This is a genomic window from Geosporobacter subterraneus DSM 17957 (assembly GCF_900142145.1).
GTDB classification, from domain to species: Bacteria; Bacillota; Clostridia; order Peptostreptococcales; family Thermotaleaceae; genus Geosporobacter; species Geosporobacter subterraneus.
This window is the reverse complement of record NZ_FQZV01000030.1, coordinates 1-54,950: the sequence shown is the minus strand read 5'-3', so window position 1 is coordinate 54,950 and position 54,950 is coordinate 1. Positions and strand designations below refer to the sequence as shown.

The 54,950-nt window shown below is 41.3% G+C and carries 55 protein-coding genes and 2 tRNA genes; 8 read left to right on the top strand and 49 right to left on the bottom strand.

Going from position 1 to position 54,950, the window contains the following annotated elements; translation table 11 throughout:
- The 11 genes from BUB56_RS11810 to BUB56_RS11760 form a co-directional block, all read right to left on the bottom strand.
- Window positions 1–222: rhodanese-like domain-containing protein (locus BUB56_RS11810; protein ID WP_190014449.1), on the bottom strand; the 222-nt coding region annotated here is incomplete at its 3' end.
- A gap of 205 nt (window positions 223–427) precedes the next feature.
- Entirely contained in the window at window positions 428–595 is a 168-nt protein-coding gene (locus BUB56_RS11805; RefSeq protein WP_110941523.1) for a CxxH/CxxC protein, read from the bottom strand.
- Window positions 596–656: 61 nt separating this feature from the next.
- Window positions 657–1,889: a serine protease HtrA gene (htrA, locus tag BUB56_RS11800; RefSeq protein WP_242946318.1), complete on the bottom strand. Its 1,233-nt coding sequence runs from the start codon at window positions 1,887–1,889 to the stop codon at window positions 657–659.
- 22 nt (window positions 1,890–1,911) lie between these two features.
- The gene (locus tag BUB56_RS11795; RefSeq protein WP_110941522.1) at window positions 1,912–2,718 is read right to left on the bottom strand and encodes an MBL fold metallo-hydrolase; all 807 of its coding nucleotides are present in this window, start codon (window positions 2,716–2,718) and stop codon (window positions 1,912–1,914) included.
- 109 nt (window positions 2,719–2,827) lie between these two features.
- Window positions 2,828–4,081 carry a UDP-N-acetylglucosamine 1-carboxyvinyltransferase gene (locus BUB56_RS11790; RefSeq protein WP_110941521.1) on the bottom strand — a complete coding sequence of 418 codons (1,254 nt, stop codon included), beginning with the start codon at window positions 4,079–4,081 and terminating at the stop codon, window positions 2,828–2,830.
- Window positions 4,082–4,309: 228 nt separating this feature from the next.
- On the bottom strand, window positions 4,310–5,146 hold the full coding sequence (yycI, locus tag BUB56_RS11785; protein WP_110941520.1) for a two-component system regulatory protein YycI: 837 nt from the start codon (window positions 5,144–5,146) through the stop codon (window positions 4,310–4,312).
- Between the two features lie 17 nt (window positions 5,147–5,163).
- The gene (gene yycH / locus BUB56_RS11780) at window positions 5,164–6,615 is read right to left on the bottom strand and encodes a two-component system activity regulator YycH (RefSeq protein WP_190014447.1); all 1,452 of its coding nucleotides are present in this window, start codon (window positions 6,613–6,615) and stop codon (window positions 5,164–5,166) included.
- 23 nt (window positions 6,616–6,638) lie between these two features.
- Complete coding sequence (locus tag BUB56_RS11775) at window positions 6,639–7,139, bottom strand: hypothetical protein (protein ID WP_110941518.1); 501 nt, start codon at window positions 7,137–7,139, stop codon at window positions 6,639–6,641.
- A 97-nt stretch (window positions 7,140–7,236) separates the two neighbouring features.
- Entirely contained in the window at window positions 7,237–9,042 is a 1,806-nt protein-coding gene (locus tag BUB56_RS11770; protein ID WP_110941517.1) for a sensor histidine kinase, read from the bottom strand.
- A 1-nt stretch (window position 9,043) separates the two neighbouring features.
- Window positions 9,044–9,733, bottom strand: coding sequence for a response regulator YycF (gene yycF, locus BUB56_RS11765; protein WP_110941516.1), 690 nt, complete (start codon window positions 9,731–9,733; stop codon window positions 9,044–9,046).
- A 388-nt stretch (window positions 9,734–10,121) separates the two neighbouring features.
- Complete coding sequence (locus BUB56_RS11760; protein WP_110941515.1) at window positions 10,122–10,949, bottom strand: peptidase MA family metallohydrolase; 828 nt, start codon at window positions 10,947–10,949, stop codon at window positions 10,122–10,124.
- Window positions 10,950–11,150: 201 nt separating this feature from the next.
- Between BUB56_RS11760 and BUB56_RS11755 the strand changes: the two genes are divergently transcribed.
- The gene (locus BUB56_RS11755; RefSeq protein ID WP_110941514.1) at window positions 11,151–12,449 is read left to right on the top strand and encodes a S8 family peptidase; all 1,299 of its coding nucleotides are present in this window, start codon (window positions 11,151–11,153) and stop codon (window positions 12,447–12,449) included.
- Between the two features lie 127 nt (window positions 12,450–12,576).
- On the opposite strand, the gene BUB56_RS11750 is transcribed toward BUB56_RS11755, so the two are convergent.
- Both BUB56_RS11750 and BUB56_RS11745 read right to left on the bottom strand, forming a co-directional pair.
- On the bottom strand, window positions 12,577–13,974 hold the full coding sequence (locus BUB56_RS11750) for a LysM peptidoglycan-binding domain-containing M23 family metallopeptidase (RefSeq protein ID WP_110941513.1): 1,398 nt from the start codon (window positions 13,972–13,974) through the stop codon (window positions 12,577–12,579).
- Window positions 13,975–14,182: 208 nt separating this feature from the next.
- The gene (locus tag BUB56_RS11745; RefSeq protein WP_190014445.1) at window positions 14,183–15,697 is read right to left on the bottom strand and encodes a M1 family metallopeptidase; all 1,515 of its coding nucleotides are present in this window, start codon (window positions 15,695–15,697) and stop codon (window positions 14,183–14,185) included.
- A 195-nt stretch (window positions 15,698–15,892) separates the two neighbouring features.
- On the opposite strand from BUB56_RS11745, the gene BUB56_RS11740 reads away from it, so the two are divergent.
- From BUB56_RS11740 to BUB56_RS11725, 4 genes are all read left to right on the top strand, one after another.
- On the top strand, window positions 15,893–16,894 hold the full coding sequence (locus BUB56_RS11740; RefSeq protein ID WP_242946317.1) for a DnaD domain-containing protein: 1,002 nt from the start codon (window positions 15,893–15,895) through the stop codon (window positions 16,892–16,894).
- A gap of 5 nt (window positions 16,895–16,899) precedes the next feature.
- A complete protein-coding gene (locus tag BUB56_RS11735; RefSeq protein ID WP_408606958.1) occupies window positions 16,900–17,892 on the top strand; it encodes an ATP-binding protein in 993 nt (330 codons plus the stop codon).
- A gap of 108 nt (window positions 17,893–18,000) precedes the next feature.
- A tRNA-Lys gene (locus BUB56_RS11730) sits at window positions 18,001–18,076 on the top strand.
- Window positions 18,077–18,081: 5 nt separating this feature from the next.
- Window positions 18,082–18,156: transfer RNA gene (locus BUB56_RS11725), tRNA-Thr, on the top strand.
- 302 nt (window positions 18,157–18,458) lie between these two features.
- On the opposite strand, the gene BUB56_RS11720 is transcribed toward BUB56_RS11725, so the two are convergent.
- The 24 genes from BUB56_RS11720 to BUB56_RS11605 form a co-directional block, all read right to left on the bottom strand.
- Window positions 18,459–19,745, bottom strand: a complete 1,287-nt coding sequence (locus BUB56_RS11720; RefSeq protein WP_110941509.1) for an adenylosuccinate synthase — start codon at window positions 19,743–19,745, stop codon at window positions 18,459–18,461.
- A 129-nt stretch (window positions 19,746–19,874) separates the two neighbouring features.
- Window positions 19,875–20,396: a DUF421 domain-containing protein gene (locus BUB56_RS11715; protein WP_110941508.1), complete on the bottom strand. Its 522-nt coding sequence runs from the start codon at window positions 20,394–20,396 to the stop codon at window positions 19,875–19,877.
- Window positions 20,397–20,491: 95 nt separating this feature from the next.
- On the bottom strand, window positions 20,492–20,701 hold the full coding sequence (locus BUB56_RS11710; protein WP_110941507.1) for a DUF1858 domain-containing protein: 210 nt from the start codon (window positions 20,699–20,701) through the stop codon (window positions 20,492–20,494).
- A gap of 202 nt (window positions 20,702–20,903) precedes the next feature.
- Entirely contained in the window at window positions 20,904–21,536 is a 633-nt protein-coding gene (locus BUB56_RS11705; RefSeq protein ID WP_110941506.1) for a GNAT family N-acetyltransferase, read from the bottom strand.
- A 365-nt stretch (window positions 21,537–21,901) separates the two neighbouring features.
- The gene (locus BUB56_RS11700; protein WP_110941505.1) at window positions 21,902–22,387 is read right to left on the bottom strand and encodes a ferritin family protein; all 486 of its coding nucleotides are present in this window, start codon (window positions 22,385–22,387) and stop codon (window positions 21,902–21,904) included.
- A gap of 266 nt (window positions 22,388–22,653) precedes the next feature.
- Window positions 22,654–23,985 (bottom strand): replicative DNA helicase, encoded by a 1,332-nt coding sequence (gene dnaB, locus BUB56_RS11695; RefSeq protein ID WP_110941504.1) that lies wholly within the window; start codon window positions 23,983–23,985, stop codon window positions 22,654–22,656.
- A 109-nt stretch (window positions 23,986–24,094) separates the two neighbouring features.
- Window positions 24,095–26,014, bottom strand: coding sequence for a Lon family ATP-dependent protease (lonC, locus tag BUB56_RS11690; RefSeq protein WP_110941503.1), 1,920 nt, complete (start codon window positions 26,012–26,014; stop codon window positions 24,095–24,097).
- A gap of 13 nt (window positions 26,015–26,027) precedes the next feature.
- Window positions 26,028–26,474, bottom strand: coding sequence for a 50S ribosomal protein L9 (rplI, locus tag BUB56_RS11685; RefSeq protein WP_110941502.1), 447 nt, complete (start codon window positions 26,472–26,474; stop codon window positions 26,028–26,030).
- Window positions 26,474–28,465 (bottom strand): DHH family phosphoesterase, encoded by a 1,992-nt coding sequence (locus BUB56_RS11680; protein ID WP_110941501.1) that lies wholly within the window; start codon window positions 28,463–28,465, stop codon window positions 26,474–26,476. The genes rplI and BUB56_RS11680 overlap by 1 nt, the downstream gene beginning before the upstream one ends.
- 18 nt (window positions 28,466–28,483) lie before the next feature.
- A complete protein-coding gene (locus BUB56_RS11675) occupies window positions 28,484–29,443 on the bottom strand; it encodes a YybS family protein (protein WP_110941500.1) in 960 nt (319 codons plus the stop codon).
- A 12-nt stretch (window positions 29,444–29,455) separates the two neighbouring features.
- Complete coding sequence (locus tag BUB56_RS11670; RefSeq protein ID WP_110941499.1) at window positions 29,456–29,785, bottom strand: MazG-like family protein; 330 nt, start codon at window positions 29,783–29,785, stop codon at window positions 29,456–29,458.
- Window positions 29,786–29,957: 172 nt separating this feature from the next.
- On the bottom strand, window positions 29,958–30,185 hold the full coding sequence (gene rpsR / locus BUB56_RS11665; protein ID WP_069981428.1) for a 30S ribosomal protein S18: 228 nt from the start codon (window positions 30,183–30,185) through the stop codon (window positions 29,958–29,960).
- Window positions 30,186–30,206: 21 nt separating this feature from the next.
- A complete protein-coding gene (locus BUB56_RS11660; RefSeq protein WP_110941498.1) occupies window positions 30,207–30,608 on the bottom strand; it encodes a single-stranded DNA-binding protein in 402 nt (133 codons plus the stop codon).
- A 24-nt stretch (window positions 30,609–30,632) separates the two neighbouring features.
- Window positions 30,633–30,920, bottom strand: a complete 288-nt coding sequence (gene rpsF, locus BUB56_RS11655) for a 30S ribosomal protein S6 (protein ID WP_110941497.1) — start codon at window positions 30,918–30,920, stop codon at window positions 30,633–30,635.
- Window positions 30,921–31,141: 221 nt separating this feature from the next.
- Entirely contained in the window at window positions 31,142–32,326 is a 1,185-nt protein-coding gene (locus BUB56_RS11650; RefSeq protein ID WP_110941496.1) for an aminotransferase-like domain-containing protein, read from the bottom strand.
- A 170-nt stretch (window positions 32,327–32,496) separates the two neighbouring features.
- On the bottom strand, window positions 32,497–32,691 hold the full coding sequence (locus BUB56_RS11645; RefSeq protein ID WP_110941495.1) for a DUF951 domain-containing protein: 195 nt from the start codon (window positions 32,689–32,691) through the stop codon (window positions 32,497–32,499).
- Between the two features lie 274 nt (window positions 32,692–32,965).
- Window positions 32,966–33,844, bottom strand: coding sequence for a mechanosensitive ion channel family protein (locus BUB56_RS11640; RefSeq protein ID WP_110941494.1), 879 nt, complete (start codon window positions 33,842–33,844; stop codon window positions 32,966–32,968).
- A 16-nt stretch (window positions 33,845–33,860) separates the two neighbouring features.
- Window positions 33,861–34,121, bottom strand: coding sequence for a putative Se/S carrier protein (locus BUB56_RS11635; RefSeq protein ID WP_110941493.1), 261 nt, complete (start codon window positions 34,119–34,121; stop codon window positions 33,861–33,863).
- Between the two features lie 13 nt (window positions 34,122–34,134).
- Window positions 34,135–34,722, bottom strand: coding sequence for a sulfurtransferase-like selenium metabolism protein YedF (yedF, locus tag BUB56_RS11630; protein WP_110941492.1), 588 nt, complete (start codon window positions 34,720–34,722; stop codon window positions 34,135–34,137).
- A gap of 145 nt (window positions 34,723–34,867) precedes the next feature.
- Window positions 34,868–35,563, bottom strand: coding sequence for a CvpA family protein (locus BUB56_RS11625; protein WP_110941491.1), 696 nt, complete (start codon window positions 35,561–35,563; stop codon window positions 34,868–34,870).
- Window positions 35,564–35,576: 13 nt separating this feature from the next.
- On the bottom strand, window positions 35,577–36,695 hold the full coding sequence (locus tag BUB56_RS11620) for a DUF5711 family protein (protein WP_190014443.1): 1,119 nt from the start codon (window positions 36,693–36,695) through the stop codon (window positions 35,577–35,579).
- 183 nt (window positions 36,696–36,878) lie between these two features.
- Window positions 36,879–37,997 (bottom strand): SpoIIE family protein phosphatase, encoded by a 1,119-nt coding sequence (locus tag BUB56_RS11615; RefSeq protein ID WP_110941489.1) that lies wholly within the window; start codon window positions 37,995–37,997, stop codon window positions 36,879–36,881.
- Window positions 37,998–38,084: 87 nt separating this feature from the next.
- The gene (locus BUB56_RS11610; RefSeq protein WP_110941488.1) at window positions 38,085–39,113 is read right to left on the bottom strand and encodes a YkvI family membrane protein; all 1,029 of its coding nucleotides are present in this window, start codon (window positions 39,111–39,113) and stop codon (window positions 38,085–38,087) included.
- A 71-nt stretch (window positions 39,114–39,184) separates the two neighbouring features.
- Window positions 39,185–40,138, bottom strand: coding sequence for a calcium/sodium antiporter (locus BUB56_RS11605; protein ID WP_110941487.1), 954 nt, complete (start codon window positions 40,136–40,138; stop codon window positions 39,185–39,187).
- A 379-nt stretch (window positions 40,139–40,517) separates the two neighbouring features.
- On the opposite strand from BUB56_RS11605, the gene BUB56_RS11600 reads away from it, so the two are divergent.
- Complete coding sequence (locus tag BUB56_RS11600; RefSeq protein WP_110941486.1) at window positions 40,518–41,456, top strand: DMT family transporter; 939 nt, start codon at window positions 40,518–40,520, stop codon at window positions 41,454–41,456.
- 27 nt (window positions 41,457–41,483) lie between these two features.
- On the opposite strand, the gene BUB56_RS11595 is transcribed toward BUB56_RS11600, so the two are convergent.
- Window positions 41,484–42,116 carry an SdpI family protein gene (locus BUB56_RS11595; RefSeq protein ID WP_110941485.1) on the bottom strand — a complete coding sequence of 211 codons (633 nt, stop codon included), beginning with the start codon at window positions 42,114–42,116 and terminating at the stop codon, window positions 41,484–41,486.
- Window positions 42,113–42,382, bottom strand: coding sequence for an autorepressor SdpR family transcription factor (locus BUB56_RS11590; protein WP_110941484.1), 270 nt, complete (start codon window positions 42,380–42,382; stop codon window positions 42,113–42,115). Before BUB56_RS11590 ends, BUB56_RS11595 begins: the two co-directional genes overlap by 4 nt.
- A gap of 186 nt (window positions 42,383–42,568) precedes the next feature.
- On the opposite strand from BUB56_RS11590, the gene BUB56_RS11585 reads away from it, so the two are divergent.
- A complete protein-coding gene (locus tag BUB56_RS11585) occupies window positions 42,569–43,285 on the top strand; it encodes a lysophospholipid acyltransferase family protein (RefSeq protein WP_110941483.1) in 717 nt (238 codons plus the stop codon).
- A 155-nt stretch (window positions 43,286–43,440) separates the two neighbouring features.
- Window positions 43,441–45,147 carry a methyl-accepting chemotaxis protein gene (locus BUB56_RS11580; protein WP_110941482.1) on the top strand — a complete coding sequence of 569 codons (1,707 nt, stop codon included), beginning with the start codon at window positions 43,441–43,443 and terminating at the stop codon, window positions 45,145–45,147.
- A gap of 18 nt (window positions 45,148–45,165) precedes the next feature.
- On the opposite strand, the gene speB is transcribed toward BUB56_RS11580, so the two are convergent.
- The 10 genes from speB to BUB56_RS11530 form a co-directional block, all read right to left on the bottom strand.
- Window positions 45,166–46,110 (bottom strand): agmatinase, encoded by a 945-nt coding sequence (gene speB, locus BUB56_RS11575; RefSeq protein WP_110941481.1) that lies wholly within the window; start codon window positions 46,108–46,110, stop codon window positions 45,166–45,168.
- 188 nt (window positions 46,111–46,298) lie between these two features.
- Window positions 46,299–47,240 (bottom strand): hydroxymethylglutaryl-CoA lyase, encoded by a 942-nt coding sequence (locus BUB56_RS11570; RefSeq protein WP_242946314.1) that lies wholly within the window; start codon window positions 47,238–47,240, stop codon window positions 46,299–46,301.
- A gap of 76 nt (window positions 47,241–47,316) precedes the next feature.
- Complete coding sequence (locus BUB56_RS11565) at window positions 47,317–48,246, bottom strand: DMT family transporter (RefSeq protein WP_190014440.1); 930 nt, start codon at window positions 48,244–48,246, stop codon at window positions 47,317–47,319.
- A gap of 13 nt (window positions 48,247–48,259) precedes the next feature.
- Window positions 48,260–49,126 (bottom strand): shikimate dehydrogenase, encoded by an 867-nt coding sequence (locus tag BUB56_RS11560; protein ID WP_110941478.1) that lies wholly within the window; start codon window positions 49,124–49,126, stop codon window positions 48,260–48,262.
- A gap of 13 nt (window positions 49,127–49,139) precedes the next feature.
- Window positions 49,140–49,928: an IclR family transcriptional regulator gene (locus BUB56_RS11555; RefSeq protein ID WP_110941477.1), complete on the bottom strand. Its 789-nt coding sequence runs from the start codon at window positions 49,926–49,928 to the stop codon at window positions 49,140–49,142.
- Window positions 49,929–50,099: 171 nt separating this feature from the next.
- The gene (locus tag BUB56_RS11550) at window positions 50,100–51,266 is read right to left on the bottom strand and encodes an MFS transporter (RefSeq protein ID WP_110941476.1); all 1,167 of its coding nucleotides are present in this window, start codon (window positions 51,264–51,266) and stop codon (window positions 50,100–50,102) included.
- A 177-nt stretch (window positions 51,267–51,443) separates the two neighbouring features.
- On the bottom strand, window positions 51,444–52,493 hold the full coding sequence (locus BUB56_RS11545; RefSeq protein ID WP_242946313.1) for a TRAP transporter substrate-binding protein: 1,050 nt from the start codon (window positions 52,491–52,493) through the stop codon (window positions 51,444–51,446).
- Between the two features lie 161 nt (window positions 52,494–52,654).
- Complete coding sequence (locus BUB56_RS11540; RefSeq protein ID WP_110941475.1) at window positions 52,655–53,947, bottom strand: TRAP transporter large permease; 1,293 nt, start codon at window positions 53,945–53,947, stop codon at window positions 52,655–52,657.
- A 76-nt stretch (window positions 53,948–54,023) separates the two neighbouring features.
- Complete coding sequence (locus BUB56_RS11535; protein WP_110941474.1) at window positions 54,024–54,506, bottom strand: TRAP transporter small permease; 483 nt, start codon at window positions 54,504–54,506, stop codon at window positions 54,024–54,026.
- Between the two features lie 117 nt (window positions 54,507–54,623).
- Window positions 54,624–54,950, bottom strand: a 327-nt coding sequence (locus BUB56_RS11530; protein WP_242946311.1) for a thiamine pyrophosphate-dependent enzyme, incomplete at its 5' end; no start/stop codon positions are given.

Below are 54,950 nucleotides of genomic sequence, written 5' to 3'. Positions count from 1 at the left end.
AAAAGCTTTGCTGGATAGACCAATATAGCAGCATACAATGATTTCTTGCTCTTTTGGAAGACTGTACGCCTCCTGAGGCATCTCAAATCCAAAGGGTATGTTTATAGCTCCCGGTATATGATGTTCTTCATAAAAAGCCGGCTGTCTTGTATCTACGATGATCATCTCATCTTTTTGATATATTCTATTTTCCAGTTCCTGCACTGATAAATTTCCTAACATGCTATCTCCTCCGTCATAATAAAAAAGCATCTTCGATGCTTTCGCTAGGAAACCCTAGGTTTCCTTCGACGGCTGCGCGGCAGCCTGAGCACCTTCCTGAATGCGGGCAGGGGATTTCATCCCCTACAACCCCTATTTTTATATAATAGGAAAGCAGAACTTTCCTATTATATAAAAAATTGACGAGGACCTCTCCCCGTCAACATTATACCACTAAATACTTTGGAGGGTGCCCACAAAAATCACAGGTATGGGGACTGGTCCACTCCGTAAAAGTGACCTTATCCAATTCATAAAGATCCGGTGGCTGCTCATACACCTCTATAAACTCATCAATGGCATCAGGCAGATGCTCCGTACACACTACATACATCCTGTTCACTCCAAGTCACTTTTTCTTTATTCTTCCGTGGATTCTCTAGGCTTATACATGCCTATTGGCTTCTGGGTGCCGCCTCTAGGACCACCTCGAGGGTTAAGGCTTCCCCAGCCCGGATAACTTCGATCCTTATGCTGTCTCCCGGCCTGTATTGATACATCTGCCGGACCAGCTGACCCATGGTATCTATTCTTTGACCTGCTATTTTAACGATCACGTCACCGTCCCGCATCCCTGCTTTTGCAACAGGGGAGTCTGGTGTTACTTGATGGACATACACACCTTGTCTTGTCCCCAGTTGGTCTCCATAGCTTTGAATATACTGCTGTACGTTGATCCCACGGATTCCAAGGTATACTTTAGTAAACTCTCCCCGCTCAATAAACTCATCCACGATCGGTCTTGCGGTATTGATGGGAATAGCAAATCCTAAGCCTTCACCGGTTTGGATCTTCGCTGTATTGATTCCGATGACAGCTCCCTGTGCGTTCAGCAGCGGACCTCCACTGTTGCCGGGGTTAATGGATGCATCCGTTTGGATCAATCCTTCAATGCTTTCAAATTGGGTCAATGGAATGCTTCGTTCCAGGCCGCTGATTATCCCTGCCGTAACTGTCCTCTCAAAGGTCAGACCTAAAGGGTTTCCAATGGCAACGGCAATCTCTCCTACCGTCAGCTTGTCTGAATCCCCCAGATCGGCTACTGGTAAATTCTGCGCCGCTACTTTTAGTACCGCCAAATCCAGCATTGGGTCATTCCATAGCACCTCTGCCTTTAGGTTCTCTCCGTCATAGAAGAGTACCATAACCTCTTCAGAACGTCCGTCATTGACTACATGTGAATTGGTCAGAATATAGCCTCTGCTGTCTACGATGACCCCTGTTCCTACCCCTTGCCCTCGCCTGGTTCTAGAGAAGATATCCCTCTCTACCGTTACAGTTGTGATCCCTACCACCGAAGGCAGCGCCTTTTTTGCTACTGCAGGGATCACCGTCAAATCTTCCTCTCGGGTCACGATCTCTATCCGCTGTGGGCTGCCTCCTGCTCCAGGGGCTTGCGGATAAGGAATATACTTTCCGTAAAGATAGTTCGGTGCTAAGTAAGCGCCTACCACACTGCCGATGATCGCTGAAATCAATGCCACCAAAATCATGAAAAAATAGGGGGGTCGTTTTTGCTTATAATAATAGGTGGGGTTCGGTTGATTAATATAGTAGCCGGAGGATCGTTGCTCCTCTATTCTTCTTTCAATATCCCTTTGAGGGTGATCTTGGTTGTTAAAATCCACAAGGATCCCTTCTTTCCACGAGTTATTTATAAATACTATATACCCTGCTTACCCGATCTCTATAGGTTAAATCAATATTTATATCCAATCCAATTTTAATCTTTCGAGCCTCCAGGATTGTCTTAACCGTCTCAAAGGCAAGCTCAGGGAAATTATTCTCCTTGCTAAGATGCCCCAACAATACATTGGTAATGCGCCCTTTTCTTTCTAATAAATCTGCAATCACATGACCGGCAGTCTCATTGGATAAATGGCCATAGTCCCCCAAGATTCTCTGTTTTAAAAACCATGGATATTTTCCCATCTTTAGCATATTGATATCATGGTTTGACTCCAGCATCAATAAATCTGCATCCATGAGTTCTTCCATAATCCTTCCGTCTACATGGCCAAGGTCCGTTGCGATACTGACCTTGGCTCCCCCGTGATGAAAAGAAAATGCCACAGGTTCAGATGCATCATGGGCTATGGGATAGCTTTTGATGGTGATATCCCCGATGGCAAAGGTTTCTCCCGTTGTAAAGGTTTTCTTATTTTCCTCCTTGATGGGCCCGATTTTTCCGCTCATCTCTTCCCAGGTATTATTGTTGGCATATATAGGCAAATTAAACCGTCTGGAAAGAATTCCGATACCCCTTATATGGTCACTGTGTTCATGGCTTACCAATATGCCCAGTATTTTTTCTGCTTGTTCTCCGATGGATTCCATACTTTCTACGATCCGTTTTCCTGCTAGCCCTACATCTAATAATATTCGTGCTTCTTCACTGGCAATGAACTGACAGTTTCCACTGCTGCCACTGGCCAAGGAGCAAAATCTTAGTCCCATAATATCCTCCATATCCTTTGCAAAATATCCTATCAAGCTCTCTATATCATTATACCCGATTGTTCCATAAGTGAAAAGACAGGCCTGTCAACCCATGCCTGCCTTAATCTTATACTCGCTGTATTTTTGCTCCCAAACTGAGCAGCTTGTTTTCTATACTGTCATATCCTCTATCGATATATTGCACGTTTTCTACTTCCGTTACACCGTCAGCCATCAGGCCTGCTACCACCAAAGCAGCCCCTGCCCGTAAATCCGTGGCAGATACCGTAGCACCAGATAGTCTGTCGATTCCTTCAATAACAGCTACACGGCCTTCTACCTTGATCTTCGCACCCATCCGCTTCAGTTCATCTACGTGCTTAAAACGCCCTTCATAAATGGTTTCCGCCACGATGCTGGTACCATTGGCAACGGTTAACAATGCCGACATGGGCTGCTGCAAATCCGTAGGAAAGCCAGGATATACCAAAGTTTTAATATTACACGCCTTTAGCTGGCCTTTACTGACAACTCTTAAGGATTCGCCGTTTTCTTCTATTTCCATGCCCATCTCTCTTAATTTCGCAGTGATGGGATCTAAATGCTTAGGAATTACATTATCAATAATCACGTCTCCACCGGTAGCTGCAGCCATGATCATAAAGGTTCCTGCCTCTATTTGATCAGGGATAACGCCGTAAGTACACCCGTGCATTTTTTCCACTCCATGGATCTTAATGACATCGGTACCTGCGCCCCGAATGTCTGCACCCATGGAATTCAAAAAATTCGCTACGTCAACCACATGGGGCTCCTTCGCTGCATTGTCAATGATCGTGGTACCTTTGGCCATACATGCCGCCAGCATGATATTGATGGTCGCCCCCACACTGACTACATCTAAGTAAATTTCCGCACCTATCAATTCCTCTGCTTCTGCGTGGATAATGCCATGCTCAATGGCTACCTTTGCCCCTAAGGCCTCAAAGCCCTTGATATGCTGGTCAATGGGTCTTGTCCCAATATCACAGCCTCCCGGAAAAGCAACCTGTGCCTTTTTGAACCTGCCTAAAGCAGCCCCTAATAAATAGTAGGAGGCTCTTAGCTTCTTTGCCATTTCATAAGTAGCATGGCAGCTGGAAACCGATGCTGTGTCTACCTCCATAATCTTCTTTTCGCTGTCAAAGGACACCGTTGACCCTAATTCTTGCAATATCTCCCCTAGTACATGTACATCCCGGATATTTGGTAAATTTTCTATTATACACTTGTCCCCCGCTAAGATGGATGCAGGGATAATGGCTACTGCTGCGTTCTTAAATCCACTAATGCTTATTTTACCTGTCAGTTTATGGCCACCTTCGATCAATAATTTTCCCATGTATTCTTTCCAACCCTTCCAACAGATGAATATTTATCTTCATAAAATAAACTTATTTTCACTATTTTTCCATCTACATCTTTTTCCAATTATATAGTTTTCCAGTCTTTCACCATTATATCATCATTGATACGGTTTGATAAGTAGCTATTGTTTGGAAATCTTTTCATTTTCGCAAAAAAAGAGCAAAAAAATCACAAATTGGTGCTTTTGCTCTCACTTATCCTTCTAATAGCTTTCATAGGCGTCGATAAAAATGGTCTCTCCATCCTCCAGGGTCATCCTCCAAGCAGGCAATGCCCTGCCGGATTTAATGTTTTCCCAATTGGTTAAGCTGATTTTAGAGGGGTCAAACAGATATCCCAAACTGATTTCAGTAATAATGGTTTCCTGCTCTCGGTCCCCCAATACATTTAAAGCTTTTAGCAGAGCTTTTGTAGCAGGCATAATTTCATTCTTATGCTCTCCCAGATGAAGCGGCTTTAACCACATTCTTTCAAATTCTGTTACTCCGGCCTGGGTGATAATCAACCGCATATAGCTCTTTTCCAGAAAATATCCCTTATATTTCTGCTTGAAGATGACTTCGTACTGTTCCCCCACTGAAAAAGTATTCCAGTATTCTACATCCTGCCCCATATACCCCAGATCTTTAATAAAGCTCTCCGCTTCCTCCCGGGCCCTACTTTCATTGAGGTCCTTGATGCGGACCTCTCTGCTGTTATTTTTATAGATAATGATTTTATTTTTCGTAACCTCTACATGTTCTTCACTGTTTGTGTCTGATATGATTCCTTCTTGTCCAAAACGCTGGGCCACCTTTTCCTCATTGTAAGTTTCATACTCCACGTCCAGTACGGGCATCTGCAGTAAAATTCTTGGAATTTCCGCTTCTACCTTGATATTTTTTTCTTGAAGAATGCTGACTACGTCTTCGATGTTTCGATCCTTCAATACAGACAAAGCATTGTTTTGATACAAATTACTCTGAATATTAAAAATCAGAAACAGATTTGTAATGATAAAGGCAATGATTAATATATTTTTTGCTTTTGACCAATCCATAGGATCTCCACCATCCGTTATAATTCAGACCTATTGAGTATTGTACCTTTATAGGCATCGAAATAGTATCGATGCTTTTGCAATTTAATAATCCATATAGGAACCAGGCTGTCCCGTTCTCCCATAGGCTGATCGTAGTAGCCCAACTCTACGCCGTATATAGAAGAAAGGATTTCTTTTAGTATGTCGTTCTCAGGAATCTCCTTGCCCTTTTCTCCCACATCCTCTAAGAATATACTTTTAATGTAGTCAAAGTTTTTATCCAACACCTGCTGTGGGGATAGGATGCTTCGATTATCCAGTTTCTCTAAAAAAGTTACATCTATTTTTTCCCGCTTCACATAGCGCTTATAGTAGGTTACCTGACGTCCCGTCACCTCCACCTCGATGGGCGCACGGACGACTTTGTCATAGTAATATACAGGCAATCCATTAAGCCGGTATCCAAAAAGGAATAAGTACCCTTTCCTTTTGTCCTTCTCTCTTTCTACAATAGCTTTTAGATAGGCTTCCTTAGGCCAGTCCCCATGCTCTGTAACAAATTTGACAGCTGTCCGCAGGGCTTCTGATAATTCTGCAGCCGCAGCGGCGCGTTGTGTATCGGCTTCTTCGTTATATTCCACCATCCCTGTCGCATCGATTTTTAGAGCCTTCTGTCCATAGCCGTAGATATAGATCACGGCACCATTGGTTTCTGTTATCTTACGAACAAAGTCAAAGTTTTCTCCAAAAAAGGTTCCCGCCAAGGGCTCTACCTGCCGGGCATTGGTAGTATCTACTTCCTGGATCACTTTGATCTTAGATATGTTTTCACTCAGGGCAATGGGCATGAGGGTAATGTTTTCAACACCCATAATATCCTTAACAGTAAAATAATGGTCAAAACCGTTCTGTTCGATGGTATTGATTATTTCCGACATATTTCCCATTACTTCTTTTGCTTTTACCCGATAAAACTTTTGCTCTGCAGGATTGCTTATGTAAAGGGTGGCTTCTTCTGTTACGGGAATCAACAGGCTTCTAAAGCTGGTTAGCTTTCCCTGCAGCCCCAGGTCCTTTCCCTGTACAGCAGTTTTTAAAACACCGACTGGCACATCATAATCAAAATCCATCCGGACCGACCGGAAATCATTGACGCTGTTCCAGCGTTCAACACTGATCTCTTCAACGGCAACTTCCTGCTCATAATAGGCCCTTAAGACGGATACGGCTCCTGACCAAATATCGTAAGCATCAGAAAAAAACACCGTATGATAACCACCCCCAAAGTTAATAGCAAAACTTTGGGGGCTTATTACATTCATCATAAGTGTCGTTATGTCGTAGTTTTTTATTTCGTTGTTTTCAACAGTTCTTGTAGACGGCAAGATTTCCGCCATCGGAATCCCCACCCAAAGCTGCTGAGTCAGTCCGACGCTAAGAACAAAAAGCACTGTCAACAAAAGGGTTTTAAAGCTTTCCTTGCGCATATGCATCCTCTCGCTTCAACCACCTATTTGTTAAATAGGATATCTTTCAATACGTTTGTGTTCATAATGTTATTAAGTGATTTTGTCATTTCTTCTTCTTTATTTTTCACTGTAAAATATTTCACTACGGGATCCTTTTTATTTCCATCCTTGTCCTTCACTTCAAAAACCATTTTATATTTGCCCGGAGATAAATCTTTGATTTGCTTATTATAGAACTTCAGATTTTCACCTTGATCTACTTTTTCCGGTCCAAAGATCAATGTATCCTCTAGCTTGGCTGTATCTTGCTTATAGATTTTTAGCGTCACGGATGCATTATCCAGTACCTGTACAGAAATCAAGAGACTGTCTTGAACAATCACATCTCCCTTAGGACTGATGATTTCGATCAAGCCTTGGTTTACTTCTGTATTAGATCTATATTTAAATTGGGCAAACTGCCGTTGGGCGGCATAAGCTGTAGTATTTGAAGCGCTTATGATTACCAGAACCAAAGCTCCAGTAATTGCTTTTTTGTACATATGGATTCCTCCCAGTAAATGCATTGCATTGTTATGCTATATTTTACATTATACTCTATTATTATTACAAACGTATTACATCCATTTTAAATTCCGATTACACAGCTTTTTCCTGTAACGGTAAATTAATGACAACCTCCGTGCCTTCCCCATAATTGCTTAATATTTCTATTTGTCCCTCATGAGCTTCCACAATTTGCCTTGCAATGGAAAGGCCTAGACCTGTACCTCCCAGTTCTCTGGACCTAGCTTTATCCACTCGATAAAAACGTTCAAAGAGTCTTGGCAGATCCTCCGAAGGAATGCCAATCCCATTATCCACAACCCGAATTTTCGCTCCGCTTTCATCCTGCGTTAAGTACACATTGATTTCTCCCCCGTCAGGAGTATATTTGATGGCATTGCTCATGATGTTAAGGACTACCTGTTCAATCTTGTCAATATCCATATATCCTACTATAGGAAGGCCTTCATTCATAAACTTTATTTTTTGTTGTTTATTTTTTGCAGTCATATTCAATTTTAATACACAGCTTTCCACAATTTTTACAAGATCGGCATCTTTCTTGTTCCATTTCACCTGCTTATAATCCAAGCTGGACAGCTGCAGCAAGTCTTTCACCAAACGGCTCATACGATCTGCTTCACTATTGACTACCTGTAAAAACTGTTCTGACAGTTCCCGATTGTCCAGGGCTCCGTCCAGTAAAGTTTCTGTATAGCTCTTGATACTGGTAAGGGGAGTTTTTAATTCATGGGACACATTGGCCACAAACTCTTTTCGCATATTGTCCAGCTTCTGTCTCTCAGTGATATCCTGAAGCACCATAACGATACCGGTTTTTTCACCCTTTTCATCCTTAAAGGGTGCATAGTTGACCTGATAAATAGAGTCCTGCTGCCGAATCACCTCGCTGCCTACCCAGTCCGAGCCGCTTTCATCAATATATTTCAGAGTTAACTGCTCATTAAGATGCCCGATGAGTTCATCATAGGCTTTCGTTTCCGTTTCTTCCTTTGTAAGATTCAACATTTTTAAAGCTGTTGGGTTTGCATGGACGATTAAACCCTCATTGTTTACGGCAATCAAACCATCAGCCATATAATCCAGGATCGTCTCCAACTTACTTTTTTCTCTGGAGATTTCAGATAAAGTAATTTTCAGCTTCTCCCGCAGATAGTTAAACATAGCGGCCAGCTGTCCAATCTCATCATCAGACTTTACTTCTACAATCTGGTCAAAATCTCCCCGTGCCATTTTAGCAGCCTTCACCGTTACGTCACTAATAGGCTCTGTAACGCTTCGGGCAATCAAAAAACCTAAAACTACTGTAATCACCAGAGCCAAAAGGGTCGCCTGTATCAAAATCATTCTGGACTCATCTAAGGTTTTATTGATATCCGACAGGTCTGCTCTAAAATACAAGATTCCCGTTACTTTCCCGGTGGCATTTTTAATGGGAAAAACAATGTTTTTTACACTAATGGGTCTGTCACCGCCAGTATTGATAAGCTTGTCTTTTTCAGAAATCTGACCTCTGCGGGCATCAGATAAAAGGATATGTTCAAGTACGTCTACTGCACTCTTATCAACTAAAAGCTCATTGCTGCTGGCGATGATCTGAAAATCCGGATTCACGATAAACACATCTTCTTTAAGTTTCAGTGCCTTATCCCAAGTGTCAACGTATTCCTGTATCTGGGCTTTGTTTTCATCCAAATCAGCATAACCCTCTAATTCGGGCACGAAATAGTTCCGTGCAATCTTTGTCAGGTTTTCACTGACAACTCCCAGGTGATAATCCTGGAATTGTTGAATAATAAATACCCCTACAATTACCATTGCCATAAATACCAGCAAAAAGTAAATGGTGATAAATTTCCATCGTATACTTTTAAACATCCTATGCCCTCCTAAAGTAGTATCCTATACCTCTCTTTGTTAAGATATATTTAGGATTGCTGGAGTTATCCTCGATTTTTTCCCTTAGCCTTCTAATAGTAACATCTACAGTACGAATATCTCCGTAGTATTCATAACCCCATACCTCTTCCAAAAGCTGCTCTCTTGTGAAAACCAGATCCTCCTGGGTGGCCAAAAATTTCAGCAGCTCAAATTCCCTCAAGGTTAACTCTACGGTCTCATTTCTTTTCTTCACCTCATACTTTGTCAAGTCTATAGACAGCTCTCCGGAAGCGATCACATTAGATTTTCCGTTTCCTGGAACAGCTCCTACTCTTCGAATATTGGCTTTTACCCTCGCCATCAATTCCCGTATGCTAAAAGGCTTTGTAATATAGTCGTCAGCCCCTAGTTCCAAGCCAAGTACCTTATCTACCTCTTCTTCCTTTGCTGTTAGCATCAGAATAGGGGTATTAAAGCTTTCTCTAATCTTCTTGCACACTTGAAAGCCATCCATCTTCGGCAGCATAATATCTAATAAAATTAAATCCGGCTCAAACTGATATACTTTACGGATTGCATCTTCACCATCAAAAGCTACACCCACTTCATAGCCTTCCTTTTCAAGGTTAAACTTCACAATATCTGAGATCGGCTTTTCGTCGTCTACCACTAATACCTTTCTATTCATCCTATACCACCTCATCAAATTTCTATCGTGTATTATATTCTTTTTTTTTTCGCTGAATCCTCTTCTTTTGTAGGATTTCTCTATGATTTTACAATTGTTTCATGTACAAAAAACCTATGCTTCACCACAAAATGAAGCCTATGTCTCCTCATGTCCTTTTTTAGTGCTTGGGACCTATAAAAATCCTACAAGTTCTCCATGCTTTATTTGCCCAATTCATATATACTATAGATAGAAGAAAGGATGCTTCTACAGCCACTGTCTTATTGACAGCAGAAAATTCTTATGCCAAATAAAATGAATTCTTTCCTCTTCAATCAGAAAAGACTCCTCCTTTTTCTATAGATCATTTTGTAGGATCTGTTGTTTCCAACAGATCCTACTTTTTTTATTTCCTATACACTTTTAGTACATCCTCTTGAAAAGCCTGGTTTTTTGCTTCTGCCAGGGTTTTTCCCTGACCTAAACCTTCTAATACCTGCTTCATCCCTTCGAACCCGTGGCTTTCAACGATGTCGCGGACAATCTCAAAGGAACGCTTGTAAGCAAGCATCTCATCCAGGCTGCCAAAGTTTTCTGTCAGCTGCTGTAAGCTGTAAGGTTTATCCTCCGGGTATCTCAAGTCTTTTCCCCATTCATAGCCTGTTTGTACATACTCTTGATATAAGGCCATTCCTTCTGTAAACCATAGAGGATAATTTCCCTTTGCCATGTCATCTACCAATAAATGGGTAAACTCATGGACCATGGGGCCTTCATTTAAAAATACCTCCCGCATATCCTCATGCTCTCCCACCCACAGACGAGGAGAAAGCACTTGTAATGTAGATGCATAGTATACACCCATAGGCGGCTTTCCTTTTCCCAGGTTAGAGTTTGCCATTAAGGCAGCAGGATCGTTATATAGAATCACTACTGTTTTTCTTTTTGGGCGATAGTTAAACATCTCGACAATTTCGTCGTAGTGTCTTTCTGATGCTTCTGCTACTAGTTCGATAACCTCTGGATCTTCTTGATCATATCGAATCACAAAATTTTCTGTTTCTACTTTTTCATACCCTCTTGTTTTATATAAAATCCATTGATATTGCAGTTCTCTCAGATGTGGGTAGAAAAAGGTCTTTAATTCTCTCACATGGAAAGAAGTGAAAAAGATGATCCCTGCCAGTACTAAAATAAAGAAGCTAGAAGCATTGGTTTTTAATACTCTTTTCATGTGTATCCCCTCCCCCTTTAAGAGTATGTATATGAGAGAATACACTGCTATTATAACATATTATTATGTTAACTTCATTGACAATAATAGGAATCCTCTATAGGGAACCCTTTTTTCCTTTTAACGTCTCATTTACCTTTAACACTTAGTGGACTTACTGCATACATTGTATTGAAAATATAATGATATGGAGTGAGCGATATGCCTATGAGATATACATCCAATCGATTTATCGACCCCGTAGTAGCGACAAAAATGTCCGCTGACCCCAACAAAAAGCTGTCTGTGATCGTGCATAGCAATAATGGCTGCGATCACGTCCATCAATGCATTGAGTCCTTAGGCGGTAAAGTGAAATATGACCTGCCCTTAATCGGTGCAGTTGCAGCAGAAATTCCTGCCAGTCAAATTGAACGCTTGTCTCAGGAGCATGAGGTTGAATATATCAATCATGATTCCAATGTATTTAAGTGTATGGATATTGCTTCTCTGGCAGTGGAATCAGATTATGTGAATGAGAGCGGTTATACGGGAAAGGGTATAGGGGTTGCCGTTATAGATACTGGAGTCATTAACCATAATGACTTTATCAAACCTACCAATCGGATTGTAGCCTTCAAAGATTTTGTGAATGGACGCGGCAACCCCTATGATGATGACGGTCATGGCACCCATGTGGCTGGAATTATTGCCGGAAATGGTTTTGTAAAAGAAGACTACAAAGGGATCGCCCCCGAAGCAAATATTATTGGTGTAAAGGTGCTGGATGAGAATGGTAGCGGAAAAACCTCCGATATTCTTGCAGGACTGCAGTGGGTCATTGATACCAAGGATCTGTATAATACAAAGGTGGTTTGCATGTCCCTTGGCTCACCTGCTGAAAACTCCTACAATAAGGACCCCCTTGCCAGAGCAGTCAATGCCGCTGTACAGCAGGGCCTCACTGTTGTAGTAGCAGCCGGTAACAGCGGCCCTGAGCGTAGAACCATCACCAGTCCTGGCATCAGTCCATCAGCGATCACCGTAGGTGCTACGGATGATAATCGAACGGTCACCTTAGAGGATGATTTTATCGCCAAATTCTCTGGCAGAGGTCCTACCATTGACGGTAATGTCAAACCCGATGTGGTGGCACCAGGTGTTGACATCATGTCCTGCTCCTACAAGAGTCCAACTTCCTACGTAGCTTATTCAGGTACTTCTATGGCTGCTCCTATCGTAGCCGGTGCCGCCGTACTGCTTTACCAAAAGTATCCTAACATCACACCGGCGGAAGTAAAGGCCCGGATTATTCAGTCTGCTCAACCCATAGATCGCAATCCCTATAATCAAGGGGCTGGCTGTATCCGCATCCGCCAGATCATGGGCATAGAAACAAAAGAAAAACCGCAGCAGCAGCCACAAGCTCCTAGCCCTTATCCCCGTCGAAGACCTCAGCCTTACTGGTTCAGATTTTGGGGTCGGGGAATGCTTATGCTGCTACTTCTTCTTTTGATTTAAATGGGTTCTCTCTAATGGTTTGCATAATATGCATACCCTGCATATTTCAGTAACCTAGAATCCTTAAACAGATGTTTCCATTATAAATTCAGAAAAGAAAGCCTGGCATATGCCAGGCTTTTATCATTTAATATTTTACATATTTTAATGGATTGACCGGAGTACCGTTCTTTCTAACCTCAAAATGAAGGTGTGGACCCGTACTTCTTCCTGTATTGCCTACTTCTGAAATCTTTTGTCCCTTGTGTACCTTATCGCCTACAGAGACTACAATTTTACTGTTGTGTGCATAATAGGTCTGATAGCCGCCACCATGATCGATAATTACCAGCTTCCCATAGGCTCCTTTGGTTCCAGAAAATACTACCTTGCCGCCATCTGCAGCATGAACAGGTGTACCTACTTTCGCAGCGATATCAATACCTTCGTGCTTGCTGCCCCAACGCCAGCCAAACCGAGAAGTCAGACTTCCTCTAGTAGGATTGCTGAAGGTTCCTGTTCCTACTTTCGGAGGAGGATTCTTCGTCCCCTTTAGCACAACCTGGTTTTTGGGTGCCTCAAGAATATTTTCCTCTAACACATTTCTGGATACTTCTATACCATTGTGCTTCACGATCTCTGCTAATACTTGCCTTTTACCATCCTTCCCCTCGACCTTGATACGGGTTTCTCCTTTAAAGAGTACTGCCGTTTCCTCAAATTCGACGTCAAAAGGAATCTTTTCATCTAACCGGGCTTTCTCTATTGTAGCGATTGTGATCAAAGGCTTCGGTACAATTAAGCTAATCTTTTGCTTAAGCTGCAGCTTATCCGGATTCACTTCTGGATTTGCCTTAACCAGATCATCCACCTTTAAATCATACTTCTTTGCGATGGTCCAGAAGCTCTCCCCTTGTTGGATTTCGTGGACCTTTACTTCTTCAGTCCCTTGCTGAATGAGCTTTAAGGCCTCCTCGCAGTTCTTCAGATTCTTCGCTTCAGCAGATACTTCTTCGATGGCTACACTTTCCTCAAAATAAATCTTCTCTATGGCTGAGCCTTCTGCAGGTGTATAGCTTTTCTTCAAATCTTCTAAAACACGTTCAGCCTCTTCCTGGGTGGCCAGCATGGCTATCATCTCACCATTGACCTTAATCCCATGGGCCTTTACCTTGAAATTCATGAACTCTTGAACGGATTTTTGCAAGGTTTTCTGATCCGTCAACGCCTCGTCCTTGGCTCTTGTTTTTTCATAGGTAATGTTTTGGTTGAATACGACCTCTGTATTGTAGGCGTTATGTAAATTCCTCTGCATTCTCTCCAGGATACTCGAGAAATCTTCCTTCTTCCTGACAACTCCAACTACTTTTCCGTCAACCTTCACGGTGAAAGCCTCATTTTGATTATATAGTACTGTAATGATCGGAACAGCCACCAATAGGGTTATCGTCGCAATTGCAATTCTTCTTCTGCTTTGTCGGCTAAGTTTTTTATAATAGGATATAATCTGTCTTTGGATTTGTTCAGGGAATTTACGTATAGGCATCAACTAAAACTCCCTTCTTTTCTGTAGTTCTAGAGTCCTAGATTCTACAAGTTGGTCTTAAATTCCTGCTTTTTTTGTAATACAATTGTAATAATTTTTAACCCGGTATTTTTAATTATATCATAGTTTTAATATCAATCAACCTTTCAGAAGGATTTTTGATTTCTAGGGACAGGATATATGTTTATTCTATGCTAAATATTGGATATTATTCCTGATTATAGTCCAACCACTTGCTGAAAAAGGCCTGCAGCTCCCGCTCTGATACCTGTTGACATAGTTTAATAAAATCTTCAGTAGTGGCGTGTTTAAAACGATATTTATCAAAATAGACCTTCATAATCTGGAAAAACACTTCATCTCCCAGCTCTTTCCGCAGCTCTCCAATAAACATGGCCCCCTTGCTGTAGACTAAAGCCTGATATTCGTGGGGATTTTCAAATTCCTTCAGGCTCCTGTGAATTTTCTCCTTTGACTCCATGCCGGGAGTATGATAGGCATGATAAATTCTGGCAACCATATTTTTATAGACATTTTCCTTTACATCTTCCCCATATTTTTTTTCATAATACAGCAGTGTTGAGTATTCTGTAAGGGCTTCATCCAGCCAAGGCTCGTTCACCTGATCATTTCCTACGATGCCATACCACCATTGATGGGCCACTTCATGGGCAACCACATATTCTAATATCTCCTGCTGTTCTTCCTGATACAAGGATTGATCGATAAATACCAGATTTGGGTATTCCATTCCCCCGATAAAAAAATCTGCTGCTGCGATAGAAAGCTGTTTATAGGGATATTTTCCAAAGCTCTTGTTAAAAATCTTAACAGCATCCTTTGCAGTTTGGAGTGCCAGATCTCCATAGATATCTTCAATGAAATAGGATTTGATTTTGATTCCGTCCACTTCATCCTCCAGCACTTTATATTTTTCCCCAGCGATCATGGCAAAATCCCGTACATTTTTTGCCTCTACCGTCCAAAGCACTTTTCCTCCAATATTTTCACGTTTGATGATATTTCCCGTGCTGGCTAAGGTGTATTCGGGAGACATGGTGATATAGACTCTATAGTTGGCAGTATCACTATAAAAAGGGTCTCCAATAGCATAATAGGGTTCCAGATTCCAGCCCCGGTGATCATGTACTGCAGCAATAGGATACCAGTTTGCAATATTGATGGTATTTTCCCCATACCCAAAGCGGCCCCTTGCCGGCGGTATTTTTACAGTAAATGTAATTTCCAGGTCAATTTTTGCCCTTGGCTCCAAGGACTGGTTGAGGTTAACCTTCAAAATGGTTTCTCCTACTCCCAAAATCACATAGTTCAGGGCTTCTCCGCTGCTTTCTACCGATGAAATTTGAATGTATCCCGGTTCAAAGCCTTTTGGATAGGCCAAATTTATTTCTCCTGCATTGAAGGGAAGGGTTCCTTCTGTTTTAAAGGTGTTAGGGTAGAGGTGAAAGTACAAGGTTTGAAAGCTGGATTCAGATACATTTGTATAGGTAAGCTTTTGATTGGCTACCAAAAGCTTTTCCATGGAATCGAATTCAGCCTTAATTACATACTCGTTAAGGGGATGCTTATATTGTCTTTCCCTCTGTGAAAAAACCGTCGCAGTGCCGTTCAAAAGCCCTAGCTTCTCGATTGCAACAGACATGGTAAGGGATAGCAGGACAATTGAGCATAGGATCAGCTTTCTTTTGATCTGCTGCTTCATGAACACACCTCCTATTCTATCGCTACTATAACTATATGTATCGGTTTTTCCAATATGTACATATTTTGTTAGAGTGCTTAATTTCAGCCCCAGGGATATGGTATAATAGAGTAAAGTTGCTCCTATGGGGCTAGGAAGGTGATCAATTTGCATTTTTTCAAACAAGCAAACGATATTGACCTAGGGGATACTCCTGTGGAAAATATTTTTCTCAATGATTTTATGCCCATGGCCAATGGAACCCATGTAAAGGTCTATCTGCTCGGCTATAAATACGCCAATGATAAGGATTCCTCGCTCACCGTCAGTCACGCTACGATTGCAAAGCATCTGGGACTGCCTTTATCTGACGTGATGGATGCATGGGACTTCTGGGAAAAAAAAGGTGTTATTCGTAAGCATCCTATAGGAGAAGGTGATCCCTTTCAATATATGGTGGAGTTTATTAATCTAAAGCAGTTGTACATAGATAACAATTATAAAGCTGTAAAGGTTGGAGAAAGTGCAGAGGAAACTGCATCGGGTACTTATAGCTGCTCTCCGGAAGATTTGATTGAAGCCAATAAGGTTCCGGAGATCAAGGAAATGTTTTACCAGGTAAATCAATTGGTTCGGAGAAGTCTTGTACCCAATGAGATGATGGAGATATTGGAATGGATCTATAACTACAATATGGATCCTGATCTTGTGATCCGTGCATTTATGTATTGTATTCATCAGAAAAACATAAAAAATGTGAAATACGTAGGCGCAGTCATCCGCAACTGGTATGACAACGGCATTACCAGTGTACAAAAGCTGGACGAGCATCTGTCAAAAACCGATGTACGCTATAGCCAATATCATCAAATATTTAAAGCTTTGGGCTTTCACTTCCGGGAGCCCTCCGCTGCAGAGCGGAAGGTCATGGACCAATGGCTGGAAGAGTGGCAGTTTACGATGGAAGTCATTCTAAAGGCCTGTGAGAATTCCAAGAAAACCTCAAACCCTAACATTAACTATATCCACAGTATCTTAAGTGCCTGGAAGATGGATGGCATTCAATCGGTAGAAGAAGCTGAGCAGCGTCAAAAGCCAGAGGCTGCCCTTGCTAAAAAAACCGCCAAGCCGGTACAAAATCGATTTCATAATTTTGAGCAGCGAACGGCAAAGTACAGCAAAGATGAATTAGAAAAAATCCTCCGTAAAAAGGAATAAGGTAGGTGTCGCCCTTGAAGCATCAGTTTACCAACGAAATACTGCTGGAGTATGAAAAGATTCGGGACCAAAAGTATAAAGAGCTAGAACAGCGAAAGGCTTTCGTATACAGTAAAATTCCTAAGATTAAAGCCATTGATGAGGAAATCGCAGGAACCGGCGTGCTGATTGCCAAAACGATTCTAAATCATCCTGGAAACTATGAAAAAGCTTTGGAGGAAATCCAGAGCAAGATGGAATATTTAAAACAGGAAAAAGCAATCTTGCTGACTGAAAATAATATTCCTTTGGATTATTTAGAGCCCGCCTTTCAATGTCCTCACTGTAAGGATACAGGATATAGCCCTAGCGGAGAAAAATGCAGCTGTTTTAAGCAAAAGCTCATCAACCGGGCTTACGCTATGTCTAATCTGTCAAAGATTTTAGAAAAGCAAAACTTTCAAACCTTTAATATCCACCTTTTTTCCGATGAGAAATTTGAAAACCGGGATTGGACACCGCGGCAGAATATGCTGCAGGTTTTAAATGTCTGTGAAGGCTTTGTACATAATTTTGACAGCAAGCAGCGGGAGAATTTGTTATTCTATGGTACTACCGGACTGGGCAAAACCTTCATGTGCAACTGCATTGCCAAGGCTTTGCTGGATAAAGGAAAGATTGTGGTCTATCAAACTGCCTTTAAAATACTGGAAATATTAGAGGATTATAAATTCAACAAAAACCGCACCCCCGATACAGAGGTCAGCTATCAGTTGTTGTTCGACTGTGACCTGCTGATTATCGACGATCTCGGTACGGAGCTGACCAATACCTTTACCAATACAGAGGTCTTCAATATACTCAATACACGACTGATTCATGACAAAAATATCCTCATATCCACAAACTTATCCCCCATCGAGATTGCCAATACCTACAGCGATCGGATTTTTTCAAGGATTTTCGGAGAGTTTACCATTTTAGAGTTCTACGGTAAAGATGTCCGTTGGGAGAAATAGAAAAGAAACAAGTGGCAAATTGTTAATTTTGGAAAAATTTTTTTGTCGTTTTTTATTGACAGCCTGTCCATCCTCCTGTAATATATATAACTGTGAGTTAAATAAATCGACCCATTAGCTCAGCAGGTAGAGCACTTGACTTTTAATCAAGGTGTCCCGCGTTCGAGCCGCGGATGGGTCACCACCTTTGCTAGTGTGGCTCAACGGTAGAGCAGCTGACTTGTAATCAGCAGGTTGGGGGTTCGATTCCCTTCACTAGCTCCATTACATAAAAAGGGATGTAGGATAGGATTTCTTATGTCTCTTTTTCTTATTTTTTGATCTTATAGAATAAAAGCCTATAAGAAACAAATTGGCGGGCATGGAAACCCGCCACTACAAAATCTCACATATGTTTTCGTTAGTATGTCCAGTATCGTAGGGTTGGGTCTCTGCGCCCAACCGCATAAAGAGGTCAGTATAGGCTGACAAGCACGAAAATCCATCTCACGCATTTTAATATATAGAATATTAGTGATTTAAAAAGCCCTAAGGAAAAAATGCATTTTTTCCTTAGGGCTTTACTATTATCGATAAATTTTTTCTCTGATAATCGTTTGATCTCTGCCTGGTCCTACCGAAATAATCTTTACAGGCACATCAATCAACTCTTCAATGCGGTCAATATATTTTCTGGCATTCTCCGGCAGCTCCTCATAGGAGGTGCACTTGGTAATATCCTCACTCCAGCCGGCCATAGTTTCATAGATCGGCTCACATTTTGCCAGGGTTTCCAGACAAGCAGGGAAATGCTCAATCACTTTATTCCCCATCTTATAGCCGGTACAAATGGAAATCTCATCGAAGCCTGTTAATACATCTAACAGCATTATAGAAAGTGCAGTTAATCCATTGACTCGGGCTGCGTATCTTACCATGACGACATCAAACCATCCACATCTTCTTGGTCTTCCAGTAGTGGTTCCAAACTCATTCCCAGCAATACGGATACGGTCTCCGATTTCATTATCCTGCTCTGTTACAAAAGGTCCTTTACCTACTCGGGTGGTATAAGCTTTAATAATGCCTACAACCTCTTGAATCATGTTTGGGCCGATGCCGGTTCCTACTGTAAAGCCGCCGGATATAGGATGAGAGCTTGTAACATAAGGGTAGGTTCCTAAGTCCACATCCAGCAGTGTCCCCTGAGCACCCTCAAACAATACCTTCTTACCGGACTTTACCGCATCATATACCAGTACACTGGTATCATCCACATACTTTCTGATTTGTTCTGCGTAGCCCAGGTATTGGTCAATGATCTGCTGTTTGTCCAGCTTTTCCCCGCCATATATTTTCTCGATAATCTCATTCTTCTTGTCAATCTGCTTAGATACCTTGTCAATAAATACCTCTCGGTTCATCAGGTCGCAGATTCGGATTCCGCTTCTTTCTACCTTGTCCATATAACAAGGGCCGATTCCCTTTTTTGTGGTTCCGATCATTTCCTCTCCCCGTGAATCCTCTGCCAGTGCATCCAGTACCTTGTGGTAAGGAAATATCACATGGGCTCTATCGCTAATCTTTATGTTTTCAACAGAAACCCCTTGAGCTTCTATTTTTTCTACTTCCTTTAGAAATCCTTCCGGATCAAATACAACACCATTTCCAACAATGTTGACTGTCTTTGGATTCAAGATGCCTGAAGGTATTAAATGAAGTGCATACTTCTTATCTCCTACTACTACTGTGTGTCCTGCATTGTTTCCACCCTGGGCTCTGACAACCACATCTGCTTCTCCTGCCAGATAATCGATAATCTTCCCTTTTCCTTCATCGCCCCATTGCGCACCTACAATAACCACCGTTGACATCTGCGACACCTTCCTCTTATATATTGTTCGTGTTCTTCCCTTTATAACCCATATACACACCTCTTATAGTATCAGAATAACCCCAGTCAGTCAACAAATATACGAATAATAATTATATAAAATAAGTTTTTATTCGAATAGCAGAGGCTTTTTTTCCTTTTTACCTTTTTCCTTCCGTTTTTCCGTCAATCCTTCATTAACAGCCTTCAGCGGCCTTTTTTCTGACTTTGGCATGACTGTAATCTTTCCTGTATCTTCCATAATAGCAAATTCTACATCGGCTACATTGCAATAACCCTGCTGTCTCAGTTCATTCATTAAATCCAGCATGGAAAGCTTCGCCGCACGCAAAGAGTCTTCCGATATTTTTCCCCTTTGAATTAAAATCTTCGGTGTACCAAAGATCATATCTCTAATTCGCTGGTTTCTGCTGAAGGATAGGACCGTGACATGAAGCAGTGCTAGGAGAAAGACACCGTAGGAGGCATAGGCAATATCAGAAGTTGTGAGAGGACCTGCTGCTACGGTGCTTAAGATCAACAGCACAGCCAGGTCAAAATTTGTCAGTTGAGATAAAATCCGTTTTCCTATAACACGGAAAATAATTAAAATAAGAAAATAAATGATCAGGATTTTCAGAGCATAGGCCATATTATTCTGCCTCCAACATATGTTTATCCATAATATAGCTCAAAAAATCCATAAATATACAAAAGGTGCCTAAGTTCCCTTAGACACCTTTTGTACTATTCACCTTTTTTCGCGAAGAATTCATTTAAATCATCTATTAAAGCATCTACGCTTAACCCATGAACCATTGCAGCATCAGCGATGCTTTCCATGGAAGATGCAGGGCAGCCTAAACAATGTAAACCATGTCTCATGAAAATAGGTGCAGTTTCTCTATCCATTCGCAGAACATCTGCAATAATCATATCCTTTGTTATTTTTGCCATATGTCATACCTCCTTCTTTGGTATTCAAAGATACATTAACATTATACCATCTTTTAGATAAAATCAAACTACAATTTATCATATTTCTATAATCTTTAAGGATATATTCTCCCTATCTTTTAATATCTCTCTTAAAGTTTTGAAATATTCCTTTGTGGGAAAACCAAAGATATGAACAAAATCTGTCCACATATCCACATAATTATTCACATTCTAACATTATTTTTGTGGATAAGCTGTTGACGGCATGAGAATAATCCTTTTTTGTCATCCGCATTACAGCATATCGGGTCATTGCTACACCATCCACGAAGGCAAATTGCTTTCTGATCTCTGGTGCAGTTTCTTTGTAGAAAATTTCTGCGTACTGATCTTCAAAAGCAAAATCTTTTTCCTCTACAGTTTTAAACCCACATTTCTCGTAACAACGCTGGGCACGGATATTATACTTAGCTGTTCTAAGGTAAATGGCCTGCATTTTCATTTCTGTGAAGTAGAAATGCAAAAAAGCCTGTATGGCATCAGTGCCATAGCCTTGATTCATATACTGGGGATTTAATACAATACCCAGCTCACTTTCTCTTCGAAACCACTGAATATCTCGGATAAGAAGATATCCAATTACCTGTCCCTCTATGTTTTCAATGGCATAGCTTTTCTTTTTCCATTTTACGGTTTTAATTTTATACCAATTATCTCTCTCTGCCTTGTTCATTCTTGGAAAGTTATAATGAAAAAATAATGGTTCTGTATGCTTTGACCAAAGCTGCATTTTATCTACATCTTCCCGCAGCAGCCCTCTGATTTTCGTTTTCTGTCCCATTGCAATATACATTCCATCACCCTTTCAAAACATTTTTCCATAGCTGCTTTTATTGAATCTATATTTGAAGATACTAAAAAAATGTTTCTTTTTATCCTCTTTATTTTAACATGAAATTTAAAATTTTGAACAAAAAAGAGCATCCAAAGGATACCCTTCTTTATTCTACCTTATAGCCTTTCCAATATTTCCGGAACCCCTAAATTGGCTTCCAGATATCCCTTTATAGCTGCTTTTTGATTCACTGCCATTTTTAAGCAACCATTTTTTTGATATCTCCCGTTAATACTCCGCCAATCAGCTTGCCTTCCTCCACAAAGAGCTTATGGAACACAGTACCTTCCTAGGTTTCCCCTTTTATAAATGCCACTCCTTTATTATATCGTTTGCACCAATACCCTAAAGTGATGTAGATGCTTAATCTCCTCTTTAATCAAACGCTCTAGAACCTTTCGGGTCATGTCAGTTTTTGTATTGGCTAAAAAGGTTTCGTAGAATAAAATAGAATCCTTTTCTGCCTGTATACCAATCATCAAAGCATCCTTTACAGTATTTACCTGCTCCACTTTATAATATGTAATACTCTTGGTATTAAAAACAGCCGTATCACTGATGGCCTTAAGGTATTGCATGACCTCTTCTTCCATTACATATTTCTCACTATTTCCCAGGCGTTCCGCCACACGGTCATGGAGCTGCTCAAAGACCCGGATATGCTCAGCCTCTTCCAGGGCCAGATATTGAAACATTTGCTTAATATTCTCCTCCTGAAATCTTTCTGCAGCTTTCATATAGAAGCGATATCCTTCTTCTTCCACACCCTTGGCCATCCTTAGAAGTTCCAGCTCATTAAACCCTTCCATTTCATTTCCTCCTTTTGTTTATGTTTGCGATACATTGGACTTTTTTAGGACTCTTACGGAATCCTTTCTTTATAAAATCAAACCTCAACTGCCTGAACTATATGGATAAACGCCATTAAAAATAAATGTACTCTTGTAGGGGCAGACCTGCGTGTCTGCCCGCTTTTTCAGGACGACACATAGGTCGTCCCCTACATTTATCTTTCATTTTACTGGCGTAAATCTATAAAGTATATTACCCTAGCCTTTCTTTTCTAAACAGGTTATTATTCTCTGAACTTTTCAAGATTGGCAAACTTGGTGAACTGACCCAGCCATGCCAATTCCACTGCACCAGTAGCACCGTTTCGCTGTTTGGCAATGATCACTTCTCCTATATTCTTTTTCTCGCTATCAGGATGATAGTACTCATCACGATAGAGGAACATAACGATATCGGCATCCTGCTCAATGGCACCGGATTCTCTCAAATCTGATAGAATCGGACGGTGATCTGCTCTCAGCTCTGGAGCACGGGACAGCTGTGAAAGAGCTACAACAGGGCAATTCATCTCCCTTGCTAACCCCTTTAATGCTCTGGAGATGCCGGAGATTTCCTGCTGGCGGCTTTCTGCCCGCCCGTCACCGGACATCAACTGCAGGTAGTCAATCATAATCATATCTAATCCTTGCTCCATCTTCAAACGCCGGCACTTGGCCTTCATTTCCATTACGGAGATACTTGGGGTATCATCTATAAATATCTTCGCCTGGGCTAAAGGGCCCATAGCCTTGGCCAGTCTCGGCCACTCATCCTCACTAAGGGTTCCTGTACGGATCTTTTGTATTTCAATATGGGATTCGGCACTGAGCATACGCTGTACCAGCTGATCCTTAGACATCTCCAGACTGAAAATCGCTACCGATGCATTTCCCTTTAGGGCTGCATTTTGGCAAAGGTTCAAGGAAAAGGCGGTTTTTCCCATACTGGGACGGGCTGCCACCAGAATCAGGTCCGACCGCTGAAGTCCGGAAGTTTTTCGGTCAATATCACTAAATCCTGTGGTGATTCCCGTGATACCGCCTTTGCTCTGATACAGCTCTTCGATTTTATTAAAGCTTTCCAGCAAAACCTGCTTTATATGAGCAAAACCTTCCTGAGACTGCTTTTGAGAGATATCAAAAATATTTTTCTCTGCCAAATCCAATATCTGTGTTACTTCTTCCTCTGCCTGATACCCTTTCTCCAATATTTCTGAAGAGGCCTTAATCAGCCTTCTTAGGATTGATTTTTCCTCAACAATTTTTGCATAATACTTTACATTGGAGGTGGTTGGTACCGCTGCTGAAAGGCTGGCAAGGTATGTAATCCCTCCTATGGCCTCTAGTGTTTGCCGTTGTGTCAGCTCCTCCGATAGGGTTACCAGATCTACCGGTTCATCCCGGTTGTAGATCTCCATGATCGCCTCAAAAACCTCCCGATGGGCCTCTTTATAGAAGTCTTCTCCTCGGATCATTTCCGAAGCTGTTATCACAGCCTCCTTGTCTAAGATCATCGCCCCCAATACGGACTGTTCTGCATCCATATTATGGGGCGGAATTCTTCCTAAGTATTCCATGTCTTGCCTTCCTCCTTATTCTTTCCCACAATAATGCCCTTAACCGTCCTTCGAATCCCTACATTCAACAAAGACCAGCAAAAGCCTTTGAGTGCCCTGTGCTGGTCCTTTAATTAGCAGCAAAAAAAATCTCCATTACCTCTTCGATGGTCTCTACAGGGATGATTTCAATGCCTGCAAAGCCAGCCTTTAGGTCCTTTAAGTTATCCTTTGGAATCACTACCGTCTTCATACCCGACTGCTTAGCTCCAAATATTTTCTCATTGACGCCTCCAATAGGCTTTATTCTTCCTTGAATAGAAATTTCCCCCGTTATGGCTGCATCCTGACGAAGCTTTTTCTGTCGGATGGCACTGATCATGGTCATGACAATGGCAGCCCCTGCGGAAGGCCCGTCAATCTTTCCCCCGCCGATAACATTTACATGGACATCATAGTCCTGGAGAATTTCCCCGGTGGTTTTACGAATGAGAGAAGCGGCATTGAAAAGAGAGTCCTTGGTCATGGAGCCTGCTGTATCATTAAACCGCAGACTTCCCTTTCCCTTTTCCAGTGCCTTAAAAGCAATGCATTCCAATTCAATGACCGAACCTAAGAATCCATTGACTCCCAGCCCAAAAACCTTTCCAATCTCTGGCTTTTCACTGGCTTTCTTTTGCGAGTAGGAAACCAACCGGCTCATTCTCACCACACTGTCCATGTGTTTCTGAGTAATATAAATCTTGCCTTCCCCGGATTGCTCGTAAAGGGCCATGCTATAAGCATCGGATAATATATTCACTGCCTTTCTTCCTTCAATGGTGTATTGGCTAATCTTCTCCGATACCCCTTCCTCCAGCTCCACCGACAACCGACTAGCTGCCTGCTCCACGATATTTTGAATATCTTCATTGGACAAAGGCTCAAAAAATACCTCTGCACACCGGGAACGTAAAGCAGGATTGATCTCTTGAGGCTGTCTTGTGGTTGCACCAATCAAAATAAAATCTGCCGGAGCACCCTCATCGAAAAGCTTTTTAACGTATAGGGGTACGGCGGGATTATCAGGATCATAGTAAGCAGAATCAAATTCTACCCGCTTATCCTCCAGCACCTTTAACAGCTTATTTTGCAGGAAATCGTCCAATTCTCCGATTTCATCTATAAATAGAATTCCTCCATGGGCTTCTGTTACTAGGCCCAGCTTCGGTTCTGGTATCCCGGTCTCAGCAAGATCTCGCTTACTTCCCTGATAAATGGGATCATGGACAGAGCCTAACAGAGGATTGGTGATCTCTCTGGGATCCCAGCGAAGGGTTGTCCCATCTACTTCCACGAAACGGGCATCTTGCTCAAAAGGAGAATACTTCATCTTTTTAGCAAACTCCAAAGCCAAACGGGCTGCGGTGGTTTTTCCCACACCGGGAGGTCCGTAGATCAGTATGTGTTGGGGAAAAGGAGATGCAATCTTAGATACAAGAGATTGGATCGCTTCTTCCTGTCCTACGATATCCTCCAGTTTTCGAGGCCGGAAGAGCTCCATGGCTGATTTTGAAAGCTTCTTTGTCTCCAGCTTCTCCAGATATGCATATTTCTTTAAGGTATAGGCATTTTCAGGGCCGGCATTTTTCTTCAGAAGCTGCAGCTTCATTTCTTCCATGTATTGCAGCTGTTTTTCTTCAATCTTTTCTGCCATCTCTTTCTCTAGCCGGCTCTCCACCGCTCTTCTGGCTAACAGATCCGCTACCTGACTCTCAATGGCTTTTAGGGTTGGGCTGACATCATGGGGCTGCAGCACCGGCGTTTGCTCCTTGGAATTAAAAACAATTCGGTGTAGGGCTACAATCCTGTCTTCAACCTTTTCCGACTGAACAAAATCCTGGGCCTCCAGCTTCATTAATCTTTCGGAAATCCTGTCTTTACCAATTAAGTGATTGACAATATCAAAAAGAGCGGATACTTGACGGTTTATTTCTCCCCTCTCACCTATTTGTCCATATGACGCTTCTGCATCCACAGCTGCTATTTGTTGCTCTGTTAAAGATTTCATCGAAATCTCCCTTCTATTCTGCTGCAATCTCTACTTTCATTTTTGCGGTTACCTCTGGATATACTTTGATTTCAACAAAGCTGGCACCAAGCTCTCGGATTGGATTATCCAGCTGAATTTTTCTCTTATCTATTTTTATTTTATGCTGCTTTTCTAAGCCTTCAGCTATATCTTTAGAGGTAATGGAACCAAACAGTCTTCCGCCCTCTCCTGCTTTTCCCTTTAGATTTACTGTCAGGCTGGACATCTTTTCTGCCAATGCTTTGGCCGCCTGAAGCTCTTCCTGCTTCTTTCTAGCCTCTGCCGCCTTTTGCATTTCCAGCGCTTTAATGCCCCCCTCTGTAGCCTCTTTGGCAAGACCTCTTGGAATCAGGTAGTTTCTTGCATGGCCGTCACTGGCATTTATAATCTCACCTGCTTTTCCGATACCTTTTACATCCTTTAATAAAATCACCTTCATTATTCTTCACCTTCCTCAAAATATTCATCAATTGCTCTAATGAGCATATCTCTTGTCTCATCCATAGTATAATTCTTCAATTGGGTTCCGGCCACGGTTAAGTGACCGCCTCCGCCTAACCGCTCCAAAATCATCTGCACATTGATCTCCCCCAGAGAACGTCCGCTGATGAAAATCTCCTCATCATCCCGGTATCCCAGCACGAAGGACGCAGTAATTCCCCGGATGTCCAACAGCTCATCCGCTGCCTGGGCCGCTACCAACTGAGCATTATGGGTTCCCTTGGGACATATGGACAGGGCAATATTTCTGCCGATATCTTGGGCATTCTTAACAACCTCGGCCCTAGCCACAAAAGTTTCCAAATCATCCTGAAAGAGCTGCCGTACGCTGGTGGTATCTGCGCCGGCTCGCCGCAAGAGGGAGGCTGCTTCAAAAGTTCTAACCCCTGTCTTAAAGGAAAAATTCTTCGTATCTACGGCAATCCCTGCTAAAAGGGCTTCCGCCTCTATTTTCTCAATGTTCATTTTATCTTCCATATACTGCAGGATCTCTGTAACCAGCTCACAGGTAGAAGAAGCATAGGGTTCCAAATATGTAAGTACTGTATTTTCAATGAACTCTGCACCCCGTCGGTGATGATCAATGAGCACTATCCGCTCAGCTTTGGCCAAAGCCTCAGGAGCCTGGGTGAAATTAGGCCTGTGGGTGTCCACCACTACGATTAATGCATCCTGATCCACACGGGCCAGAAAGTCCTCAGGGCCTATAAATTTATATTCCGGATAATCCTTAACACGGTTCCAGAGATTTTCAATAGAAGGATTCACTCCTTCTAATAAAATATAGGCTTCTTTTCCCCTGTTTTTTACTGCACGATAAACCCCGATTGCGGCACCAAAACTGTCCATATCAGGGATCTTATGACCCATAATCAGCACACGGCCCGATTGATCGATCAGCTGACGGAGGGCATGGGCAATTACTCTGGCCTTTACCTTGTTCCGTTTCTCCACAGCCTTTGTTTTTCCTCCATAAAAGCTAATGGCATCGATCTTTTTCACAATGGCTTGATCTCCACCTCGGCCAAGGGCCAGATCTAGAGCTGCCCGTGCATATTCCTCATTTTGCTGGGGTGTTCTGCCATTGGCTCCTACTCCTATACTGAGGGTAACAGGGATCTCATTGCCCATCTGGATCTCCCGCAGTTCATCCAGGATGGCAAATTTCCTGTTTTCTAGCAAGTCAAGGTATTTATTTTCAAATATTAGAATATATTTATCTTTTTGGAATTTCTTCATGACCGCATTCATCCTGGCAGCCCAGAGGTTCATCTTGCGGTCTATTTCTGCAGCCACCAAGGGGCGTTTCGCTTCCTCTGCACTCTGCATTACATCGTCATGATTATCTACCTGAACCAAAATGATATTGGTTCTCTCCTCATTATAAAGCAGCTTTAGATTGTGAAAGCTGGTAATATCTATCCAATAGAGCATCACAATATGCCGCGAATCTACGTCCTCTGTTTTCACTATATTATATAAAACTTTGTAATGTCTATCATTAATTGTTACCTCAGTTACCATATCTTTTTTGTCCTGCAAAATATTGTTCAATTCTATCCCTGGTATAAAGTCTTCAATATTCCTTTCCAACAGATCCTTGCTGTCAGCGATTTCTCCAAACCGTGAATTATACCAGATAATGCTGCCGTCAAATTCTACTATGACCAAGGGAATAGGCAGGTTCAAGACGGCATATTTGGTTGCAGCATCGATATTGGTGGAGAAACCCTCAATATATTTGCGCCACATCTCTTTCCGGTCGTGGGAGGTTTTCCAATTGTGGTACAGCAAATAAATCATAACGGCAATGCCTAACCCGCCAATCAGCGGATTATAGTAGGCCAAAGCCAGCACCAGCAGTGTCATGATCCATAGATGAATCCTCGTATCAGGAATGAATATTTTTGAAAATCGTTTATTACCCATTTATTACACTCCTAAAAGTTATTCGGACTGCAGCTTTCTCAGATTCAAAAACGAATCTGTCAGCCCGATCATGGCTACCATGAAGGCGCCCATTGGATTAAACAGCAGAAAGAAAAAAATCACTATTTTTAACAGTTTACTCGCTTTATAGACAGACATAAAAAATAATATAACCGCCAGCCCTTGAATGAAGAAAATAAACTGGAAAATCAGAAACACATTTACAACCAGCGTATCAAAGTGAACGATATTCAGATACCGAGTCAGTGCTGTCAGTATGATAATCAGCAGTGTCCCCATGAGGAAACTTCTAGGAAGTCTTAGTTCCTTTAGCGGCGGTAGTTTTGGAGGGATTGTTTCTGCTTTATAGCCAATGCGCTTTAATATAAACACGGTTAAAACATAATTGATATAGGTGAAAAATACGCCTCCCATAATAATCAACGTGGGTATGATCATCAATATGAGCTTCGTCATATTTTCCATCTCTATTCGCTTCTGCTCTACATTTGCAGCATCCATGCCTATACTTTGCATCAGTTCAATCTGCATTCTCCCAGCTTCCGTAAAAACTTCATTCAGAATCTGATACATGCTCATCCCGGAGACAGCAGTAGCTAAGCTGTTGCTTAATATCAATGATAAAATGGCTGCAATAGAACCGCCTAAGAAAATCATTGATGCAGAATATTGTTTATTCATCATATAGCCCATTACAACAGCAATAATACCCGGAAGCAGTATAACAAACATGGTCAATGGCTGAGTTAAGCTCCCCACAATCACTGCAGCAGTAATAACGGAAAGAATACTAAAGCCTATCCCGTGTCTCTTTCCCAAAATAATAAATGGAACCGGAATAAAGTATAGGATAAATCCTAAAAAGGGAACATAAGTATGTACAATTGCTAGTATCGCTGCAATGGCAGCCATTAGGGAAGCTTCGATTAAGGCCCTTGTCTTCTTCTGCGTATCCAAAACAAATCACTCCTAGTTTCTGTTTCTATTGAAATATTGTTTCAAGTTTGATAGATCTCCATACCACTCTTCTACTCTGTGCTGTTCCAAAATGCCCAAACGAATTTTATCTTCTATTTTCATGTCAATACTGGAAAAGTTAATTCCCAATCGTTTTCCAAGTATGTAGGTAACCAATATAATATTGGCTAATACATCGATTAAGGCTTCCTGACCTGCCTTCGTTCCTTTTATAAGTAGCTCAAAAAGAGAAGCTATGGCAGTTAATAGCTCACTCTTTAACCATTCAATGATTTTAATATTTTTGGTAATATCCAAATTATTCTTTTCCCCTGCATTCATTGCCCAATTCCCCTCCTTTATATACATTATAGCAGATTCCGCTATCTTGTATATATTCTGCAAGAAAGACAGGTTATCCTTTTTTATTCTCTATGAGAGGATCCCTCTATGCTGCAAAGGACCGTCTTAGCTCTTATGAAAAAAGAGAAGTGATTTCTCACTTCTCTATGGTTTATTCTGCAGTATATGGCAGTAATGCAACGATTCTTGATCTCTTGATTGCAATGGTTAAAGCTCTTTGGTGTGTTGCACAAGTACCGGAAATTCTTCTTGGAAGAATTTTGCCTCTATCGGTAACATATTTGCCAAGTTTTCTGATATCTTTATAATCAATATGCTTTGCTTTATCTGCACAGAAGCTGCATACTCTTTTTTTACGGCCGCGTCTTTTCTTCATCATCATCTCGTTTTCCCTCCTTCTTTAGAATGGAATGTCGTCATCCTCTTCGATAGCCTGGAAGCCATCTATGTCTATATCCGACGGATTGTTAAATCCTCTGTTCTCGTTTTTGTTCCCCCAATCCAGGAATTCCACTCTATCTGCAACAACTTCAGTTGTAAAGCGCTTTTCACCGCTTTGGGTCTCAAAGTTATTGTTTTGCAGTCGGCCCTGAATGGCAACAAGTCTGCCCTTCGCCAAGTAGTTGGCACAGTTTTCACCTGCTTTTCCCCATACTACTACTCTGAAAAAATCCGCTTCCTTTTCTTTGGCAAATGGTCTATCTACAGCAAGTGTAAAGGTGGCTACTGCTTTGCCGCTACCTGCGGTAAACCGAAGCTCCGGATCTCTGGCCAATCTTCCGATTAAAGTGACCTGATTCATACTTACACCACCTTAATAATTTAATTATTTTTCTTCAAGATTTACGATCATGTGTCTAATCACATCATCTGAGATCTTGAAGTTTCTGTCCAATTCCTTTGGTAAGTCTGCACCAGCCTTGAAGTTAATCAGCACGTAGTAACCATCATTTAGCTTTTGGATTGGGTAAGCAAGCTTTCTGTTGCCCCACTCATCCACGCTTTCAATCTCACCATCAGACTCGATAATAGACTTAAATTTGTTGATTACTTCGTTTCTTCTCTCTTCTTCAAGATTAGACTTCATAATGAACATCGCTTCATACTTTCTCATATTTTCCACCTCCCTATGGACTAATTCGGTCCTGCTCCTGCACAGGACAGAGAGTATATTCTCACATCATAGTATTATATCAGTAGTACAGGCTTTATGCAAGGATTATTTAAAAAGGAAGGTTCAAGATTCAGGGTGCCAGGTTCAAGCAAACCCAAAATCCTTGTCTTTTTCTAGTAGTAAAGCCGTATCAGCTGATACGGCTTTTTAAAGATGATATATTATTTAAGTGCTTCTGTGAATACTTGGCCCAGACGCTTAATTCCCTCTACAATCTTATCCTCCGGCATGTTGGAGTAATTGATTCTACAGGTATTTTCGTGACCGCCATTGGGGAAGAAAGAACCTCCGGGTACAAAGGCTACATTCTTTTCTAAGGCCTTCACCATTAGATCTCTTGCATTGAGATGCTTTGGCATCGTTACCCAAGTAAATAGTCCGCCCTCCGGATAGGTATATTTAAATTCTGGCGGGAATGCTTCCTTCATCGTCTGCAGCATTAAGTCCCGGCGTCTTCTATAAGTATCCTTGATTTTTTCTACGTGTTCATCCAAGTTGTATAACTCCAGGAACTCATTTAATTCTCTTTGAGAAATGGTACTGGACTGCAGGTCTGCTCCCTGTTTAACCAATATATATTTTGTAAGAATTTCCTCTGATGCACAGACCCAACCAATACGAAGTCCTGGACAGAATGTTTTAGAATAGGTACCCAAGAAAATTACACGTCCATCGGTATCAAAGGACTTGATGGATGGCGGAATTTCTCCTTCAAATCGCAATTCTCCATAAGGATTGTCCTCTACAACCGGCAAATCATATTTTACAGCCAATTCTACCAACCGCTTACGTCGGTCAACGGGCCATGTTCTCCCTGTTGGGTTTTGGAAATCTGGAATTACATAAATCATTCTTGCTTTCGGTGTAGCTTCAAGGATTCTCTCCAGTTCTTCCATGATCATACCATGATCATCGGTAGGAACCTCAACGAATTCACATTCATAGGCTTTAAAAGCATTAATTGCCCCTAGATAACTTGGGCTTTCACAGATTACAACATCTCCCGGATTTAAAAATATCTTACCGCTAAAATCCAAACCCTGCTGTGATCCGTTGGTAATCAATATGTCATCTGCCTTTGCCTGAATTCCAAGCTTGGCCATTCTTGCGGCGATCTTTTCCCGCAGCGGAGTAAAGCCCTCTGTTGTACTATACTGAAGTGCTTGCTGTCCACCCTCTTCTAATACCTTTAAGGTGACCTTCTTCATTTCTTCTACCGGGAACAGCTCTGGTGCAGGCAGACCTCCTGCAAAGGAAATGATCTCCGGTCTTGTTGTAAGCTTTAACAACTCACGGATCTCCGAAGCTTTAATACCTTCCATACGATGTGCGAATCGAATCGCCATTTCAAAAGCACCTCCATTAGAATTGTAATAAGGAAAAGCTTTGCCCGACTGTATTCACTACTATTATATCATTAAACAATTCTTTGTTGACTATATTTTTAAAAAATTTTTGTAAGTGTTGCACAAATATTTTAAAGAATATTCTGCCATTTTGAATTGTTTTTTGTTAATCATTCTTCTTTTCTCTCCAGTATCTTCTTTATCCTTTTTTCCAGCTTTACCCGGGGAATCCAAACTTCATGGCTGCAGCCGCAGCACTTGATGCGAAAATCCATTCCTGTACGTGTAACCTCAAACTTATTGCTGCCGCAGGGATGATTTTTCTTTACTTCCAATATATCCCCCATTTTTAAATCCATGGGCATAAACACTCACCCTTTCTTATTTCATTTTGCTGCAAGCTCTATCCTTTATGCTAAGCAAAGAGCTGTCCTTTTATACTATCTATCACAGCTGCATAAAGATCTGCTTTACCCTATTAATAGGGTAAAGGAGCATTATAGAATATATTAACACAATTTAATCTGTTATGCCACTTTATATTTTTTCTGTCTCTGTATTTTATAAAGTCTTCTAACAAACACAACTCTTGCGTTTAATCCAAAAGAAAAGTAAAGTCCGAGATTTTCCCGAACTTTATTATCGCCGCTCACTGCTTTCAATAACCACTCTTCTGGGATAGGGAATCTCAATTCCCTTATCCTCTAATCTTTCCTTAATACGCTTGCGCAGTTCTCTTTCTACTGCCCACTGCTCCATAGGGATCGTCTTTGCCATAACGGAAATTGTCACATCAGATTCTCCCAGCTTCGTTACACCCAAAACCGTAGGTCCTTCCACGATCTTATCATTTTCTTCAGCGATTTCTGTACAGAGCTTTCCCAGCACCTCCAAAGTACGGTCTAAGTTCTCCTCATAAGCGATGCTGACCTCTACTAAGGCCCGCATATTTCCTCTGCTTCTGTTGGTCACTTTGTCAATAGAGCCGTTGGGAATGATGTGCAAATCCCCGTTAAAGTCCCGGATCTTTGTCACACGAATAGCCATCTCCTCTACAATACCGGATTTTCCCCCGGTCTCAACATAATCCCCCACTTGGAACTGATCTTCAAATAGGATAAAAAATCCTGTGATAACATCCTTTACCAGGTTTTGCGCGCCAAAACCGATAGCCAATCCTCCAATACCTGCAGCAGCGATTAAAGAGGAAATATTAATGCCCAGGGTTTCCAGTATGGGCGTGAAAGCAACAAAATAAACAATATATCGGAAGATACTCTTAATAATATCTTTTAGGGTATCAAACCGTCTCTGCTCACCTACAAACTTGAGTTTTTCCCTGTTTTCAAAAAATTTGTCTATTACAATATTAATGAATCGTATGGTCAGCTTGGCTGCGATAAATATAAAAATGATTTTCAACAGGGCACCGGAATATCTGGTCAATCGCTCCGGATCACCATACAATTCGACCATTTCTCTAATCTTCCCGTTGATCGAGGCTCTTGTCCCTTCCATAGACAGATTATCCCCCTTAAGTCACTTTTGTAATCTGACGTTGACCCCCTACCCGCTCTACGCGAAAAACACTATATTTTTTCTCATCCTTTTTCAACAGGTCTGTTACATCGGTAAACAGATCCTTTGAAAACTTAATGGATAAACCACAGCTTGCACTGATTTCTCTTGGAGTAGGGATCGTTTCAATTTTAAACTTTGTTCTTAAATCCTTTTCCGTTTGAATAGCATGGTGGGTAGATTCAAATGCTATTACGTAAAATTCTTCACTTTTCATTGCTGCTTCTCCACTATAGCTTGATGGTGTTTTTTGCATTGTTCATTTTATCTACGATGGTATACATATTGGTTATGCCGCCTACCATCAGCTTATTCTTTAAATTGTAATAGTCTAAGCAAGTCCCACAAGAAAGGATTTCTACCCCTTCACTTTCCAGCTGCCTTAAGTAGTCAACCACATCAGAACCCTCTGTAGTCAATTTAACGCCGCTGTTGACGAAAAGCAGTGCCTTCGGATAAGGCGTATACTCCGTAAGGGTGTACACAAAGCCCTTCATAAGAACCTTCCCCAGTTCCTCGGATCCTTCCCCCATGCAATCACTGCCAAATAATATTGTCATCTCTTTCAGCTTTTTTGGCTGGGCCAATACGTCTTTTACTACCTCTTGAGAATAGATATTGATATAATAATCTCCGCCCATTTCTTTTACATCCACATTATAGGCCATACTTTTGGCCAGCTTCGTAACATTTTCTTTAGCCACTTCATTGTCTACGATGGTGACCACGCTTCCTTCTTTTATGCTTTCCAGTAGCTTTTTTGTTTCAATAACAGGTTTTGGGCAAGTCCATCCCCTGGCATCCACTTGTCGATCCACTTTTCATTCCTCCAGTATCTCAAAAAATTCATCTCTAGTTTTATTATATCGGTTCTATTCCTTTCTATCGTATAGTATTTTTCTATGATCTTCGGAAAATGATAGATTTTTCTTATGCTTCATAGTATACCCAAGGTTCTTCATCCTAAAGAATTTTTCCGATCATGCTTAGCAGAAGATTATGATCATAAAGGAATTTGGCGAAAACCGAATTTTCCAATCCCTCAGCCAATAAGCCTTCTCCTGCCATGGTATTAATAGGTACCATTAAAAGCAGCAAAATAAAAATAATTAAGAGACCTTTCAACCCGCCAAAGGCTAATCCGCCCATATGGTTAAATTGGTTCAGTATAGGAAGGGAAAAAATGCCATCCAATAGGTGGCCTATCAGCATCAATGCAATTCTCACACAGATAAAAATGAGCAGGATACTCAGCAGGTCAATAAACATTCTAGCCAGTACGTCTGCCACATAGGCGTATACCCCTTCCATAGCCTTGGCACTATACCCGCGCATGGTCTCAGAACCCATAAATAGTTCCTGAATGCCACGGGGCATGCCCAGAATCTGATAGATATTATCCGAGGCAATATCTCCCCGGGAAGCAACTTCCTGATAGGCCGCATCTTTAACCCGGATGCCCACCCACTGCTGCAGCTTAAGGAGCAAAGGGGTATTGTCCAAGAGGTATTCTGAAAGCCTGGTATGATATAGTTTTGCAGTTACAGCCGCAGCAATGACGCTTATTAAACTGAAAAAGCTCAGTACAAAACCTCTCTGCCATCCCTTTATGGCATGAATCACCAATATCACCAATACAAGGATATCAAACCAACCCATGATTTCACCTCGATTATTCCTTGAATTTTACCCCCATGATTTCTATTTTGTCATTAAAGATTAGGGCCAGCTGGTCTTTCCCAAGCATATACAAGGCGTGGATATCGTTGTTGACCTTTCTTTCAATTTGTTCCTTACCATCCTTAGAAATCAAATACAGGGTCCTTTCTGTAAAAGCCGCCACACGCTCTCCCTTTATATCTACCCCCAGCACTTCTCCCTTTAAAGGCAGCTTACACCATTCTTTCCCTTCTAAGTCAACAATGGCAATCTGATTTCGATTTTTTGTATCAATGATGGTTTTTTTATTATTGACCAAACCCAAGACAATAAATCCTTCTTCACTCCATGCAGTTCTGCTAATAGAATCCTCTATGTCTTTATTCCATAAAAGGCCCTTTTCTTTACTAAAGCCGATAACTTTTTTGTCCCCCACATTTACGATTCTTTGTTCGCTGCCAGCGTAAACACGACTGATAATATCTCCGTCATATTTGTTGCCTCCTAAAAGCTTTCCTTCCATATTGTAAAGAGTTACATTGCTCTCAATTTTGTCATTGGCGATGCTCATCACAGATAGGGCAAGCAGTTCTGTCTCCTGGGACAGGACCATGTCCATCAGTGTTCCCTGATTGAGGTTTATTTTTCCCCGCTGCTTCTTTTCCATATCGAAAACAAAGACCATGCCTTTTCCTGATTCATCCTCGCTGTATACGGCTACATAACCCTTTGCACTGCTGCGGATCATCCGAAGAGGCCTTTCCAGTTGGATTTCCCAGTCAATATTGCCAAGGGTATCCACACATAGAATTCTTCCCTTTTCCCGCTCCCCAATATACAGATGAGTAGGGGTACTGCTTAAAATGGGATTCTCGATTTTTTCTTTAAGGGTCCATCGTTCCTGTCCATCTGGCCCAAAGGCTTGCAAAGTCTGGCTAGATGGCTCATACACCGTAAAATTCTGCTCAAAGTAATGCACTAAGGATTTATTTTTATCCTTTAGAGAAATATCTCCTATTTTCTTAAATTCCAATTCTCCATAGCCCAGTACATTTTTTATTTTCCCTACAACCTGGGTGCTTCCCACTACAAAAACCGCCAGGATAATGATCACTGTAAAGAAAAAGCGCATATTTCTTCTTCTCTGCTTTTGTTTCTTCCCTATGGGAATCCCTCCTCCCATGAATCATGGTTTCTAGTCTCTAGTATAACTATTCTTTAAGACTTCCGAAAATCCTCCCTCTAAGCAAGGGATAGGAAGAATAAGGAAAAGCCATGGATTCCTATGACCTTCCACAGCTTTTAAACTTCTAATCTATAGAATTTCTGCCATCATGATAGCAATGTCATCCTTGATCTCACCTTCTGCAAAGTCCTGAACATCCGTGATGATGATTTCTATCAGCTTTTCCATATCCTCCTGCTGATATTTTCTACACAACTCCAGTACCCGGTCATTTTGATAAAATCCCCTATCCTGATGGAAGGCTTCCACAATGCCATCGGTATAAAACAGCAATCTATCCCCCGGATAAAGTGTCAGCACCTGGCTTTCGTATTGTACATCGTCAAAAACTGTACAGATTGGGAAACCGGGCATGTACACTTCCTCCACCCACTCCTGACGCAGGATAACCGGCATGCAATTATGTCCCGCATTGGCATAGGAAAAACGCTTATGCAGCTTATCATAGACCCCATAGAACACAGTTATATAATATTGATCGTCGATATTCAGCTCCCGGTAGCGGTGATACAGATACCTTAAGGTCACAGCCGGATCAATCGCCTTTTCTTCGACATTCTTTAAAGTCTGGCGGATAAACATGGTCATCATGGATGAGGTTACTCCATGACCTGATACATCGGCAATATACATTCCAATATAATTTTCATTGATCTCGATGACATCATAAACATCCCCCCCTAATAATTCACAGGGAATATAGGTAGAAGCAATCCGTAAGGTGTTATTATAGATCCTATTTTCCGGAAGAATCTTGTGCTGCAGCTGTTTTGCAAAATTTAAATCTTTCTTCATCTTTGTATTTTGTTCTAGGATTAACTGTTCCATGGCTCTTTTTTCTGTGATATCCCGAAAAACCTCTACGGCATATTGAATGTTATGATCTTCATCATATATTGGGGAACTCACTACGGAGAAAATTCTATCTCCCACCACTTCTTCCTTGGCAATGGATTTGCCCTGGAAGATCGCTCGGTTGGTGATGCAGTTTTCACAGGGCTCCGTTTTGTTTAAAGCCTTAAAGCACTGCTGCCCCGTGGTATCTCCCACCTCTTTTTTCATGGGTTCATTCAGAAAAAGTACTTTGTTGCTCTTATCGATCACCCGTACCCAGTCCTTCATTCCCGATAAAATATCCTCATAAAATTTTCTCTGCTTTTCCAGTTGCAGTTTTAATTTTTTTTTCATAGGTATCTCCTCAAAATCTTCTTCTACCGTTTATATTCGAGTTGGAAATTAAAAATCCTTCTAGATCGATGTGAATCCTCGGCTTTCCTATCGCCTGAAAAGAAGCAGGAGAGCAACACCTATACCTATATACCCAAAGGCCGGGTACAGGGTATTGACAAGATTTTTAAAACCCAGGTTGGCTAGGGGTATGGCCGCCATGCAAAAAATCAGACAGTTCAATACATGATACCTTGGCATCCTTTTTTCTATGGACTGAATCAGTACAAAACCATCAGCAATAGCCGTTGTCAGCATGGCAAGCCAAAGCAAAATTCCATAGCCAATTTTGATAGGACTTCCTACTTTCGTAGCAATAGCCATCATGGGTATTTCCATACCATGGATATCTGTATAGAAGATCAAGGTAGGAATTAATAGAAACATGGCCAGCAGTCCCAAGCCCAGCCCACCCATGATCCCCCCTTCCCATGCTGCCTTGGAGCTATTGATTAAGGGAAGCAGAGAGCACATCACCACTGTGGCGCCGATACTATTATAACTGACATAAAGCAATGCGGAAGTCATCCAATTCCCTGTATAACTATTGAAGGAGCTCCCTACCTCATTGCTTAATGTAAGACCCCAATGAGAAATCACCCATGTACTTATACCGATAATTCCCATAAACAAAATCGGCACTACCACGGTATTAATCCATGCCAAACCCCGAATACTGAATAGGAAGATGATGAAGGTAATCAAGCTCATAAATAGTATTCCGTAGGCTTTCGACAGACCAAACTGCTGCTGAAACAGGGCTCCACTGCCTGCCAGCATAATACAGTATCCTGACAGCAGCAGTAAAGATAACAACCCCTCTACAAGTCTGCCAATCACAGAACCTAAAGCTGGCCGGAGCAGCTGTTCATAGGATTGGATCCGGTGACGATAAACCTTTAATAGAATAAAGCTTCCTATTAAGCTAAATAACACAGATGCTACCAAAATACCGTATAGGCCCCGAATCCCATATTTTGTAAAGAACTGCATGATTTCCTGCCCTGAAGCAAAGCCCGCTCCAATGACAGTACCTATGTAAATACTGGCAATCTTAAAGCTATTATTGCTTTCCATTAAAAAAACCCCCTGTAACCCGTACTACTCCATTGTATGTAGGGGGGAGGTTGTTTCATGATAAGGCTTAATTATCCTCTGAGGATTACATGCACTGCATAGAATAAGTAGGATAACAGCAGTACAAAGCCCTCTTTTCTGCTGATTTTGTGGTGGGTTCTGGAAAATATCAACAGAATAGCCGTATAGAGAATCATCAGCCTGATGTCAAAGAAAATTTTAGGATCTACCCTTATAGGATGGATGGCAGAAGAAATTCCCAATACAAATAATATATTAAAAATATTGCTTCCTACTATATTTCCCACTGCAATCTCACTCTGTTTCTTGACAGCCGCTGTTACGGAGGTGATCAACTCTGGCAAAGAGGTACCTACGGCTACGATGGTCAAACCGATCATTGTCTCACTCATGCCTAAAGTTTTTGCAATGGTTGTACTGCTCCGTACCACCAGTTCGCCACCGGAGATAATCGCTGCTAATCCGCCTGCAGTAAAGAGCACATTTTTTCCCATGGTTTTAGGGCAAAAGGCTGTCATCTCCTCATCCCGCTCTCTACTGTGCAGGGCTACCTCCAACAGATAGAACATAAAAATAAGGAAAAAACACCCCAGTACCAACCCATCTCCCATGGTAATCTGATTGATGGCCAAGCCTTGCAACAGAGTATCTGAAACTAAAACAAGCAGAAGAATACTAGCCAGCAGGGTAAAAGGGATTTCCTTCCTTACAGTTTCCCTTTCTACCTGCAGAGGATTGAGCATAGCCGTAATCCCGATGATGAGGGAGATATTAAACACATTGCTGCCCACCACATTCCCCAGAGCAATGCCGTTGTTTCCATTTACTGCCGCCCGAATACTTACAGCTGCTTCCGGAGAACTTGTTCCAAAGGCTACAATGGTCAATCCAATCAGAATCGGAGGTACCCGAAGCAGCTTTGCAATTCCAGAAGCTCCCTCTACAAAATAATCAGCCCCCTTTATGAGCAGTATAAAACCTATCAATAGTAACAAATACGCCATAGCTTTCCTCCTAAAAATGGTATCCATGTGTTATTTCTATGCAATGTTATTATACCCCCAATTTAAGATTCTTTCCATGGGATTTCTCCGCTTGATTTTTCTGAATATCTATTGAAGAAGCTGTAGGATTGGTATAGAATAAAATTATAATCCACTACAGATCAACCTGTTTTATATGAAGAAATATATGGCTTCTCCATATATTCGCCCATGTAAAAACCAGAGAAAGGTTACTCTTTGTACTGGTTTTTTATTATTTAGGAGGCATCTGCTATGTTTAATCAATATATAGCCGCTTATATCTCTGTTTATTATTAAGAAAGCTATAGATATAATAAAAACATTATGATTTCTTAATAATGAATAAGGAGAGAACATCATGACCAATCAAACTTTGACGAAAACCACCAAGGGTTATGTTTATGCAGCTCTGGCTGCTATACTCTTCGGCAGTTCCGGACTTTTCGTAAAACTAGCTTATGATATGGGGTTAGACTCCATCACCCTTTTAACCTTGCAAAACCTTATGGCTGTGCCTATCCTATGGACCATCTCCTTTATTAAATACAGAGGTTCTATTTTGGTTGGCAAAAAAATGCTGCTGCGTCTATTTATAATGGGTTTTTGTCTCAATAGCATGGTGACTCTATTTTATTATAAGGCCTTTGTATACTTAGACATATCCATTGCCACTATTTTGCTCTTTACCTATCCGATTTTGATCACCCTGTATGCTTTACTTTTTTCCAAAGAAAGGCCAAATGGGATCATCATATTCTCTCTGCTGACGGTATTTTTAGGGTGTATCTTCGTATTGGATATCTTCAACCTTCAATCGGACATTTCAAAAATCGGCATCCTCTTTGGAATGGGTTCTGCACTGTTTTACGCTGCCTTTAACATTGTTATAGAAGCCATTGGCGAAAAACTGCCCTCTATTGTAATCGCCTCCTATTCCACCAGCTTTGCCCTATTGTTCTTTTTAATCTATCGCTTTCCGGCAGCACTTCTGCAAAGGAGTATTCATCCCTCTCAATTGGGTATCGCTGCCCTGCTGGTATGCTTATGCCAAATTCCGCCGGTGATTTTACTATACACCTCTATTCAATACATCGGTGCTATTCGGACCTCTATTGTCAGCAATATTGAAATTCCCGCTGCAGCCGTTTTTGGTTATTGGGTCTATCGGGAGACCCTAAATCTAACCCAGCTTTTTGGGATGCTGCTCGTCCTTGGGGGAATTCTGCTGATGAAAAACAGCAAAGCAGTGCTGTCCTACTTATTTATACATCGAATTCGAACAAAAGGAGAAAGGTGATGGAAAAATCCATCACCTTTAAACATATTATTTTACAATTTTCTTAAAGGCAAAATAGGAGTAAACATAGCTGTAGACAACAGGAATAAATAATCCTCCGGCAGAGACAATCACCGCTGCTTTTCCCCTCAGGAAAATGGACAGGATAGTGATGATTCCTGCAATGACAAAACCATACCCGCCTACCCGATGGGTTTTTTTCCACACTTCCTCATTGGCTAGGGTCCATGGGGTTTTAATTCCAAAGAAATAATTATGACGAATCTGGCTCATATAATTCCCCAGCAGGATGAACATGATCCCGATAGCCAGCCGCACAGCCAAGCCTGTGTCTACATTATAGCCTAATCCGGCAGCAATGGCGATCCACTGGATATATACCAGCATGATGACTATCACCCCTTGGGCAATGGTATAGGCCTTTTCATGCTTCAGATAAGAGGCTCTTTTAGGGTCAATTTTGGGCAAGAACACCATTAGCAGATAAATTCCCAAAGGCAGCAGTCCCGTAATAAACACGGAGCTTTTACTATCATATCGATCTACCTCGCCTGCAAAGTTCCAGTGTCCCGGTATTTCCTCCGGCAGTAAGGGATATACCATTAATACACCAACGAAGGATAAAATAGCGATGAGTAAAATCCATTTATTTATTTTCACTCTCTATCTCCCCTTTCTCGAAATTCGAAAAACCATTGAAGGATATCTTGAAAAACTGTAGTGTTTAGAGAATAGTTGATATTTTGCCCTTGCTTTTCACTCAGTACGAGATTAGCCTGCTTCAAAAGACTTAAATGATGGCTGATGGAGGGCTTGCTAATATTAAATGCATCAGCAATCTCCCCTGCATTCATATCTTTCTCTTTCAACATGATCAATATTTTCCTTCTGGTGGGATCCGCCAAGGCTTTAAATATATCGTTCATTGATTCATCCCCTTCTTGTTAGTTATATATTTAAATAAATATCTAATTATATAAATATAGTATACTCCTGTTTTTCTTCTATTTCAATAGACTTTTTATTAAAATTTTATCCAATTTTACCGCTCTATATCCGGCTTTTATGGTATGATAAATAAGGTATATTTCTTCATAAAGGGGGAATTCTCAATGCTTAGAACTATATTTTGGTTTATTTATTTTGGTGGATATATGCTGTTGCTGTTGCCTAAGCTGTGGAAGGTAAAGATGCTTGAAAAGCAGGGAAAATTGCATGAGGTTCAGGATATCTCCCAACGGGCAGCCAAAACCTGGGCTAGAAGGCTTATTGCGATCACAGGCACTTCGGTACAGGTTGAAGGTCTAGAAAATATCCCGCCAGGTCCAGTGGTTTTTGTCAGCAACCATCAGGGAAATTTTGATATTCCGCTTTTTTTAGGTTATATTGATAAGCCAAAAGCTTTTATCGCAAAAATTGAACTACTCAAAATGCCCCTCGTATCCTCATGGATGAAAAATATCCGCTGTATTTTTATAGACCGCCAGGATCCCAGGCAGTCCTTAAGGGCCATCAATTCGGGCGTGGATCTGTTGAAGGATGGACATTCTCTGGTGATTTTCCCTGAGGGTACCCGAAGCAGAGGCCCTGAAATGGGCGAATTTAAGAAGGGAAGTTTAAAGCTGGCCACCAAGGCAGGCGTCCCTATTGTTCCCGTTACTATCAACGGAACCTATCGAATGATGGAGGCTAACAAAGGCCGAATCAAACCGGCTCAAGTAAAAATGATCATTTCCTCTCCCATAGACACAACCAGTCTTACAAAGGAAGATGAGAATTACCTATCGGACCAGGTTTTTGCAGTCATTCAAAGACAATTATGCAAGTAGTTGCACTAAAAACCTTTACTGTATCATTTTATGGTAAAAGCATGGTCTACGACAAAAATGCATAAATTTCTTAAATTCTACAAGGTTTTGATTTTATTATGGCAAATTTTGTCGTATAATTATGTATATGACTCTATTAGAAGGTGTGATGAGCGATGAATATGTTAAGGTGGAAAGATCTAAGAATTGGATTCAAGTATGGAGTGACACTGCTGATTACCATCTTTTTATTTATTTCTGCTGCAAGCTTTGTAATTATCTCTCTATATGAAATCGAAAACGCCGTATCGATGATTGAAACAGCCGGAGAAAGGTCTGTCGCTCTAACTCACATGGTATCACTTTTTAAATCTAAGGAACTCATTGTCAATGAATATATGAACATGAGCAAAAAAGCTCTAGTGGATGACTTTGATCAGGTAAAAAAGGAGTTTGATCAGCTTCAGGAGATACTGGCTCCTGTTTTGAATACGGAGGAGCTTAAGCTTTTTTCACAGCATATCAATAAAAACAACCAAGTAATGGATGACACATTCAAAAACATCGTTATTCCTAATTTAGCCAAAGGAAATAGAGAGGATGCTGCCATCGGATATGTAAAGATTTCAGGCCTAACAAAGCCTACTGCAGCATTATTTGAAAAAATTAAAGACGCAGTTGACAAGCAGCGGGCTTTATCTATCGCAGATGCCCACAAAAAGGTTCAATATTCTATTCAAGCATTAATTATATCTATTGTTTCAGCGGCAGTGCTTGGCAGTACGATTCTTCTTCTGATCAGTCGGGGCATCAGCAAAAACTTGCATCAAATTGTAGACATAACCAACAAAGTCTCAAAGGGTGACCTTACTGTATCAAAAAATCAGTATTCGGGCAGAGATGAAATTGGTCAATTATCTGCTTCAGTAAATGTAATGATACAAAATTTACAAAATATGATACAAGGGATTTCTCAATCTGCTTTAACGGTAGATGAAGAAAGCAGTGCCTTTAGAAAAATTGCAGATGAGGTTAAAGAAAGCAGTATGCAAATTGCTGCAACAATGGATGAAATGGCCTCCGGCGCCCAGCATCAAGCTGAGGCATCCAGTGAGATTGCCCATTCTATAAGTGCTCTGACCAAATTGGTTCAGCAGGCCAATATCAATAAAGAGGTTTTGGAAAGCTCTGCAGCGGATATTTTAGATGTAGTTCAAAGCGGCGGCATAAAAATGAACGCTTCCATTGATAATATGACACATATTAATGAGGTCATAAGGGATTCAGTAATAAAAGTAAAACAATTGGATGAAAGTTCCAAGAAGGTATCTGGTCTTGTTCAGGTAATTCAGGGAATCTCCGATCAAACCAATCTGCTGGCGTTAAACGCTGCAATTGAAGCAGCACGAGCAGGTGAAGCAGGCAAAGGCTTTGCAGTGGTTGCAGATGAGATCCGAAAGCTTGCAGAACAGGTTGGCAAATCTTTAAAGGAAATTACTGACATTGTTGTAGGTATTCAAAATGATTCTAAGGGTATGACAGCTACCCTTGAAAATGGCTATCAAGTAATTGAGATGGGTACTTCTCAAATACATGCTACTGGAGAAGTATTTGATATTATCCGTGCAAAAGTAAGCACCATCAGTGAAAATATAAAGCTTGTAGCCTACAGTTTAAATGAAATAGCACAGAATAGCGAGAAAATTAATTCTGCTGGTGAACAGGTTGCAGCCATTTCAGAAGAAAATTCAGCAGGAATTGAGCAAACGGTCGCATCTTTACAGCAGCAAGCCAGCTCTATGGAAACCATTGTACACAGTGCCCATTCTCTTTCTAACTCTGCAGCTGCACTCAAAAATGTAGTCAATCAATTTAAATTATAAATATAAAAAGAGCTTCAGTTAGAAGCTCTTTTTATATTTTCCATAGACGTTTGTACCTTTCCTCCAGTGATGCCCCCAGCATTCAGTAATGATTTTTCGTGCTGCAAAGAGGGCAATCTTAGACTCCTCCAGACCCGGTGCCACCTCCACCACATCAAATCCGATCACTGGCAGTTCAAATAAGCCATAGAGCAGATCCAGCATTTCCCGGCTGTCTAAACCGCCAAACTGCGGTGTTCCTGTTCCCGGTGCATAGGCCGGGTCTAGGGCATCTATGTCAATGGTAATATAGATTTTATTAAATCGGGCCATTTTTTCCTTGACCTTCTCCAACGCCTTTTCTACACCTAAATGACGAATCTCCCTTGTGCCCAATAGGTTAATCTTGTTTTCTTGCAGAAACTTCACTTCCTCCAACTCGGCGGAACGAATCCCCAAGAAGTATATGCTTTCCGTATCCGGGATGTTTTTTAATTCCAGAGCCCGTCTTTCCGTAGAACCATGAGATAAACGGTCTCCTCCCATTTCATCACAGAGATCTAAATGCGCATCGATATGAATAATGCCAAAGGGTTCCTCCAAGGCTTTATCAATTCCCCAAAGAATGGGAATCGTTGTGGAGTGATCCCCTCCGATAAAAGTCATGAGCTTTCCTGCTTTTACACAATCGTAGGCCACCTGCTCAACCTTTTGAAAGATTTCTTCCCGATTTTCTCCCTCTGCATCTCCCAAATCTAAAATCTTTAACCCTTCTATGCTCTCAAATCCCTCGGTAGTCGGATCGATGGTATAAGTAATCTCTCTAAGGGCCTTTGGGGCATCCTTTGCACCGGCACGAAAGCTGACCCCGCCGTCAAAGGGTATCCCATACACTACGATATCCGCCTCCTCTACTGAAATGCCAGGATGATTTAATCCTGCCCATATCTCTTTTTCCTGAATAATTTGTTGTACGCTTTTCATTTGCTGCCACCTCCTATTAACCTATTTTATCATATGTAAATCATGCAAGCATATTTTATAATTTAAGCCAGTTCACAATTGTCGCTAACCCATCAAAATATAAAAGGCCTTAGAACATTTTTCTAGGGCCTTTTATCATTAGACAAAAGTAGCTTTTAAGAATCCTTTTTCGCTTTCTGTTCTATGCCTTATGCTTTCACAATATCGCTGCACTTGCCGGCCTTCAGGATAAAGCTGGATGTATCATGACCGATGAGTTCCTGCACATATCGTCCTATGCTGATAACTTGGTCTAAATCGATACCTGTCTCAATACCCATCTCGTGACACATGTGTATCAGATCCTCTGTCGCGATATTGCCAGAGGCTCCCGGCGCAAAAGGGCATCCGCCTAATCCGGCAAAACAGGCGTCATATCGGTCGATGCCCGCCATCATACCGGCCACTACATTCGCAAGCCCCATGCCTCTCGTGTTATGGAAGTGCAGATTCCAGGTTACATCAGGAAACTGTTCCTTAACCCTTAAACCATATTCATAGACCTGCTGGGGATTTGCCATTCCCGTAGTGTCTGATAAGGACAGCTCTTTTACACCAATTTCCCGAAAACACTCTACTACTGATAAAACCTGTTCCAGAGATACTTTTCCCTCAAAAGGGCATCCAAAGGCCGTCGAAATAGCTCCGGATAGTACCATGCCACGGGAGGCGGCATACTCTGCACTTTCTGTAAAACCCCGAACAGCCTCTTCCGGCGTTTTGTTCAAATTGCTCAAGGAATGGGCACGACTGGCAGATACCGTAAGCTTTGCCTTTCGGATACCTGCAGCCTCTGCTCTCTCAAGCCCTTTTATATTTAGCACCAAAGCCCTATACTCTACCCCTTCCACCCGTTTCAGCCGCCGTGCTACCGCATCGGTATCCGCCATTGGAGGAACTGCTTTCGGGTGAACAAAGGAACCAATCTCGATAATTTTGACCCCTGCTTGTACAGAACGCTCGATTAATTCCACCTTTTGCTCAACTGTAAGTAACGTTTTTTCGTTTTGCAGGCCATCCCTCGGACCTACTTCACATACTTGTATGCTGGAAGGCCACTTTACTCCGTCTTTTAACTGATTAAAAACCAACTTATTCCCTCCATTCGTAATACAGCTATAACAATGACCCATCGTTTTATATCATCAGCAAACTCCCACTTAGTGCCTATTCCGCTATACCTGCTGTAGCCAACGCTTCTTTTGCCTTTCTTACATAAATAAGACCGCCTAAGACAATTAGTCCTCCAATAAGCTGGATACCTGTAATCATCTCTCCTAACTGAAACCACCCTACTAGTATAGATATAAAGGGCGGAAGATTTGCGTAGACTGCGGTTCTGGTAGGTCCCACCTTTTGAATCGCTGTATTCCATAAAATATAGGAGATCCCCAGCACAAAAATTCCTGAAAAAAGAACCCCATACCAGGCCTCTGCAGAATAGGCAGACCAATCTCCATTGATCATCTGTTTATAGGTAATGGCCATAAAGAAGATGGAAGTAAAGGTTATAGAATAGGTGGTAAACTTAATAATGGATAAATCCTTAAGATAAACTCGAACCATAATGGTATAGATGCTCCAAAATATACCCGCAATGAATACAAGGACATTTCCCCATAAAGCATCTGTACCACCAAGCACTGTCCCTTTAGACCCCATAACCACCAATGATACCCCAAGGAATGAAATAAAAATCCCCACGGCAGTTTTACCATTCACCTTCTCCAGCTTCAAAAAGGCAGCTAGTAAGGCCACCCAGATGGGCGGGGATGCAAGAATAATAGAAGCTGCACCTGCAGTAGTCCTCGCAACCCCATATATAAAAGTAATCTGGTTGATCCCATGGGCAATAATACCAGTAAAAAACAAATGCCAAAACTGTCTCTTAGTTATCCTAAAATCTTTTTCTCTCATAAGAAGGATGATCCAACAAATCACAGCACCAACTACAAATCGTAATGCGGTGAAGAGCAGAGGATCCATTTCCCTGAGAGAAACCTTAGCAACTACATAGTTTAATCCCCAGATCAGAGAAACCAGCAACAGAAAAAAATCTGTTGAAGAAAATCCTCCCTTTGAGCGAAAACTCTCCACCTTAACCACCTTCTTATTTACTGCCTAAAATAATGTCTTTAATATAATCTACCGGCATGTCCACCCCGGTCCATATTTTAAAAGCCAAGGCTCCCTGCCAGATCATCATCCCTATTCCTGTAACGGTCTTACAGCCTGCCTCTTCTGCCATACTCAACAGCTTGGTCTTAAGGGGTGAATAAACGATATCCGCTACAATCAATTCAGGATATAACATGTCAGCACTATCCACAATGCTTTTATCTTCATTGGGATACATTCCTAGGGGTGTACAGTTTACCAACACGTCTACTGCCTTTAGTTTTTCTTTCAGGTCAAATTCTCCAAACTTTGCAGGTGTTGCCTTACAGGTTTCAATATTATTGTTAATGGTACCGCAGACTTCCTTTGCCAAATCATCGTTCACATCTATAAGAAAAATTTCTGCTGCACCATCAATAGCTAACTGGATAGCCACCGCTCTTCCAGCGCCGCCGGCACCAGCTACAAGGAATTTTTTCCCTTTTACCTTTACTCCGTTTTCTTCAAGATTCTTTACAAAGCCCCTACCATCAGTATTGTATCCGATCAGTTTTCCACTGTCATTTAGTACTGTATTTACCGATCCAATCAACTTAGCCTCCTGGCTTAGCTCATCCAGCAAGGGCAATACGGTCTGTTTATTCGGCATGGTTACGTTACATCCTGCTGCATTTAATACCTTCAAGCCGTCTAATGCCTGCTTCAGCGCTTCATTTCCTACCTCGAAGGCAAGATAAGCATAGTCTAGGTCTAAATACTGAAAAGCAGAATTGTGCATATGCGGTGACTTCGTTTGTTTAATCGGTGTTCCTAAGAGGCCCACCAGCCTTGTTCTTCCATTAATTTTATTTGTTGTCATCTATAACACTTCCTTATTTTTTTGTATTTTTGTTGTCTTGATAATACCCCATTTGTTGTGAAATTTTTTTGGATGCATCAAGGATTAATACAGAAAACCGTTCTGTATCTTCAGGAAATCGGAATACGGGACCCGATATGGCTACACTTCCGATTACCTTTCCGTAGGCATCAAAAATGGGCGCTGCAATACACCCAACCTGATCATTTTTCTCTCCCAAGCTGACGGTGTACCCCTGCCTTTTTACATCTTTCATAGTCTGGATAAATTTCTCCGGATCTGTGATCGTATTTGGGGTAAAGGCCTTTAGCTCTTTAACCATTTCATACCATATTTTTTCTTCTAGAAAAGCCAGGATAGCTCTTCCGCTGGCACCCGCCCACAGAGGTGATCTTTCTCCGATCTTTGCTGCCTGTCTGATAGGCAGCGGGCTTTCTACCTGATCAAAGCATACAGATTCTAACCCATCCAATATATAAAGGTTAATGGTTTCTTGTGTTTCTTTATTGATTTCTTCCATAATTGGCCGAGCAATTTCATTAAGCTCCAGTTTATCCTTTGCAATCAGTCCTAGATAGTAGATGTTGTGTCCCAGGCTATATTTTCCGGTCTTTAAATCCCTTCTTATAAATCCTTCTGCTTCTAAAGTGGATAGTAGTCTTGAAGTAGTAGATTTTGCTAAGCCGATTTTTTCCGTGATCTCGGTCATCGTTAGTTCTCTTTCTTTCCAATTAAAGCATCTTAAAATATTGAGGGCTCTCTGAATAGACCTTACACTGCTCTCACTGTTTTTTTCCATCATGTCAATCCTCCTAATAATAGCTTTTATGAATATTTTTACGAAGCATCCGCTACTCTTTTCATTCCCTTTTATTATAATAGAGAAATGACATCTATACTATCTTTCTTATTATTTCTTCCCATTTTTAATCATTTCTTCTTTACTTTCCTTTATGATAGACCTTAGATAACATTAAAGTGTTTGATTGCTTTGCATATTCTGCTTAGCACTAAATAGCTGTATAGATACCATAGCCAAAACCCCCAACAGTCCTGTGGCAATAAACCCGGAAACTAATCCAAAGGCATCTCCTACACTCCCTAACAGCATTGGCCCTATAAGCATCCCCACACCATACATAGCTTGATAGACTCCCATAGTTGTGTTCCTTAAGCCTGTATCTACGTTTTTGATGACCAGACCCATTAATAGTGGAAATGATATGGCATTTCCGATACCATTGATCACCTGTACAAAGTAGAGTATAGGCAGGTTTGGAACGAAGGGCGTAATCATACACATTGCTGTGGTTACTGAAAAGCCCAGCAGTAAAGTATTTTTTTCTCCGAAATACTTGATAAATAGGGTGCCCGACAATGCAGCAAATGCAATCTGGGGTAGATTAAATGCGGTTGCCAGCAATCCAAGATCGAGGTTATCGGCCCCTAAACCGGAAGCAATCAACGGCGTAAATCCAAAGGTTGTTGAATAATTCATAAGCTGTGATATGATTCCCAGAAGGGAGATGTGCAATATATACCTATCACTTAGGATACTTGATAAGTCTGCAGTTCGAAAGGTCTTTCTCCTCCGGGGATCTTGTTTCTCCCTTACAAATAAGCTCAGTATAAAGCCTATGCTGCCACCCAGTACACTTAAAAGAAATACATAGCGAATACCGAAACGTAAAGAAACCACTCCACCTAGCAGCATGGCAGTAAATTGTCCTACCTTGCTGGCAGAATTGATAATACCAATAGCCTTTGTAGACTGAGAAGCATCGAAGTATCCTGAAAACATTACTGTAAAATTAACCCATGTAGCTGCAGCAATCCCGGCGATAAATCTCCCCATCAGCAGCATATATACATTGGGAACAAGGAAAACTAAAAGCGCACTGGCCACCGTGATCAACAAGCCTATTTCTACAAAAACCTTCCGTCTATTGAATGCATCGGAGACAATCCCTAAAGGGATTCTCAATATGGTTTGACTTAGTCCATAGACACCTGCAATTAATCCTATCATCTTGTAGGAGGCACCCATCTCTTTAGCATAATTGGTCATCTGAGGAATATAGGTATACAGGGAAAACCAGAAAAATCCTGTTATGATAAAAAATAAGATCTTTTTGCTCATCGCCCTGATTCCTCCCTAAGATATTCCATATAATTTAAGGTGAGAATTTGCCCTTCGCAGCGCTTGTTCTAGTGAGTACACTACTTAGGACCAACTCTCACCTCTCATCATCTAATGCTCTGTGCTTTGCTGGTTTCTATTCTCTTAGCTTTCGACTTTACTCTACAAAGCGATGAATTACTTCGCTGCTTCAACAGCTTTTAATAGACCATCTACTAGTTCAGCTCCTACTTTTCCACGGATCAGTTCATAAGCAGCTTCTGCTTTTTCTTGCATTTGTGCATGCACTTCTGCTGGCAGTTCTACAATTTCTACACCATTTTCTTGCATGATTTTAACTCTACCGTCGATACGCTCATCTGCTTGTTGATTTGCCCACACCTTTGCTTCAGCAACTGAATCTGTAATGATTTTTTGATACTCTGGTGATAAGCTGTTGAATTTAGCTGGGTTTGTAATCAATGAGATAAGATGTAGAATGTGGTTTGTGTTGATTACATATTTTTGTTGCTCGTAGATTTTGTTTGCCACGATTACTTCATAAGGATTTTCCTGTGCATCTATTGTTTTTTGTTGAAGTCCGATATATACTTCACCCCATGCCATAGGCGTAGGATTTGCTCCTAATGCACTCCAGAATGCAACGTGATTTGGGTTTTCCATTGTACGAATCTTTTGACCTTTAAAATCTGCGAAAGATTCTACTTTTTTGTTTGTAGTCATCTGTCTGAACCCTTGATCTACATAACCTAACAATTTGAATCCGGCTTTTTCATATTGAGCAGCGATTGTATCAAAGAAAGGACCATCTAGAACTTTTCTTGCCGTTGCAGCATCAGGAAAAACTTTAGCCATATCAAATACGCCTAGCTGTGGAACAAAGTTTACCTGTGGCGCTGTATTTTGTGTAACGAAGTCAATGTTTCCTTGTTGAACACTTTCCGCAATTTCTCTGTCACTGCCTAACTGTCCATTTGCAAAAATCTGAACTTCCATTTTACCTGCTGACTTTTCTTTTACTAAAGTAGCAAATTTTTCAGCGAAAAGATAAGTTACTGTGTTTTCCGGTGAATCCATTGCCAGTGTAAAACTGTACTCAGGTTTTCCTGGGTCTGCAGCAGGTTGATTTTGAGCTGGCTGATTGGTATTTCCTCCACCACATGCTGCTAAAGAAAGTGCTAATACAATTACCATCATCAAACTAATGATTCTTTTAAAGTTTTTCATGCTCTCCCATTCCTTTCTTTTAGTTAGGTTTATCATTTCAAACCACGTGCATTGCCCTAATTCCGTTCCTATCCGACCTATGAAACCCTATTGGAATCAATGCATATGATTTTGAATACGGATTTCTTTAAAACACTTTACATATGGCTTTCTATAAGGTTTTACCGGGTAAGCAGCAAGCTGATCTCCGGAATAAAGGTAATAAATACCAGGGCGATCAAGAAGGCTATAATGAAAGGGGCTGCTTTCCTTGCTATTTGTACGACCTCTATCCCGGTTAAGGAGCTGGCAACAAACAGATTGATTCCAATCGGAGGTGTAACGAAACCAATAGCTAAGTTTACTACCATAATGATACCGAAATGAATAGGGTCAACTCCTACTGAAGTCATAATCGGCAGCAGGATCGGAGTTAGAATCAGAATAGCCGGACTCGTATCCATTACCATGCCTACAAAGAGCAGCAGGATATTTATCACAATCAAAATTGAAATCTTTCCTGTAAATACAGAGGTTATCGCTGCTGCCACGATTTGTGGTACCTGCATTAGGGTTAACACTCTTGCAAAGGCAACTGCTGAAGCTAGGATAAACAGGATCGGTGTAAATGTACTAGTAGCTTCTCTCAAAATTTTAGGGATATCTCTATAGGTTAGAGACTTGTATACGTAAAGACTGATGATAATCGCATAGAATACGGAAATTGTAGCTGCCTCCGTGGGAGATGCAATACCGCTGTAAATACTTCCAAGGATGATCACAGGAGCGAATAAGGCCCAAAAGCTGTCTTTAAATACGGTCATAAAACCCTGACTTTTTAAAGCGTAGTAATGCTCATTTAGCTTTTCCTTATCTTCTCCTCTTGTTTTGCAGTAGTAATATGCATAAAGCATTAAACATCCGCCGATCAGCAGTCCTGGAAGAACTCCGGCAAGAAATAATTTTCCAACGGATGCGCCGGAGGTCATTCCATAGAGGATGAATGGAATACTCGGTGGAATGATAACCCCTAAGCCCCCTGCTACGGCAACGATGGCTGTAGCAAAAACCTTATCGTATCCTAAGCTTACTAGAATCGGTATGGTCATAGAACCTACCGCCGCTGTAGTAGCTGGTCCCGAACCGGAGATAGCTCCATAGAATAGACAGGTAATAACGACTGCACAGGGCAACCCTGCGGTTTTATTTCCGATAAAATAAGAGACCATATTAAAAATCTTTTTAGATACGCCCCCTTTGGCCATGATGATACCCGACAAAATAAACATCGGTACCGCCAGGATCGGAAAGCTATCCACGCCTCCGATCATACTTCGTATAATCAACTGTGGACTCGCTGCAAAGCTTGGATTCACTAAATTTGGTAGAATTGCTGAAATGCCTAATGCTATAGCTACGGGAACAGATAAGGCTAAAGCTGCTACAAAGATAAGAAACAAAATTCCTGCTGGCAAAAGAGCTCCCCCTTTCTTTTTTCATTCTAGAACTCTGTATTAGTAATAAGTAATAAATTATTAGCGCAATTTTATGCTATTTTACAGTATTAGGTGATTTCAGTACACCTAGTAAGCTTTGAATCAGTCTTAGTATCGCTAAGGAAAACCCTATTACTGTAGAGGCCTGCACCAGGTAGATCGGTACTCCTAAAGCTGCACTCAGCTGATTGCTTAAGTAAGTACTCTTTACAACCAATACAGCATAATACAGCATATAAGAGAAAAAAGCCAACATGATTACTTTGTTAATGCTTAATATAACTCTTTGTACGGTTTCTGGCATTAAATGAAGAAACTGATCAATTTTAATAGAGATATGCCGCTTAATACAATAGCTCACACTAATAAAAGCAGACCATACAAAGGCGTAGCGTGTAAGCTCCTCAGACCAGGTAAGGGATGCATTGAATAAATAGCGCATTGTAACCTGAACACCCATCATACCCACCATAAAGATTAATAGGCCCATAAGTATATATTCTTCAATATTTTCATTCAACCATTTCAGAACGCGCATTTTCGTCACCTCCGTGCTTCCTTGTTAAATGTAAAATTCATATATGGTGGAAGGGTAGGGGAAGTACTCTCATACCCTTCCACTTGGGGCTTTCCTTTTAATTCTTAGGCAATTCACTTATTTTGTAGCCGCATGCTTGGATTTGATCGGCTCTCCATACATCAGCTTTCCATCTACTACATTTTCCTTCGGTGTATAGATGTCATTGATGTTCCATACCCCATCGGTGGGTACCGGAATGTTTTCGATTGGTACATCAATCAGGTATGGTTCGTTGGCTTCTAAGGCTTCCTTAAACACTGCCTTGAATTCTTCTGCACTGCTGATTTTCTTTGCCTTGATTCCGTAGGCTTTTGCTACCTCTGCCCATTCCGGGTTGTATCTTGTGCCATCAGGCTTTTTAAATACGGTTCCGAAGGTGTGATGGTAGTGGCCTGCCTCCAG

What these genes read in the sequence shown, in the direction of transcription:
- lonC (WP_110941503.1), bottom strand. Translation starts at nt 26,014, where the DNA reads ATGAAATCTTTAACAGAGCAACAAATAGCAGCTGTGGATGCAGAAGCG.
- BUB56_RS11750 (WP_110941513.1), bottom strand. Translation starts at nt 13,974, where the DNA reads ATGCCTATACGTAAATTCCCTGAACAAATCCAAAGACAGATTATATCC.
- BUB56_RS11660 (WP_110941498.1), bottom strand. Translation starts at nt 30,608, where the DNA reads ATGAATCAGGTCACTTTAATCGGAAGATTGGCCAGAGATCCGGAGCTT.
- BUB56_RS11715 (WP_110941508.1), bottom strand. Translation starts at nt 20,396, where the DNA reads ATGGCCTATGCTCTGAAAATCCTGATCATTTATTTTCTTATTTTAATT.
- BUB56_RS11755 (WP_110941514.1), top strand. Translation starts at nt 11,151, where the DNA reads ATGCCTATGAGATATACATCCAATCGATTTATCGACCCCGTAGTAGCG.
- BUB56_RS11670 (WP_110941499.1), bottom strand. Translation starts at nt 29,785, where the DNA reads ATGAATGCAGGGGAAAAGAATAATTTGGATATTACCAAAAATATTAAA.
- BUB56_RS11805 (WP_110941523.1), bottom strand. Translation starts at nt 595, where the DNA reads ATGTATGTAGTGTGTACGGAGCATCTGCCTGATGCCATTGATGAGTTT.
- yycI (WP_110941520.1), bottom strand. Translation starts at nt 5,146, where the DNA reads ATGGATTGGTCAAAAGCAAAAAATATATTAATCATTGCCTTTATCATT.
- speB (WP_110941481.1), bottom strand. Translation starts at nt 46,110, where the DNA reads ATGAAAAGCGTACAACAAATTATTCAGGAAAAAGAGATATGGGCAGGA.
- BUB56_RS11720 (WP_110941509.1), bottom strand. Translation starts at nt 19,745, where the DNA reads ATGTCAACGGTGGTTATTGTAGGTGCGCAATGGGGCGATGAAGGAAAA.
- BUB56_RS11590 (WP_110941484.1), bottom strand. Translation starts at nt 42,382, where the DNA reads ATGAACGATATATTTAAAGCCTTGGCGGATCCCACCAGAAGGAAAATA.
- BUB56_RS11620 (WP_190014443.1), bottom strand. Translation starts at nt 36,695, where the DNA reads ATGCGCTTTTTCTTTACAGTGATCATTATCCTGGCGGTTTTTGTAGTG.
- BUB56_RS11790 (WP_110941521.1), bottom strand. Translation starts at nt 4,081, where the DNA reads ATGGGAAAATTATTGATCGAAGGTGGCCATAAACTGACAGGTAAAATA.
- BUB56_RS11700 (WP_110941505.1), bottom strand. Translation starts at nt 22,387, where the DNA reads ATGGAAGGGTTTAATGAGCTGGAACTTCTAAGGATGGCCAAGGGTGTG.
- BUB56_RS11580 (WP_110941482.1), top strand. Translation starts at nt 43,441, where the DNA reads ATGAATATGTTAAGGTGGAAAGATCTAAGAATTGGATTCAAGTATGGA.
- yycF (WP_110941516.1), bottom strand. Translation starts at nt 9,733, where the DNA reads ATGAATAGAAAGGTATTAGTGGTAGACGACGAAAAGCCGATCTCAGAT.
- BUB56_RS11645 (WP_110941495.1), bottom strand. Translation starts at nt 32,691, where the DNA reads ATGCCCATGGATTTAAAAATGGGGGATATATTGGAAGTAAAGAAAAAT.
- BUB56_RS11680 (WP_110941501.1), bottom strand. Translation starts at nt 28,465, where the DNA reads ATGGGTAATAAACGATTTTCAAAAATATTCATTCCTGATACGAGGATT.
- BUB56_RS11535 (WP_110941474.1), bottom strand. Translation starts at nt 54,506, where the DNA reads ATGCGCGTTCTGAAATGGTTGAATGAAAATATTGAAGAATATATACTT.
- rplI (WP_110941502.1), bottom strand. Translation starts at nt 26,474, where the DNA reads ATGAAGGTGATTTTATTAAAGGATGTAAAAGGTATCGGAAAAGCAGGT.
- dnaB (WP_110941504.1), bottom strand. Translation starts at nt 23,985, where the DNA reads ATGGAATACTTAGGAAGAATTCCGCCCCATAATATGGATGCAGAACAG.
- BUB56_RS11555 (WP_110941477.1), bottom strand. Translation starts at nt 49,928, where the DNA reads ATGATGGAAAAAAACAGTGAGAGCAGTGTAAGGTCTATTCAGAGAGCC.
- BUB56_RS11650 (WP_110941496.1), bottom strand. Translation starts at nt 32,326, where the DNA reads ATGGCGATTCGATTCGCACATCGTATGGAAGGTATTAAAGCTTCGGAG.
- BUB56_RS11640 (WP_110941494.1), bottom strand. Translation starts at nt 33,844, where the DNA reads ATGGAAGGGACAAGAGCCTCGATCAACGGGAAGATTAGAGAAATGGTC.
- BUB56_RS11605 (WP_110941487.1), bottom strand. Translation starts at nt 40,138, where the DNA reads ATGGCGTATTTGTTACTATTGATAGGTTTTATACTGCTCATAAAGGGG.
- BUB56_RS11760 (WP_110941515.1), bottom strand. Translation starts at nt 10,949, where the DNA reads ATGAAAAGAGTATTAAAAACCAATGCTTCTAGCTTCTTTATTTTAGTA.
- BUB56_RS11705 (WP_110941506.1), bottom strand. Translation starts at nt 21,536, where the DNA reads ATGTATATTGCAATGGGACAGAAAACGAAAATCAGAGGGCTGCTGCGG.
- BUB56_RS11560 (WP_110941478.1), bottom strand. Translation starts at nt 49,126, where the DNA reads ATGACAACAAATAAAATTAATGGAAGAACAAGGCTGGTGGGCCTCTTA.
- yycH (WP_190014447.1), bottom strand. Translation starts at nt 6,615, where the DNA reads ATGCGCAAGGAAAGCTTTAAAACCCTTTTGTTGACAGTGCTTTTTGTT.
- BUB56_RS11610 (WP_110941488.1), bottom strand. Translation starts at nt 39,113, where the DNA reads ATGGAAAGCAATAATAGCTTTAAGATTGCCAGTATTTACATAGGTACT.
- BUB56_RS11615 (WP_110941489.1), bottom strand. Translation starts at nt 37,997, where the DNA reads ATGAAAAAAAAATTAAAACTGCAACTGGAAAAGCAGAGAAAATTTTAT.
- BUB56_RS11635 (WP_110941493.1), bottom strand. Translation starts at nt 34,121, where the DNA reads ATGAAAAGTGAAGAATTTTACGTAATAGCATTTGAATCTACCCACCAT.
- BUB56_RS11770 (WP_110941517.1), bottom strand. Translation starts at nt 9,042, where the DNA reads ATGTTTAAAAGTATACGATGGAAATTTATCACCATTTACTTTTTGCTG.
- BUB56_RS11775 (WP_110941518.1), bottom strand. Translation starts at nt 7,139, where the DNA reads ATGTACAAAAAAGCAATTACTGGAGCTTTGGTTCTGGTAATCATAAGC.
- BUB56_RS11545 (WP_242946313.1), bottom strand. Translation starts at nt 52,493, where the DNA reads ATGAAAAACTTTAAAAGAATCATTAGTTTGATGATGGTAATTGTATTA.
- BUB56_RS11585 (WP_110941483.1), top strand. Translation starts at nt 42,569, where the DNA reads ATGCTTAGAACTATATTTTGGTTTATTTATTTTGGTGGATATATGCTG.
- BUB56_RS11795 (WP_110941522.1), bottom strand. Translation starts at nt 2,718, where the DNA reads ATGGGACTAAGATTTTGCTCCTTGGCCAGTGGCAGCAGTGGAAACTGT.
- rpsF (WP_110941497.1), bottom strand. Translation starts at nt 30,920, where the DNA reads ATGAGAAAGTATGAAGCGATGTTCATTATGAAGTCTAATCTTGAAGAA.
- BUB56_RS11745 (WP_190014445.1), bottom strand. Translation starts at nt 15,697, where the DNA reads ATGAAGCAGCAGATCAAAAGAAAGCTGATCCTATGCTCAATTGTCCTG.
- rpsR (WP_069981428.1), bottom strand. Translation starts at nt 30,185, where the DNA reads ATGATGAAGAAAAGACGCGGCCGTAAAAAAAGAGTATGCAGCTTCTGT.
- BUB56_RS11550 (WP_110941476.1), bottom strand. Translation starts at nt 51,266, where the DNA reads ATGAGCAAAAAGATCTTATTTTTTATCATAACAGGATTTTTCTGGTTT.
- BUB56_RS11625 (WP_110941491.1), bottom strand. Translation starts at nt 35,563, where the DNA reads ATGGGTTGGTTTGATATCCTTGTATTGGTGATATTGGTGATTCATGCC.
- BUB56_RS11710 (WP_110941507.1), bottom strand. Translation starts at nt 20,701, where the DNA reads ATGGCAAAAATAACAAAGGATATGATTATTGCAGATGTTCTGCGAATG.
- BUB56_RS11600 (WP_110941486.1), top strand. Translation starts at nt 40,518, where the DNA reads ATGACCAATCAAACTTTGACGAAAACCACCAAGGGTTATGTTTATGCA.